The organism is Flavobacterium psychroterrae (assembly GCF_018380615.1).
Lineage (GTDB): Bacteria > Bacteroidota > Bacteroidia > Flavobacteriales > Flavobacteriaceae > Flavobacterium > Flavobacterium psychroterrae.
In genome coordinates this window covers 1-57,671 of record NZ_JAGYVZ010000003.1, presented here as the reverse complement: position 1 = coordinate 57,671, position 57,671 = coordinate 1, and the positions used below count along the sequence as shown (strand labels likewise).

The window sequence follows — 57,671 nt, the reverse complement described above, 5'->3', positions numbered from 1 at the left end:
CGGTTGAGTTTTCACTAGACATTAATAACAAAAAAGATAGTTTTCAACAAATAGACACTTATTTACAACTTCAGGATTTTTTTGATGTAAATGAACATCCTATTATTAGTTTTAAATCAACTTCTTTTCAAAGAGTAAACAACAATATCAATTTCTTTAAAGGAGATTTGACTATAAAAGACGTAACCAGAGTAGTAGAACTTGATGCTGAGTTTATTGGTATTAATAATTACAATGGCGAGAAAAAAGTAGCTTTTGAAATCAAAGGTGACATTAAACGTCAGGACTTTGGTTTAGATTATAATTCGTTCAATCATAATGGAGGTTTAGCTTTAGGAAAAGATATTAAGCTTATCGCAAACTTAGAGTTCAGTATATAAATCTGACACAATGAATAAATTAATGTAAAATTATTACAAAAATTACGGAAACTATTTTTCTGATTTTAGTTTCCTGATTATATTTGTAATGCAATTTGAAAATTAAGATGAAAGAGAAAATTATATCAAAAGCAAGCGAGTTGTTTTTAAAGCTTGGTTTTAAAAGTGTTACGATGGATGATATTGCCGGAGAAATGTGTATTTCTAAAAAAACGATATATAAATATTTCTGTAATAAGGAGGTTTTGATCGAAGAGAGCACATCTACAGTTCATCAACAAGTACATGAGGTTATTGATACTATTGTAGCGAAAGATTATAATGCGATTCATGAGAATTTTGAGATAAGAGAAATGTTTCGTGATATGTTTAAAAATGCAACTGATACTTCGCCTTTATATCAGTTAAAAAAGCATTATCCTGAAATTTATCAAAATATAATGACACATGAAATTGATCAGTGTAACCATTATTTTAGAGATAATATCTTAAAAGGAATCCGCGAAGGTTTATACAGACCGGATTTGAATATCGATTTATATGTAAAATTTTATTACACGCTTATTTTTCATATTAATGAAACTACGGTTTCTGAAAGAGAAGCACAGAAAATAGAATTAGAAGCACTGGAATACCATACCAGAGCTATGGCAACCGAAAAAGGAATACTGGAATTAGAAAAGCAACTTAAAAAAATTATCATTTAATCATCAATCTATGAAACGAATAATTCTTATATTTTTGTGTTCAATTGGCTTGTCTGCCAGCGCACAAGTTAAAACACTAACCCTGAAAGATGCTATTTTATATTCGCTTGAAAATAAAGCAGATGCAAAAAAAGCAAAACTAGAGGTTGAAAATAGTGAGTATAAAATTCAGGAAGTACGTTCAAGAGCGTTACCTCAAATTTCTGCAAACGGAAGTTTAACTTACAATCCTGTAATACAAACTACAGTTATTGACGGAGCCGGTTTTGGTGCTCCGGGAACTACAATTCAGGCAGCATTTGGTCAAAAATGGACTTCAACAGCAGGAATAGGATTAACTCAGACAATATTTGATCAATCTGTTTTTACAGGATTAAGAGCCGCTAGATCTACACGCGAATTCTATCAGATAAACAATCAATTAACAGAAGAACAAGTAATTGAAAGAGTTGCTAATAACTATTACTCTGTTTATGTGCAACGCGAAAGATTAGTTTTATTAGACAGTAATTATGTTAATACAAGTAAAGTTCGTGACATTGTAAAAGGACAATTTGATAATGGTCTTGCTAAAAAAATTGACTTAGACCGTATCGTAGTTAAAATGTCGAACATTGATACAGAACGTCAACAAATTAAAAATCAAATTATTTTACAGGAAAATGCTTTGAAATTTTATATGGGGATGCCTATAGAAACTGTGATTGAGATTCCAAAAGAAGAATTTGAAGTGATTCCTGCTGCATTGACAGAAACGCCTAATACAGAAATGAGAACAGAATACTTGCTTTTGAAAAAACAAGAAGAGCTTTTAGTATTCAACAAAAAAGCTGTTGAAGCTGGATATTATCCTACGCTTTCGTTAACTGCCGGTTACAATTATATTGGTCAGGGTCCTGAAATGCCTTGGTTTGCAAAACCTAAAGATGGTGTGTACTGGTCAGATTACTCTGCAATTGGATTAAACTTACACGTACCAATTTTTACAGGATTTGGAACCCGTGCCAAAGTAAGACAAGCCGATGTACAAATCAGATCGCTTCAGGAAGATATCAAAGACACGAAACTTTCACTTGATTTAGATTACAGAAATGCAATCGCTGATATGGAAAATAACCTTATCACTATTCAGAATCAAAAAGAAAATATGCGTTTAGCGACCGAAATCCTAAGCGATACAAAAAACAATTACCTTCAGGGATTAGCATCATTAACAGATTTATTAGATTCTGAAAATGCATCACTTGAAGCTCAAAATAACTATACCAGAGCAGTATTGAATTACAAAATTGCCGAAGTAGCACTAATCAAATCAAAAGGCGAACTTAAAACTCTTATTAAATAACTAAACAAAATGAAGAAAACTATTATAACAATCGTAATCATAATTGCAGCCCTTGGTGTGATTGGATATGTCTTAAATAATAATAAGAAAGAGAATAAAGCTAAAACAGATATCGTAGCAGAGAAAAATGCTGCAATTTCAGTAAAAGTAGCTCCGGTAAAAACAGAAGAAGTTTCATTAGATTTCGTTACAAACGGAAACTTTCAACCTATTCAGCAATTGACTTTCTCTGCTGAAAAATCAGGAAAAGTAATCAGTGTTTTGGCTAAAGAAGGAGATTACGTAAAAGTAGGTCAGACTTTATTAACAGTAAGAGGTGATGTTATTAATGTAAGTGCTCAACAAGCACAAGCAGTTTACCAAAATGCAAAATCTGATTACAGCCGTTACGAAAATGCTTTTAAAACAGGCGGTGTTACAAAACAACAATTAGATCAGGCAAAATTAGCTTTAACAAACGCTCAGTCTAGTTTAACACAAGCTAATATTAATGTTGGAGATACAAGAGTAAAAGCTCCAATTAGCGGATTCATCAATAAAAAATACATTGAGCCGGGATCTATCCTTGCAGCAACGCCGGCAACTGCTTTGTATGATATTGTAAATGTTTCTAAATTAAAATTAGTAGTTACAGTAAATGAAACTCAGGTTGCAAGTTTAAAAAAAGGGGATAATGTAAACGTAACAGCTAGTGTGTATCCTGATAAAACTTTTACAGGAAAAATTACATTTATTGCAGCAAAAGCAGATGAATCTTTAAATTTTCCTGTTGAAATTGAAATTGCAAATAATTCAAACAATGACCTGAAAGCAGGTATGTACGGAACTGCAAATTTTGCATCAAAACAACAAAAACAACACTTAATGGTTGTACCTAGAAATGCATTTGTAGGAAGTGTGAGCAGTAACGAAATCTTTGTAGTTGAAAATGGTATTGCAAAATTGAAAAAAGTAACTGCCGGAAGAATTTTAGGAGATCAGGTAGAAATTGTAAGTGGATTGTCTGACGGACAAACTGTAATTGTTACAGGTCAAATTAACTTACAAGACGGTAATACAGTAGAAATTATTAAATAATTTAAAGCAGTAAGTTATACGCCATAAGCATTAAGCTTATTGCCTAAAGCCTACAGCCTAAAGCAAAATATATGAAATTAGCCGAAATATCCATAAAACGTCCGTCGTTAGTAATCGTATTGTTTACGATTCTGATACTTGGTGGATTGTTTAGCTACAGCCAGTTAGGCTATGAGCTGATCCCGAAATTTGAACAAAATGTTATTACAATTTCTACTGTTTATCCCGGAGCTTCTCCAAGTGAGGTAGAAAATACAATTACCAAAAAAATGGAAGATGCGATTGCATCACTGGAAAACATTAAGAAAATTGATTCCAAATCCTATGAAAGTTTGTCTGTTGTATCTATTTCTTTGACTTCAACAGCTGATGTTGATGTTTCTATGAATGATGCTCAGCGAAAAATTAATGCCATTATTAGTGATTTACCGGACGATGCCAAAACGCCATCGCTAAGTAAATTTTCTTTGAGTGATTTGCCAATTATGACTATTGGAGCCAATGGAAAAATGGATGAGGCTGCTTTTTATGACTTAATTGATAAAAAGATTGCTCCCGTTTTATCTCGTGTTCCGGGTGTGGCACAAGTAGATATTATTGGTGGTCAGGAACGTGAAATACAAGTAAACCTGGATGCTTTAAAAATGCAGGGTTACGGGCTTTCTATTCCTGAGGTACAACAAAATATTTTGACTTCGAACTTAGATTTTCCAACAGGAAACATTCAGACTCGTGATCAGAAAATATTAATTCGTTTAGCGGGTAAATATAAAAATGTTGCTGAATTAAGAAACTTAGTAGTTTCATCTAAAGGCGGAATTCAAATCCGTTTAGGAGATATTGCTGATGTACAAGATGATCAAAAAATTGCTGAAAAAATTTCGAGAGTAAATCAAAAAAGCGCCATTATTTTACAAGTAATTAAACAATCTGATGCTAATGCGGTTGCTGTAAGTGAGCAGTTGATTGAAAGTATTAAAAATCTGGAAAAAGATTATAAAACTAATTCTTTAAAGTTAGAAATAGCCAAGGATAGTACGGTTTATACCTTAGAAGCTGCAGATTCTGTAATTCACGATTTATTGATTGCGGTAGTTTTGGTTGCTTTTGTAATGTTGTTTTTCCTTCATAGTATTCGTAACTCATTGATTGTAATGGTTTCGATTCCTGCTTCGTTAATTGCTACATTTATTGGGATTTATCTTTTAGGATATACCTTAAACTTAATGAGTTTATTAGGATTATCTCTTGTGGTTGGTATTCTGGTGGATGATGCCATTGTAGTATTGGAAAATATTTACAGACACATGGAAATGGGTAAAAGCCGAATTCGTGCCTCTTATGACGGTACAGCTGAAATTGGTGGAACAGTAACTTCGATTACTTTGGTAATTGTCGTAGTGTTCTTGCCTATTGCAATGAGTTCTGGTTTGGTTTCGAACATTATCACACAGTTTTGTGTAACGGTAATTATTTCTACTTTATTCTCACTTTTAGCATCATTTACAATTATTCCCTGGTTGTCTTCTCGTTTTGGAAAATTAGAACACATTGAAGGAAAGAATGTATTTGGGAGAGTAATTCTTGGTTTCGAAAAATTATTAACTCGTTTTACTGATTGGGTTACTACATTGTTAAACTGGTGTTTAGATCATTACTTCAAAACAATTATAATTGTTTTACTATTGTTTTTCGGTACTATAATTCCATTGTTTGGAGGAGGATTTATTGGAGGAGAATTTTTTGCCAAATCAGATAGTGGGGAGTTTTTAGTTCAAATAGAAATGCCGAAAGACGCCTCGTTGGAACAAACCAACTTTATGACACAAAAAGCAGAAGCGTATTTAAAAGGTGAAAAATATGTGTTTAGCCAAATTACAACTGTGGGACAAACTTCAGAAGGAATGGGTGCGGCACAAGCGACAGCTTATAAGGCAGAGATTAACGTAAAAATGATTGATCAATCAGAGCGAACAGATGATGCTTCGGTTTATGCTGCAAAAATAAAACGTAAATTAGAAAAAGTATTGGTTGGCGCCAAAGTAAAAACGGTTCCGGTTGGTATTTTAGGAACAGCAGAAAATGCTACTTTGGGATTAGTTGTAACTGGTCCATCTGTAGAAAGCGCTATGAAATTTGCCAAATTAGCTGAAGCTGAATTGCGCAGTATTCCTGGAACAACAGAGATTAAATTGACTGTTGAAGATGGAAATCCTGAAGTTAACGTACAAGTAGACCGCGATAAAATGGCTGCATTAGGATTAACACTTCAAACAGTGGGTATGACCATGCAAACTGCTTTTAGTGGAAATACTGATGGAAAGTTTAGAGCTGGTGAATACGAATACGACATCAATATCAAGTATAATGCTTTTGATAGAAAAAACATTACCGATGTTAGTAATTTAATATTTATTAATAATGCGGGACAACAAATTAAATTGTCTCAATTTGCTTCAATTACCGAAGGTTCTGGTCCTAGCCAATTAGAGCGTAGAGATAAATCTGCTTCTGTAACCGTTCAAGGACAAAATGTGGGAGTTGCTTCTGGAACTATTGTAACCAAATGGCAGGAGAAAATTGACAAATTAAAGAAACCAATTGGTGTAAATTATATATGGGGAGGGGATCAGGAAAACCAAAGTGAAGGTTTTGGTACTTTAGGAATCGCTTTATTGGCCGCTATTATATTAGTTTACCTGGTAATGGTAGGTCTTTATGACAGTTTTGTTCATCCATTTGTGGTGTTGTTTGCCATCCCGCTTTCATTTATTGGAGCTTTATTAGCCCTGGCTTTAACTAATAACACACTTAACATCTTTACTATTTTGGGTATTATTATGTTGATTGGTCTGGTGTGTAAGAATGCGATCATGCTAGTCGATTACACCAATCAGAGAAGAGCAGCGGGTGAGAGCATCAGAAATGCATTAATTCAAGCGAATCACGCTCGTTTACGTCCGATTTTGATGACTACAATTGCGATGGTATTTGGTATGTTCCCAATTGCTTTGGCATCCGGAGCAGGAGCTGAATGGAAAAACGGATTGGCTTGGGTAATTATAGGTGGATTGATTTCGTCTTTATTCCTAACCTTAGTTGTTGTTCCGGTTATTTATCTTATTATGGAAAAAATAATTGCCAGATTATCTAAAGGAGAAAAAATCGATTATGAAGCTGAAATGGTTGCCGATTATGAGCATACAGAATTAAGTGAAGACGGTTTTAATCCTAAACATACACACTAAAAAAATTAAATTTCAATTTTTTTAAATTCCAAATTCCAATCCCGAAACTTCGGGAGGAAATGGTGAAAAATAAAAATCCCAGATTCCTTACGGAGTTTGGGATTTTTTTTGGTTGAATGTTATTCAGGATTATTTATAAAAGTCTGGATCAGCTGATTTGATGAAGTTATAAAGAGATCTTCAGATGCTTTTATCAGAATTCAATAATGAAGACAAGGAAGTTTTAAAAATGAAAAAATCCCAAATTCTTAACTGGAATTTGGGATTTTTTTTTGATTTCTCTTAACTCAGATTTGGAATTTGGGATTTAAATTATTGGAATTTAATTCCTTTATTTTTTCACAATTTTTATTGTCTTAGTTTGTCCTTCAGATTTTACTTTTAATAAATAAACTCCGGAAGAGACATTTGATAAATCAATTTCAGAATGCGTATTATTTATTTTCTTAGCTAAAACAGATTTTCCGGAAACGGATATTATTTCTATTTCATCAATTGTAGAAGTATTATCGATATTCAATGTATGTTGTACAGGATTAGGATAATATTTGAAATTTCCTAAAACAAAATCCGGAGCAGAAAGCGATCCGTTTAATTTGGTTGTAACAGCAAGACGTTCAATGCTTTCAATTCCGTTTATCGTTTGAGACGCATAATAAGTAGTGCCGTCAACCAAAAGTGTCGTTAATGGTAAAGTAACTTCACTTGACTTAGTTGTTTTTCCTCCTAAAGGATTCTGATTACTATACCATTTTATATTTTGACCGTTAATGACTAAATCTGCTAAAGTTTGTCCAGGTTTAAATTCTATTGTTATAATGTTTTTACCATCTATTAAAGGAGCTGGCGGATCTATAGCAATACTCGTTATTACAAAGCATCCATTTTGGTCCCTAACATATATTTCATGAATTCCGAAAGGCACATTTGTAAAAACAGGGCTTGTTTGATAACCAGTCGACCCCATACTATAACTGTATAGTCCACTTCCACCTGTGGTATTTGCCGTAATAGTTTGATTATCTACCACTAGCGTGGCATGTAAAATTGTAGGCTCTGATATAAATATAATATTTGATAAAGAGTAGCCAGTTGCATCCATAACTATTATTTTATAAACTCCTGCCGTTAAATTAGGAAAGTAATTAGAGTTTGAATTTAAAATAACTAAATTATCATTATGATACAGAGAATAAGTATAAGGCATTATACCTCCTGTGGCATTTACATTTATTGTTCCATCATTACTTCCGTAACAGTTTACATTTGTGTTTACTGTTGTTGCAGTTAACGTATTTTGGTTTTTTACAACTATAAATAATGAACTTATATTATTTGAACTATCTCTGACTTCTATCATATACGTACCTTGTGCGAGATTAGTAAACACATTGTTTGATGTATATGCTCCACTATTTATTGAATATTGATAAGGAGCCAAACCACCGGTAGCAAGGATTTCTATTTTACCATAACTTTCAGAATTTACAGGGCTGGTAATCACTGCTGATACAATTAAAGGGGAATATAACTCAGCATTGCAAAAAACCTCACAGCCATTTGCATCTGTAACTTCTACAATATAACTTCCTAACGCTACATTATTAAAAACATTCTCATTTTGTGCGCCTATAATAATTTCTGAATTTTTTTTGAGTGTATATTTATAAGGAGCTTTTCCGCCAGTAACATTAACTTTTATTGTTTTGTTATAAATATCGGTTATGGCTGTGGCTGATAATAAAGATTGTTCAACAGGAATATGAACCGATGCCTGACAACCATTACTGTCTTTTACAAAAAAGGTTTGTACTCCCGAAGCTAAACTTGTATTTGATACTGAATAGGATACTCCAATGTCAAATGAATACGTATACGGAGCTTGTCCTCCGGTAGCTGTAATTGTAACAGAGTCTTTAACACCACATTCGGTAGACTTATTAACAGTCGCTATTGCTATTAATGAAGAAGGTGATTCTATTATTAAAGGAAGAGTGAAAACACATCCTTTCGCATCCTTAATATCGAATGAATACGTTCCCGGATATAGTGGAGGATATGAATTATCGCTTGAGTAAGGTAATTTATTTATTGAATATTGGTAAGGAGGGGTACCTCCGGCAGCCTTAAGATTCACATAAGAATTAGCATTCGCCAGACAATCTGTAATTTTTGTTTGAGTGACAGTCGCAGTTAAAGGAATTGGTTGTTCAATTACTATATTATTTGTTAGTAAAATACAAACATTAGAATCTTTTACACTAAAATGATAAACCCCAGCGCTTAGATTATTAAAAATATTAGAAGTCTGAAAGGGACCATCATTCATAGAATATTGATAAATTCCAGTTCCTCCTGATGCAATAACGCTTACAGTAGCATTACTAAAGCAATCTATTAGCTTAGTAATTGCAGCAATTGCAGTTATTTGAATAGGCGGGTTTATCGTAATCATATTTGTGGCAAAAGTTGTATTTGAAGCATCTTTTACAGTTACAAAATAAGTACCGGCGGTTAGATTATTAAAACTATTAATGGGTTGATAAGCTCCTCCATTTAATGAATACGTATATGGAGATTGTCCGCCTGTAGCATTTATAGGTATAGACGCATTACTTATACAGTCAATGGCTTTAGTAATTGCAACAGCAGCAACTAAGGGTTTATCTTCAATTATAACTTTAAAAGTATAAGATTCACATCCTTTTGAATCTTTAATTTTTATAATATGAATTCCGGACGATAAATTTGTAAACACATTACCAACCTGAAAAGCCCCATCATCTACAGAATATTGATAAGGAGCTGTTCCTGCCTGACCATTTAAAGTTATAGTTCGGTCTTCTACAAGAATGTCAGGATATATAGGCGTTGGCTGTGCAACAACATGTTCAATAGTAGTGACACAGCCAACAGCATCTTTTACTTTAATTTGATAAGTTCCGGGACTAAGATCTGAATAAGTGTTTTTAATGGAATACAAACGGGTATTAACAGCATATTGATATGGAGCTTCTCCTCCTATAGCATTAATAGTTAGGGTTGTTTTATCCTGGGCACATAATAACTCTGTATGTAAAGCCGTTGCGGACAATGGCAAATCCTGCAATATTGTGGTAGTTATTACTGGAGAAATACACTCATTACTATCTTTTACCAATACACTATAGTTGCCGGCAGGTAAGTCAAAAAAAGCATTGTCTGAACTATAGGTTTTTCCGCCATCAATTGAATAACAATGCGCGATTTGACCTCCTTTTGCAACAATGTTTAATCCTCCACTGTTTATGCAGCTTGATGTACTTATAGGAGTTACAGTAGCTGTTACAGGAATATATGGAAGCAATTCAAACGAAATATTATTAATGATCGTATTTTTGCTGTCTTTTATGGCGATCGGATAAAGTCCGGCACTTAAATTGTCAAAAGTATCACTTTCCTGAAAAGATTGTCCTCCATTTATCGAATACAAGTAAGGAGGTTCCCCGCCATAACCAATTGCCCGAAGAGCTGCGCTTCCCCAACAGGATACATTTTTAAGAATCATTCCTCCGGCACTTAAAGGAAAATCAGCATCTCCAATAGCAATTGTGGTAAAAACACTGCAGCCTCTAGAGTCTCTTACAGATATAGGTTGTAAACCAACAGGTAGATCTGAAAAAATATTACTGGATTGATAAATAGCACCATCTATAGAATATTGATACGGTTCTGTACCACCTGCTGCAATAATAGTTGTGTTCTGATTTTCTGTTACAGCAGTTACAGTTAAAGGCGGTGGCACAGTTATAGTATGTTCTATTGAAACTCTGCAAAGTCTCGCGCCATCCGTTACTTCTATATTATAAGTTCCGGCAATTAAAAATTTAAAAGAATTATTGCTGGTATAGGGACCTCCGTTTAATGAATATTCATATGAGCCAGTTCCTCCTGAAGCATTTATAGTAATTGAAGAAGTTTCTTCATTGCATTTTATTGGAGTATGTGAAACTGTTGCATCCAAAGGAGGAAAGGCGGTGATAATAAAATAATTAGTTGTAGTAATCCCATTATTATTAATCCTGCCATAAATATTTGTTACACCAGTAGCAGCATAATACTGCGTAGGATTTGCAATTACATTTGTGTTGTTTGTTGCATCATCCAGACTTAAAAAATAACTTATAGTTGTTTCAGCAGGATTTAAATTACCAATAAAATCTTTATCTAAATGAGTCAGATTAAAAGGCTGGTCAGCGCAAATGGAAACAAAGCTCACCTGAGCATAAAAAGAAGTAGTAAACAGTAAAAGAAAAAAAAGTAGAGTTTTTTTCATACGTATAGGTTTGTTAAATTTGTTTAACAAATATATACAAAAATGCGTACTAAAGTCCCAAGTCTGGAATTTGGATTTTAAAAATTGGAATTTTATTATTTAAGGTACAAACAATGATTATAATAATCGATAATCCCCTTACCTTCAAGTAAAACATCGGCTCCAATAATGCCGTGGACAGGTTTTGCCTTATATGCTTTTAAGGCTTCATTTACATGCGAAAGATCAAAAATTACCAGACTAAAATCCTGATTTTTCCAACTCCCGAGTTGTAAATTATTGTTTGCCGAAATTTGCGTTTTCATTCCCGTTCCTCCGGCTCCCGAAGCTTTGGTTTTAGATTTTTTTGCGTTTAATTCAAAACGTTCAATACTTTCAAATCCCACGCAGGAATTAGAAGCTCCCGTATCTAAAATAAAGTTTCCCGAAACGCCATTGATTTTAGCCTTTACAAGAAGATGTTGCGTTTTAGTGACTTTGAATTTTATTTTTTTGTATTTCTCTTTTTTGAGAACCTCGTGAAGATTTTCCATTTTTGATAATGATTGAAAATCAAAAATAAACCAATTACCGACAATAAACTAATCATGTAAAAGATATAATTTGGCAATTTTTCTTCAGTAGAAATAGAACCATAATATACAAAAGAACTCCAATAATAAGGCGATTTTTTAGCGTTTGGAATTGATTTATCCTTTAAAAAAGCAAGTTTTGCATTTGTATTAGCTTCAAAATACGGAACATCTTTTTTGATGTTTTTATAAAAATCAGTCATAAAAACCGATGTTGTATAATCGTTTACTTTCCATAATGAAAAAAGTAAATTCTGAGCTCCGGCAAACTGAAAACCTCTTGCAACACTCATAGCGCCTTCGCCTTTGTAGAGCTTTCCAAGTCCGGTTTCGCACGCACTTAAAACTACTAAATCCGGATTTATGTTGAGGTTATACAATTCTGAATATAAGATTTCCTGATCATAAAATTTAATACTTGCCGGAGTTTCAACATCTCCCGAAGAAGCATGTGTGCTTAAATGCAAAATCGAATATTGATTTGCATTATTTTTAAAATTCGAAAACGTCGCATCCGAATTTTCTAAATATTTTCCTTTAAAATTACTTCGAATAGATTCCAGTTCTTTCTTAGAATAACTCAATTCAAAAGCAGTTTTTTCGAAAACCGGAAAAACCCCTAAAACAGTTTTTTCAGATTTTAAAATTGGTTTTGAATTCAGATAAATATTTGCCGAAGTAGTATAAGCAATCCTGAAATCATTTAGTAAATAATGCATTTTGGCAAAATTTGTCGTTGATGATTTTTGCGTGATCAAAGCTTCGAAAGGCAGGAAATTTAAAATTCCGTCTGGAACAATGATGAGGTTCTTGTAAACCGTATTTTGAGGGAGTTTTAGTATATCATAAACTTTTTTCCCGTGGCGATTATATCCCGAAATATCATTGGTAATAGCATCAGAAGTATTGAAATATTCTATAAACTTAAAAATATAAATCATTGCCGTATGCGCCGTATAAATATGATTTAGATTAATTCTGTTATTTTGTAAAGTGAAATAATATAGGTTTTCAGCACCCATAAAATAATACACCATAACCGCTTTGTCTTTTTCTAGTTTTGATAATAAAGTTTTTAAATCGGAATTTTCGGGAATATTATCTAAGTTTCCAGATTGGATTTTTTTCAGGGAAAGCATCAATTCATTTTGCTTTTTAATATTCTGATTTATGAATGAAATATTAGCCAAGTTCCCTTTTTGCTGTTCCTTAATTATCAAATTATTTAAGTTTTGAAGTTCCTGTAAAAGTGATTTTTCTTCAACAGTTGCACTTTTGATATTCGAACGATAACTTTTTAAAATACCTGATTTTGTTTTTTCTGCTAATTGAAAAGCTTGTTCGAGATATTCAATTTTATTTTCCTGATGATATAACCGGTCATAAATCGAAAGACATTTTTCAGTACGATTTCTGACCCTGATTTGCGATATGATTTTTGAGTTTTCATAAACAAAAACATTCATCAACAAATCTTCAATATGAAGAGAAAGCTGATAAGATTCAAGCGCTCTTTTAAGTTGGTTTTCTCTAAGAAAAATTTCTGCTTGTAAATCCAGAACATCAATTAAAACCGTTTCCGCATATAATTCGTTTTGTTTAGGAAGAATATTTTTTGAATTATAATTGGGAATTAAAATTTTAAAAATAGCTTTTATTTCTTCTGAACTTTCGGCAAATTTTCTTTGATCAAAAAGTAACAAAGCTTTTTCATAATAAAGTTTTGCAACCTTTCGAGGTTGTGGATTGGGAGTTTCAAAAAACAATTTTTCTGCTTTTTTCAGATATGAATTTGCAATGTCATAATGTTGCCATTGTCTGTTTAATGAAGATAAATTTCTATATGAATTTGATAAAGTTTCAGATTGATCTTTTTCATTTTTTAAATAGTTTACTGCCAATTCAAATGACTTTTTAGTGTTAGAATAGGAATTCATTTTAACAATAAAACCATTTGTACTTAGCAAATAACTATTTCCTAAATTATTGTATAAAATTCCTTTTTGCGCATTTGATAGTTTTTCTATTTTCAGCGTATTTTCTAATAATTCTATTGCCTGATTAATTTTACCCGAACTCTGATATACATTTGATAAATTCAAAATCGCAGCAAACTTTTGCTTTTGTGCATCAGGATAATTTTTAGAAGTATTGACGATAAAAAAGTATTGTTTAATCGTGTTTTCGGCACTGTCATAATCGCCCAAAACCGTGTATAAATTACCCAAAGGTTTCAAACAAAACTCAATAATGTCATAATTGCTAAGTTTGTTTTTCTGATACAATTGCCAGGCTTTTTCGTAACTTGAAATGGCTTTTTCGGTTTGCCCGAATTGGTTTTCATAATACGCCTTATTGCAATTTAAAACCACAATTGCTAATAGTTCATCTTTAGTTTTAGGTCTTGGATTCCTCCAAAAATCAGCTTCAATCTGGTTTAAATTTTCTATGGCTTTCGCCGAAGGATTCTCAACAAAAGCATCAATTGCATTATATATTTTATCTTCCTGATGCTGTCCGAATAGCATCAGTGTTGAAAAGAATAACATATAGCAATATAGTTTTGTCATAAATGTTTTTGTTTCACAGAGATTCGCAAAGATTCATAGAATGTATTTAAAGTTTTTTTGCCACGAATTTCACGAATGATCACGAATTATTTTAATTTGATTTCGCGATATGAATTAGTGAAAATTAGTGAAAATTAGTGAAATTCGTGGCAAAATTTCTTCGTGCATCTCTGTGAAAAAACTTCGTGCATCTCCGTGTAATAACTATTAAAATTTCCAAATTCCATAAAACTGAAAATAGTTGAAATTCTGTTCGAAGTTCATGACATAACGCGCCCCTAAACTTGGACCAATTCTGGCGAAACCTAAAGTTAAATCGAATAAAACACCCGTTTTTAAATTGGCAAACGAGTTTTTGACCGAACTCGATTCAATTCTCGTATCTATTAAAAACTGATCAGTTCCGCCTTCAAAAATTTCAATTTTGGTGGTTTGGTTTTGTTCAGATGAAACATCAAAATTCGCCTGAATTCCTGCGCCAATGCCAATATAATTATTAATATTATACCGAATCAAAATTGGAATTTCCCAGTTTACATCTTTGTTTTCAGTTGTCGTTGTGAGGCGCTGAAATTGTTTTGTGCCATTTGCGCCTACAACAATTTCTTCAATTATTGTTGCGCCGCTTTCGTATTTATTAATGGCGTTCAACCATTCAGCCTGCCAATAAAAACGATACGATTTAAAAGGCGAAATTGTTGCGCCCACAAAATAACTTGTTGATTTTTCAAGATCAGGATACACATTATAACCCGCTTTTGCACCAATCGAAATTCCGGGCAAGAATCTGGTAGTTGCATAATTGGTAATGATAGGTTCATTTTTGTCAAATATAATTGCCGTTCTGCTTTTGGTTTTTACTTTATGAAAATCCTCTGCAAACTTCAGGGAATATTTTACAAAACCTTTTGTACTGTCTTTTTCATGTACATTTTTTTGCTCGCTTCCGGGTAAATAAATGTTTTTGAACGTAAAAAAGATCTGATTCTTTTTTATTATTGTATCGAGACAACTTGTGGTTGGAACTTCGCCTTTGGGACAAATTGGACATTTAGGATACATATCTTCAACCTGAAATGTTTTCTTATCAAACATATCCGGAATATCAGTTTCTAACCGAATCATTCTTGCCGGACCTTCGCCATTATTTTGAAAACGGGTTTTAAAATTCACTCGTTTAAAACGCACCAACCTGTAATTCATAAAACTTCCGTTTGATCCCATTTTGTTTGGATCGTGAGACGTTACGATTTCCATTTCGAGGTTTTTTATTTTGTGGTTTTTATAACTTCTGTTCGGGACAAAAATACCTCGCATGGTAACCGTTGCGCTGGTATCTTTGATCATTTCCGGAGTTGTTTTAAAAGTATAAAACACGTTGTGGGTTTCACTTGGGTTTACATCATCAAATTCTAAAATAGAAACATTATGATAGGTTTTATTAGCATCTAATAATGATGCATCAAGATCTTCCTCGGTAGTTGTGTTTCTGTATTTTCTGGTTTTAAAATTGCTTTCGGCGGAAGCCAAATAAGTATTCGAATCATCGAGATCATTAATTGATGCAATAGTTTTTTCCTTTACTTCACGTTCGTTTGCATAGGATCTAAAATCGACCAATTCGAAATTATTGCTTTTAAATTGTTTCTCATTATAGAATAAATAGAGCTTTCCGCTGGCAACATAATTTTCTAAGTTTTGATAACCTACAACGACTACCATTTCCTGATCCGGAATAGGATCGCAATTTTTTATAATGGCAAATCCGTTCTGGTCTGCGATTGAGGCAATGTCTTTATAATTAGTATCGGTAATATCATTTACGGCTACTCTTTTAGGTCGGGTTGCGGGAGGTTTTCCGTTGTCGTAATTGTTGGTTACGGCAAGTCTTGTGGTATACGTGCCTTTGTTTTTATAGACGTGTTTGGGTTCGGCTTCTTTGCTGTAGTGTCCGTCACCGAGTTCCCATAGATAAGAATAACTAGGTTTTGGCGCTCCGGCAATTGGTATTAATGGCGGAGTTTCCGGTTTGTAAGTTACAGTGTTTCCGTTCTGGATAAAAACAATATTGGCTCGTCGGGTTATGGTATCATTTACTTTGGTTTGTCCGGTTAAGAAAATAGAGAATAGAATAAAGAGAATAGATGATAGTGGTTTCATAACTAGATATTTTGGGTTCTAAAATAATTAGAATTAACCTGTTAAGTACAATTCGTAAAAATTTAATTTAACACATAGAAACATAGATTTTTCTTCTTTTAAATAAAGATTAAAATGAATGATACATCATTTACACATAGCTATGTACACTTAAATAAGTGAAACGCCTTTTTTGAGCATGCTAATCTATGTTTCTATGTGTTGAAAATAATTACAATTAGTTCAGAAATCAATTTGAAAACTGGATTAAATGTAAAAAAAAGTGATGAGCAAATCATCACTTTTTTTTAAAAGTATTTTGTAAGTTACTGAATAGCATTGATTGCCGCTACAAGTTGTGCTTCGGTGCCTACAATTGTTTCGGCTAAAGTAAAGGTGTAAACATCATTTGCAGCAATGGTTACGGCTTTGATTGCATAACGCCATTGACCATTATCTTCGGTCACAAAAATCACGTGACATTTTAAACCTATTGGTATTTGACCGTAATGTTCACTAAATAATCCTGCCGCTGTATAAGTATCTAGTTTGGCAAGTGCGTTTGTTCCTTCGCCATCATATGACAAATAAACCGCGCTATTATTGTTGTCGTAACCATCTGGCGCATCAGCAAGAAGCGTAGTTTTAGGTCTTGGATCGCTGTAAAAACGATCAACATTTGTCCAGCCAAAGTTGCCAAAAGTCACATAATAATTAGTTCCTTCGCCTTGAACACCGCCAGTTCCGTCAGCATTTGGTTTAGGTTGTTCCCAGGCTAATTCGCCTTTATCATCGATTATGCCATTCCATAACGTCATTGTATTGTCGACACCATCTGTTAAAGCTGCCGGAATGATTAAATTCATATAACAGGAAGTTTTAAGTTCAACTCCGCCTTGCGTGGCTTTGATAAAGAATTCTCCGCCGGAAATCAGCAAGTTTTTCTTTCCGTCAGGCATAACGCCCATTGTTGGTTTGTTGGTAATCAGCATATTTCCTTTGTCAAAAAGTTCAATGTATTCAATATCAACAACTCCGGTTACGGCAACTCCGTTTTTAGTCAGACAATCACCGTTGATGTTTAATTTTACACCTTTGGCAGATGTTAATGTTATTACACCAGTTCCGGCAGTGATGGTAAAGTTTTGTGTGTTTTTCTTGATTCCTTTTTCGGTTATTCCTTTAAAAGCGGCTGCTGATGGAGGCAAAACAAGATTGTTGTTATCGCCGTCACTATTGTCGCAGCTTACAAAATTGATAACTAATAAAAATAAAAGTCCGATTGTTTTAAAGTTTGTGTTCATGATTTCTAGTTTTTATAAATCTGCCTTGATTATTTCAAGTGGTTTTCAGATTCTGGTTGTTAATCTTATATTCTTATATCAATTAGGGTTTGATATTGTTACCCGTGTTTTTAAAATTATTTCAACTTTTTTTATACTGTTATATTAAGTTGCTTTATAAATTGTTACCCTTGTTTTTGATTTTATTTTGAAAGGCATTTGTCTTCAAATAAATTTCCATCTTCGTCTAAAGCGACCAGAATGTCTTTTTTCCGCGAAAGCGTAATCCCTAAATAAATCCAGACAATTGACCAAAGCCCAAATGTGATACAGGTAATAAATAGATGTAACGGATGGTTGATTTTTTTTTTGGCTTTGGATAAAACGGCATAAGGTAATTTTGTGTTATGCTCTATAATCACAAATCCATTTCGTGTTTTGGCAGAAAGCATTTTATGAAATCGATCCAGGTTTTTCTCTTCTATAAATTGATAAGTTTCCATTTCTCTTAGTTTTATGATTGTTTTTAGGGAAAGTTTTTTAGCACGAATTTCAAATCCACGAATTAAAAAATCTGCGATAATCTATTTCATCCGTTTAACCTGTGGGCAAATTTTCGTTAAATCCATTTTTAGGAATCCTAAAAGCTATTTGTTACGTTATATCAATATTATTTGTTAATTGTTACCCCATAATGTGAAATTTATTTACAATTGTTTTCTAAATTAGCTTCAAAAAGTTTTTTTATGGGCAAAATGAAGATTCATGCTGATCAAATGTATATTGATGGACTTGCTGCAAACGATTCGGCAATTATTCAGACCATTTACAAAAAGTACGTCCCAAAAGTGGTGATGTTCGTTATGAACAACTCCGGAGATAAAGAACATGCGCAGGATATCGTTCAGGAAATCATGATTTTACTTTTTAATCAGGCTAAAGCCAATGCACTACAATTGACTTGCCCGTTTGATGCCTACTTTTTTTTATTGTGCAAAAGAAAATGGCTCAACGAACTCAAAAAAACATCAAATAAAGGGGTAACAATTAATGAAGATGCAGTATCTATGAATGAATCTGCATTAGAATTAATTACTCACACAGAGGAATTTGATGAAAAACAACAGCTTTTTGATACCATGTTTCTAAAATTAGGAGATAAATGTCAGGAGTTGCTAAAGCTGAGTTTCACCACAAAAACAATGGAAGAAGTAGCCGAGAAACTTAATGTTACTTACGGTTATGTCCGTAAAAAGAAATCGTTATGCGTGGGGCAATTAACACAGTGGATTCAGGAAGCCAAAAATTTTAAATCGCTAAAAAATAATTAGTCATGAACGAAGAACGCTATATATTATTCGATCAATATCTTCAGGGAGAAATGACTGTGGAGGAAAAAGATAGTTTTGAGAAACAATTGTCTGAAGATCATGAATTGTCTTCGGAGTTTGAAACTTTCAAGGAAGTGCAGTTACGCCTTACAACCAAATTTGAATTTGAAGAAGAAAGAGAAGCGTTTTCAGCCAATTTAACTGCGATTTCAGAGAAGCATTTTAATACTCATATTAATAAACCAAAAGTCTTGTTGATGCGACCTTGGTATTATGCAGCCGCTGCATCGATTATTGTTTTATTCGGGTTATTCTTTTTTGATTATAATAATCCAACTTTTGCCGATTATGACAATCCGGAACCAGCAACTTTTGTAGAAAGAGGAGACGTAAATGAAACTTTAAATAAAGCACAAACAGCATTTAACGATGGAAAATATGCAGCGGCGATTCCTGTTTTTGAGGAAATTCTAAAAGAAAATAATACGCCTGAAATTAAATATTTTTATGGGGTTTCGTTATTAGAAGAAAGTAAATATACTAAAGCTGAAGCTGTTTTTAAAGAATTGATATCTGGAACATCTGTATATAAAGAAAAAGCAAAATGGAACCTGGCCTTATCTAAACTAAAACAAAAAAAATATAAAGAGTGCGAAGCAATCTTGCAGACTATTTCGCAGGATTATGAAAACTATGATGATGTTGAAAAGCTTCTGGATGAGTTGAATTAGATTAGGGTTTCACAAAAGCCACAAAGAATACACAGAGATTCGCAAAGAGATAATATACTTTGCGGATTTTTTTTTGCATAGATTTGAAATATATAGTCTCCACAAGATATTTCTACCAATAATAATTTTATAAATAACAAAGCAATACTCCGTTAGGAGTTAGATGTTGGTAGAAAAAAAACAACAATTAAAAATGTCCTGTAGGGACTAAACCATTATATAAAACCCGCGTAGCTAAAAGCAAACCCAAAACCCAAACCCAAAACAAACCCAAACAAGAAAAAAAATCCGTTTTTAATCCGCGTTTTCACGAAGTGAATCCATATCATCTGCGTGCCATTTCGCCACAATAACATTCAATTGGGAAAGTTTTTAATAATATCGTAATTTTGAACCTTTAAAAATTATAAAATTGAATCCAACAACCATAATTACCGATACACATACGCATTTATATTCTGATGAATTTGATCAGGATCGCGACGAAATGATACAACGCGCCATAAACGCCGGCGTAACCCGTTTTTTTATTCCTGCAATTGATGCTGCTGCAACGCAATCAATGTACGACTTAGAACAAAATTATCCGGATCATGTATTCCTGATGATGGGTTTGCATCCCACTTATGTAAAAGATAATTATGAAGAAGAACTAAAACATGTTGAAACTGAACTGGCAAAAAGAAAGTTTTATGCCGTGGGCGAAATTGGGATTGATTTGTATTGGGATAAAACCCATCTTAAAGAGCAGCAAATCGCTTTTAAGAGACAAATTCAGTTAGCAAAACAATATAAATTACCCATCGTAATTCATTGTCGTGAAGCTTTTGATGAAATTTTTGAAATTTTAGAAGAAGAAAAATCTCCTGAATTATTCGGAATCTTTCATTGCTTTTCCGGAACGCATGAACAAGCGCTTCAGGCGATTTCTTACAATATGAAGTTAGGAATTGGCGGAGTTGTAACTTTTAAAAACGGAAAAATTGATCAGTTTTTAAATCAGATAGATCTTAAACACATTGTTTTAGAAACAGATTCGCCTTATTTAGCGCCAATTCCGTATCGCGGAAAACGTAATGAAAGCAGTTATTTATTAAATGTTATTAGCAAATTAGCCGATATTTATGATGTTTCTGAAGAAGAAATAGCAGCAAAAACGACTCAGAATTCTAAAGACGTTTTTGGGATTTAACCCGTACCTTACAATACTTTAATTTTTTTTTTGTTCTTTTGCCCACTAAAATAGATATTTAATGCAGAAATTTGATGCCATTCGACCGTTTTATGATTCCGAAATAAATGAAGCACTTCATGGTGTTGTCAATCATCCTATGATGAAAGCCATGATGAATTTTACTTTTCCAGAATTAGAAGATGATGCTTGGAAAGATCAATTGAAAAAGACACATTCTATTCGTGATTTTCAATGTAATTTCATCTATAATACTATTCAAAAAGTACTCGATAAAAGTTCTGAAGGACTTACAACTTCAGGTTTTGAGAAACTGGAAAAAAACACTTCTTATTTATTTGTTTCTAATCACAGAGACATTCTTTTAGATACTACCTTATTAAATGTTTGTCTTTTTGAACATGGTTTAGTCATGACAGCATCGGCCATTGGAGATAATCTGGTTCAGAAAGCATTCTTGAGCACTTTGGCAAAACTAAACAGAAACTTTTTGGTTTTGAGAGGTTTAACGCCAAGAGAAATGTTGCAGAGTTCTAAATTATTATCAGAATATATAGGACAATTATTGCTTCGCGAAAATCGTTCGGTTTGGATCGCACAAAGAGAAGGACGTACCAAAGACGGAAACGACGAAACCAATCCCGGAGTTTTAAAAATGATAGGAATGGGTTCTGATGAAACCAATTTAATGGATTATTTTAAGAAATTAAAAGTTGTTCCGGTTTCTATTTCATACGAATACGATCCTACAGATGTTTTGAAAATGCCACAATTAATGGCAGAAGCAAACAACGAAGTTTATATTAAGGAAAAAAACGAAGATTTCATGACCATTTTAAGTGGTATTATGGGAACTAAAAAAAGAATACACATTTCTGTAGGAGATGTTCTGGATACTGAAATTGATCAGATTGTGGCTGAAAATGACAACGCAAACAAACAAATTCAGGCTTTGGCACAAGTTATTGATGATTCTATTTTGAAGAATTATCATTTATGGCCAACTAATTTTATTGCTTACGATATTATAAACGGAACGGATAAATTTGCTCATTTATATAAGGAAAATGAAAAATCGCTGTTTGAACGTCGTTTAGAAATGCGTATTGGCAGTACCGAAAATCCGGTTGCAAGACAAGGGTTTTTAGCCATGTACGCAAATCCTGTAGTCAATAAATTAAAATACCAGGATGTCATCTAAAGCTAAAATATTGCTAATTTATACCGGTGGAACTATTGGTATGAGTAAGGATTTTGCAACGGGTGCGCTTAAAGCATTCAACTTTGGAAAATTATTGCAGAATATTCCTGAAATTAAACAATTAGATTGTGAGATTGAAACGGTTTCATTTGAAGATCCCATCGATTCCTCAAACATGAATCCTGCGGAATGGACAAAAATTGCAGAAATCATCCAGGAAAATTACACTTCTTTTGACGGATTTGTAGTACTTCACGGTTCAGATACAATGTCATATTCGGCTTCAGCATTGAGTTTTATGCTCGAAAATTTAGCAAAACCGGTTGTTTTTACGGGATCGCAATTGCCAATAGGTGATTTGCGTACCGATGCTAAAGAAAACCTGATTACAGCAATTCAGATTGCTTCGTTACAAGAAAACGGAAAACCCGTAATCACCGAAGTTTGTCTGTACTTTGAATATAAATTATACCGAGGAAACAGAACTTCAAAAGTAAATGCAGAACATTTTAAAGCATTTACAGCGCCAAATTATCCTGAATTGGTAGAATCCGGCGTTCATCTTAAATTAAATTCACATTTATTTCTTCCTGTAAATACAGATGCAAAACTAATTGTCCACAAGAATTTAGACAATCATGTAGCGATTATAAAAATGTTTCCGGGAATGAGCGAAATTGTTTTATCCTCGATTCTTGCCATTAAAGATTTAAAAGGAATTGTACTTGAAACCTACGGATCCGGAAATGCACCAACCGAAGAATGGTTTTTGAATTTGATTCAGAAAGCCATTCAATCAGGATTACACATTGTCAACGTAACGCAATGTTCTGCCGGAAGTGTCAATATGGGACAATATGAAACAAGTACAGCTTTAAAATCTCTTGGCGTTATCTCAGGAAAAGACATTACTACCGAAGCTGCCATAACAAAACTAATGTATTTATTAGGTCACAATATCCCAAAAGAAGACTTCAAAACTATTTTTGAAACTGCTTTACGTGGAGAGATTTCGTTGTAAATATAAAAATTCCAATATTTTAAAATTCCAAATTCCAAATGTGAGAATTAAATCTCAAGGTTGGAATTTGGAATTTTTTTAGTAATTAGAATTTCCCTTTCCAAGATTGGAATTTGGAATTTTAAAATATTGGAATTTCCTTTTAATTTTTATATTGAATCTCACAAGTCTCTAAATCTTCTTCAGAAGCACTACGGTTTTTATAATACACATAAACAATTACCGAAATTATAGAAATAACTCCCTGAATGGCAACCGTATTTCGGGTTCCAATAATATGAGAAACGTAGCCAATAATCAAACTTCCCACAGGAATCATTCCCTGATATGCCATTAAATAATAGCTAATACTTCTGGATCTCATGCTCACAATACTTTGCGTTTGAATGTAAATATTGATTGATGAGGTTTGCGCCATCATTCCTACACCGCTCAAAGCCATACAAATAAGCGCAACGCTTAAACTATTTGAATAAGCAAGGATAATAATGCTAAAACCTAATAATAAACTTGCAGCGATCATTATTTTACCCATATTATCTGATCGTTTAAGATTTGCCAGATAAATAGCCGACACAATAGAACCAATTCCCGCAGCGCTTTCAAACCAGCTGAAAGTCTGAGCATTTCCGCTAAAAATATCTTTGGCAAAAACCGGCATTAAAGTATTAAAGGAAATGACGAATAAACTACTGCACATTAACATTAAAAGCATTTTTGCCATTTCGGTTTCTTTTTTCACATAATCCAAACCTTCGATAAAATCTTCCAACATTTTAAATTTGTCAGTTGCTTTGATATGCGGCGTAATTTTCATCATCAATAAAGAAATCAACACAGGAATATAACTTAAAAAATTCCCGATAAAACAAATGTCTTCACCATAATTGTGCAGAATAATTCCGGCAAGAGCAGGTCCGGCAATTCGGGCAAAATTGTTTAGAGTGGAGTTTAAAGCCACAGCGTTTGGTAAATCTTCTTTATTATCCACAATATCAATCATCATGGTTTGGCGACACGTCATATCAAAAGCATTGATGACTCCCTGAATAAGGCTCAAAGCCAAAATAAAATTGATATTGTATATTTTTAAGTAAATCAGCAAAGCCAAAGCTCCAGCCTGAAGCATTGCCAAAGATTGTAATAAAATCATGGCGCGGTGTTTATCATAACGCCCAATAATGCTTCCTGCCAAAGGTGCAAGGAAAAGCGACGGAATCATACTTAAAAAAGTGGTTAATCCCAATAAAAAAACAGAACCCGTTACGCTATAAACCATCCAACTCACAGCTGTTTTTTGAAGCCAGGTTCCAACTACAGAAACAGATTGTCCGTAAAAGAATAATTTGAAGTTTTTTGACCTTAACGCTTTAAACATGATTCCTAATATTTTTTACAAAGTTCGGGATTATGATTTCATTAGAAAAATTAATAATTTTACTGATAATAAGTAATTAAACTTATCAATATGGAAATTTATCAATTACAATATTTTATTAAAACTGCTGAAGTACTTCATTTTACTAAAGCTGCAGAATTGTGTTTTGTAACACAATCCGGCTTATCCCAACAAATGAAAAAACTGGAAGAAGAACTGGGTATGCCTTTGTTTATTAAGATTGGAAAGAAAGTTCAACTTACCGAAGCCGGATCTGTTTTCCTGATTCATGCCAAACAAATCATCGAAAATGTACAAAGTGGCAAACAGGCAATCGACGATTTGAACGAAATGATTGGCGGTGAATTGCGAATAGGAGTAACCTATATTTTTGGACTTTTGGTTTTACCAATTGTCAACATGTTTGCTAAAACGTATCCAAATTTGAGAATTGTTGTAGAATACGGCTCAACGGAACCTTTAGAAACTAAATTACTGAATAACGAATTAGATTTGGTTTTGGTCATTTCATCCAAAGAGATAAAAGAAACCATTCAGAAGATTCCGTTATTCACTTCAAATCTGGTTATGGCAGTTTCAAAAACACATCCTTTAGCTGTTTTGGATAAAATATCCTTTAAAAAGATAGGAGATTATCCACTTGTATTACCTGTAAGAGGATTTAGTTCAAGAGAATTTCTGGATGAATTGTTTTTAAAAAATAACATGAAACCTAAAGTTTCAATTGAATTAAATGCGGTTCATGCTCTTTTACAATTGGTGGAAGAAAGTAATTGGGTTACAATTGTAACCGAGAAAGCCCTAAAAGGCTGGGATAATTTAAAAGCCATCGCAATTACCGGAGTTCCCACGCAAAGAGAATCATTTATGTTAACAATCGAAGGAGCTTATCAAAAAAAAGCTGTAAAGTTATTTATGGAAGAATTTAGAAAAAGCATGTAAATAAAAGTTTGCCACGAATTTCCCGAATTTCCACGAATAAATATTAATCTATTGCTGTTCATAAAAAATTAGTGAAAATTAGTGAAATTCGTGGCGAAAAATAAAAATATTCAGCAGAATAAAAAGTCTTTCAAACTAATGCCTGATTTGTTTTTCTAAGTCAGTTTTTTTTATGTTATTTGCAAACCCAATTTAGAGAGGTGTCCGAGTGGTTGAAGGAGCTAGCCTGGAAAGCTAGTATATGGGTAACTGTATCGTGGGTTCGAATCCCATCCTCTCTGCTAAAAAGCTGTTATCCCTTATAAAAAGAGGGCTAACAGCTTTTTTGAAAAAAGACTGTGTCAAAATTGTGTCAAATATTTATAGTTTAAAAAATGTAAGTTTTTTAAATCATAAAAAAAAATGCAAAATTCTGAAAAATCTACTTCCTCACGTAATAAGAGCATAGCTTTTATAGATTACAAACCCGCAGAACTTAAAAAGAATAAAGAATGGATGATTGTTTATTACTCAAAGCATCCAGTAACAGGACTACTTGAGCGTCAAAGATTGCGTGTGCCTTGTTTGAATAGTATTACAGACAGGACTATTCATGCTAAAAGAATTGTCTTAGAAATTAATAATAAGTTGGCAGATGGGTGGTCTCCTTATATGGAGCAGACAGGGAAAAACTATAAAACTTTTAAAGAAGTAGTTAGTGGTTTTTTGAATAACTTAAATAAGCAACTTAAAGATAATGTACTTCGTCAGGATACTCTTAGAACCTATAATTCTAATTTAAATTTGTTTCAACAGTTTTTAATTGAGAAAAATATAAAAATAACTTTTGCAGTCGAGATTAATAAAAACCTTTGTACAAAGTATTTAGACTGGGTATATATTGATAGATGTAATTCTCCCAGAACGAGAAACAATCATTTAATTTTTATTAAATTGTTTTGTTCTTTTTTAGTGAATAGGGGAGTTTTAAAAGAAAATCCCGCATTAGGTATTAAACCAATGAAAGCTCCGCCTAAAACTAGGCAGGTTTTTCCGCAAGTAATTAAAAATAGAATCAATGAGAAACTGCTTTCTTATGATAATGGTTTTTTCTGTATTTGTATGACAACTTATTTTTGTTTCATAAGAAATACAGAATTAGGAAAACTAAAAGTTGGTATGGTTAATCTTAAAGAGAACTCAATTTTTCTGCCAAAAGAAATTTCTAAAAACAAAAAAGATGAGTTTATTACAATCCCATCTCAATTTTTGGAAATATTAAAAAATCATATCGGAAATGGTTTTTCACAAGATTACTTATTTTCTAGCGATAATTTTAAAGTTGGAGCAATTCAAATGCCAATTCGTAAAATTGCAACAGCGTGGGAAAAAGTTAGAGAAGAACTTAATTTGGAGAATAAATATCAGTTCTATTCCTTTAAAGATACCGGCATTACAGATTTACTAAATAGTGGAGTGCCGGCAATAAAAGTTAGAGATCAGGCTCGCCATTACGATATTAAAATTACAGAATTATACACCCCTAGAAACAAGGGCTGTGATGCAACAATACAAGAAGCAAACGTTACTTTTTAACCCTTTAATTATTGAGCCTGAAAAACAGCGTTTTTTTTGGAAACTTTGGAAACTTTGAAATATTTAATTTTAGTTTATTGGTTTTTAGTCATTTATGTGGTTTTTATTTTGGAAACGAGATACTAAATAAGTTTCCAGACTTGTTGAAATTGGAAACTTTGTATAAAATAAAATGTAGATTTTTTTCAATCAGATCCGCAGCTGCAGTTTGTCCAGGAATAGAAATAAATCTACATCTTTAAATAACAAAAAAATACCGTTACAAAACTTGCAACGGTATTTTCTAACTAAAAATAAAAAAAACTAACTAAAAAAACTTATTTCTGATCTCCACTTTTAAACCGAATGCATAGCAATAAATTTCAAAACCACCATCTTTAGCCGTTATGGAACTAAAATCAAACGGAACATAAGTACCGGTAGCATCACTGCTATTTACCATCAGATAAACCTCATTTGTCCTTACGTCCTGATAGATTCTAAGCAAATGATATTTCCCACCATAATAATTAAATTTCGTAAAAATTTTAATATACATTCCATTTAGCTGGAAAGTATCAGCCATTTGAAACAGCCTATTTTCGCCTAAATCCTGAGTCATTGTATTTTCTCCTGTCTGATTGTCAAAATGGTTAATACTCCATGCCGAAAATGAAGAGGTGCTACTAATATTTAAAACACTCTGAACAATAAAAGGAATTCGAACAGCAGAAGTAAAACCATAAACATTTCCTCTATACTGTGGACTATCATAAACCTTAAAGAACTTCAAGTTCTCTTTAGGAAAATTATTTACAGATACTTGTTGCACCGCTGATAAATCCTTATCAAAGAAATAATCCTGCGAAAGTGCATTTATCAAATTATCCATAGAACTATTATCAATTGCAGGCTGGCAAAGTTCACCCCAAACCTCCTGATAATTAAACACCAAAGGATTAATATTATACGCCGTTTCTGACTGTATCATAACCATATCAGGACGATTCAAATCCTTTACAACACTCTGAGAGGATGAAAGGGAAGCAATCAAAGTATTATCCATCTTCATGAGCAATACATTTCCGTTTTTAGCCTTTAAAAATTTTATAATCCTTTTCTCGGCTGGTGGTGGAAATGAAATTGAAAAAAACTTCTTGGATAATTGAGCAAAAAACTCATTGGCACTCTCAGCAATTATTGGAGGATTGCAGGAGTTAAGATTAAAATTATTGTAATTTAAAAACTGTGTACTCCAGTCTCTTGATTGATCTGATTTTAATTCAAAATCATCACCCGATCTCTTTACACTTTGTTTTGAAGCAAAAGAACAAATCTCATAACCTAATTCTCCATCTTCACCCTGAGTCATTAAAGCAACAGTATTACCTTCTCGCTTTTCAAAGTATCTATTTTGATTTGCTATCATTATTTTTTCTTAGCTGCTTTTTTTACTGGTTTCTTCTTGGCTACTTTCTTTTTAACTATCGCTTTTTTAGCTGTAATTTTGACAATCTTACCGCCTTTAACATACTTGAAACCCTTTTTCAATGTTCCGTCTGTTTTAAGCCCCGTTGCTTTTACAACACTGCTACATAATTTCTTTAATCCTTTTACTGTTTTTTTCTTTACTGCCATGATTGATTGTTTTTGTGATTGATTGATTTTTAAATTGTAGATTTTTAAGGCAAAATTCCCTGGAGAAATGAAGTGCCGGCTTTCAAAAAAATCTACTTTATTAATTTACCGTGAACGATAATTTTTTGATTTGGATTGTCTGTGGTTCTGCCGATGCTTCGGGTGTTGCCCGCACAATTTTTTTACTAAAAATATTGAATTTCAATTCGTCGAGCGGTTTATCCTGATAACGGTTTTTATCTGCCCAAATGTAATTGTCCTTATAATTGGGCATCTTTTCGGTAAATAAAACTACATCTGCATCAAACTGGCTTTTACTTCCGCCACGCATTTTGCCGTCTGTGGTTTGTTGGAAAATAACAATGAATAATTTCCCGTCATATTTCTTTCTCAAATCTTTGTCGACTTCAAAGCCTTTATGCATTTCCTGCATTTTAGAGAAACTGTCAATTATGATAACATCATTATTAACGATCAGCTTATCTAAGTCAGAAACACTTTTGATTTCAGGAGCTTCAATGTTTTGCAAAGCTTTTGCATTTAAATATTCATCTGCTTTACTGTAATACAAACTACTCTCTGGGTGCTCTTCTATACTGGCATGACCCGTTTTGTAGTTTTGTGCCAATGCATTCATAAATTGGAAACACATTCTTGTTTTCATTGAACCCTGACCGCCAGTAAGGGAAATCACGACACTCTCTTTTTCCTTGTGTTCAATATTCCCTAAAAATGCTGAAATATCCGTGTTTTCAACTTTAAAGAAATCTACCTTCAAAGGCTTGTTTGCCATTTTATAGGCAAGTGAATTTTTATTTACATTATTCTGTGCAACGGGCTTTATTTCCTTTACAACAGGTTTTGCAATAATCTGTGTTTTGATGGCTCGCTTTGCAATTGTTTTTTTAATTGAAATACGTTTTTTGTTTTTTATCACTCCGTTTAAACCATCAAACAAATCCAGTTGTTTCGCTTTTGGCTTTACTTCTCTTTTTACAGTGGGTTTTGGCAATTCTTTTTTAACAGGTTTCTTCTTTGCAATTTCTTTAGTAGGCTTTTCTGCAACCTTTTCATTAGTATCTGTGTTTACTGCTTCACGCCCTAAAATATGATTACTTGCTTTTTGTGCCTGCGCTGATGCTTTTAAGAAAAAACGATTATCATCACTAAGCTCGTCTATTAGATGATTGTTCCAACTTTGTAAATACTTTGCTGAATTTTCTTTTGTATGGAATAAAATTCCTGATTCACTGCAAAGGAACACCGCGCCCAGCTCTGCAATTAATTCCTCAAAGGCATAATTCCCGCTACCGCCACCTTTTCGGGTTCCTGTCATATCCCTGCCCAGTCGCTTTTCTGCTCCCGTGCTGTGTACCGCTTCGTGAAAGAAAGTCGAATAATAAAAGGCTTCACTCGTGAAAGCTTCAATCTTTGGCATATTGAGTTCATCGCTACTGGGGCGATAATAGGCTCTATCTCCTATGTTGGTGTATTTTGGCGGGTTTTTATATCCATCAATTAACGCCTGCGCTTCGGCAATCGGATTTACTATTTTCTTGTCTTTTTCCGCTGGAAAGTGCAATCCCTCGCAATCATCAGCACGAAATACATTGTAGTATTTTAAAACGGGGAATTTGGTAAGGTTCTTTTTTAAATCTTCCTTTGAAAGAGCGTGCGTTTTTACAAAATCGCCAAACTTTTTATTGTCGTTTGTTTTAAATTTGAGGTTCTCACTGTGGTAATCATGAATTAGGGTGTAATAAATCACACGTCTTGCCTTGCTTCCTTTTTTAAGTTTTGCTTTAGCTTCCTCGATTTGATTGAAGGTTAAATAATAAGGCTGTACGAAATTTGCAGGAACTAAATAAGGCTGTTTGTCATCGTCGAATTTGACATCAAAATTCAAAATAAAATTTGCTCCTGAATACTCCTTTTTAGAAACATAATTCATAACTGAATTACTAGCCCCTGAACCTTTCCATTCTTTTTGCCAAGGTAAATGACCCACCTTTTTAATGGTATTAATAATCAAATCGGTAATGTAATTGTAAATTTCATCCGGAGAAACTGCATTCAATCCAGCGTTATGATCCTCAGAAATATATTCTAAAGTGGGCAATAGCATTTCTGCATCAAAGTATCAGGTAGCTTTGCAAAGGTTTTACAATGAAATTGCAATGCCTTTGCAATGTAATTGCAAAAAAAATACCCGCTTCTTTGCAGAAGCGGGTATTCAGTCATGTGTTTTTTTATGTAAACGTAAATCTATTTTGGCATAACTGCGCCACAACCTTCTAATGAAACACCTGTTTGCTCAGCCATCAAAAACATTCTACCCATTTTTGCCTGTAATAGTATTAGGTCCCATTTTTGTTTAATATCAGCCTCAATTTGCCAACCTTTAAAAAACAGTAATGTTCTTGTTTCTTTTACACGAAAAACTATCTCATCAGATTCTAATTCTTGTGTTAATAACTGCATTCTGTCCTTTTTTACCGCATAAAAATGAAAATTAACAGTAAGTTCGGTTTCAGAATTTACACCTTTCTGTTCCCATATTTCCCACATTTTCTCATTTCTATCGAAATGTTGTAGTAACTCGTGATTCATGTTTTTAATTGATTACTTTTTATAATTATTATTTAATTTCTTTCTCCGGATAATGTACATTATATTCAGGACGTTGACTACCCCAAAATATTGGAATATCTTTTGCAGGAGTTGTGTCGTGATCTTGAATAACTGTAGTTCCTAGAGCAATAAGCCTTTTTAACTTTGGCATTTGCTCTACAAATTTTATAGACTTAAGACTTTTACAATCTTGCAGTTGTAGGTGTTCGATGTTCTTTAAATTTCCTATTGGACTAAAATCCTCTAGTTTCCAACAAATGTCAATATCTAATCGCTTTAACTTATGCAAAGTTGTAAAGTCGGAAATATCAGTTAAACTTCTAACTGCTCCCAGTGACAAATACTCCAAATTTGTTAAAGTCTCAATCCCTTTTAATGATTTTATTTTAGACCTTGTAATACTTAAACTTTTCAAATTGGGTAAACAACTTAATTTTGTCAAGTCTTTTTCATCGAAATCAGAGACATACAAACGTTCTAAATTTGTATTATTTAAAGATTGAATGTTAACAATATGTTTTTTAGACCAGACTGATAAATTTAAAGAAAATAAAGACTTCGGCAGTTTTGAACAATCTAGTATGAAATCAGAATCTTTATATAAAGAAATAACTAGTCCTCTTAAATTTGGTAAATCATAAATAAAAGAATTATCCCCATCTCCATATTGATTACCAATATCTAAATCTAATACATCGCTAAATCTTTCAACAAACTTTTTTAAAAAAGAGTTGTCGTATTTTCCACTTAATCTAATAGAATATTTATTTTGTAAAAAATCAGAATCAATATTTTCTAAATCTGAGTCTGGTTTGATCATTAAATATGGATCATGTTTTGCTCCTGATAAATACATAGTTTAAAATGTTATTGGTAAGTTATACTTTTTTGCTATTTTTATTGCCTCTTCCTCAAACAATTCACGTCCTGCCTTTGTGTCTAATTTAAATCTTCCACCTACAGGATTGACCTTATTTAAAAGGTAATTTACTTCATCACCTTTAGATAATTTCCCTTTATACTTCTCTAAAATAAGAAATTGTTCATACATTTCTCGCTCTAATTTAGTAGAACCTTTCATTTTATGAATTATTTCAGCACCCTCTTGTACGGTGTGAGAAAGTTTTCCTGTTTTACTAAAGTGATTTGTTATCCTTTTAAATACATCTTGAGATTGTCCCACATAACCGTTAATATCATCACCATGTTTCACTACTAAATCGTAGACACCTTTATTGTCTTCGATTTTATCGAGGATTTTCATCGTCTTTTTGATGATTTTAGCTCCACCAATCACACTTCCTGCTAACGGTATTGCAGATGCAAAGCTTAACGCCGCATCTCCATAATTTCCTCTCGCTAATGATATTGTTCCGCTAATAATATCCGCAGCTTCTCCAACTACTGGAATTAATCCTATTAAGTCTAATGCTGTTTGAGTTGCATCGAGATAAGCATCCCAATTGGTTGGTTTACCCCCATGATCCGCTGCATCAAATTCATTTAATGTTTTCCACTTTATTGGAGAGTATCTTGGGATACTTATACTTGTATTAAACTCAGGTACAAATCTATCTTTTGAGAATGGCTTTTTTAATCCGGAAAAATCTACGTCAGGAAATGCTTCTTTTGCTTGCTCTAAGGTTCCTTCAAAAGTGGCGTGTTCATTTTTGTAAGCCCAAACTTCTTCACCACGAGATGCAACTTGCGATTTAAATTGACTTACGAAAACTGTTCCTGATGCAGTAAATCCTGCCGAAGTAGTACGCTTTATTTGTGCAATACTTTCACCTACACTTACAAATTCATGTTTAATTTGATTGAGTTTAGTACCCTTCTCATTTACTATAACTATGTTGGTGTCTTTTTGATTTTCTTTTATTTCACCATCCCCGCCTAAAGTTACCTGCACACCCTGATTTTCACTTTTATTATTAAAGTAGGCTAAAACTGTTGCTTTACTGCAATTGGCAAGTCTAATGTTTAAAGGCATCGTTCCGTCTGATGCTACTTGATTTAGATTGCTAATTCCAGACAATTTTACTGCCTCTTTATCATCATTTTTTATAGCCCATTTTAATAGTGTCAATTCAAAATCTGTCGGCTTTCTTGATGGTGTTGCTTTGTAGATATATGATTCACCCGCTACAACTTCTTTAACTATGTTTTTTTCTTCATCAAAAGGACCTTCAACTTTCATCACTTTAATATCAACTATTTTAACTTCAGGAGCTTCTAAGGGTTCATTATAAGATATTCCATCTTTTGCTGTTTCGGTTATCGCTCCTTGAGCATTAAAAACTATATTTCCTTTGGAGTACATATTATAATTCCCTCCAGTTGTTTTTATTATTTTACCTCCAACGATTCTTATTCTGCTCATAATTCGATTATAAATTTAAGATTAACAAAATCATAAACACGTTTTTGTCCTTCTTCGTAGAAAGTTTTTTCTGCAAGTTCCTGAATGTCTTTATAGCTTAAGTAAGCAATCATGCTTCCATCACTCATATTTATTGTTTGCCCTTCATAGGTCAAATAAAAGACTTCAAAATTAATTGAAATCCTAGCGCTATAATTTTGAATAATATTGTCGTTTGAATCCCGAAAAATTAATTGTTTATCTTTCAAATTATAACGAAAATACGATTTGTTTTTACGATTTGTGAGTATTAACAAATCGTTGTTCATCACAATAGTTATTTCTTCTACTGTTTTTATCATAAGTTAGTGGGATTTAGATTTCTCGCCACTATTGTTCTGTATTTCTTTTTCGGAATGTTTATTTATTTCACCGTTACTTGAAGATTCAATTCCTTTTACACTGTTTTCCTGTCTTTCCTTTTCAGTATGTGAATTTAGATCCCCTTCAATATGCTCCATAAAATTACCTGTTACATTTAGCATATGATTTCCACCTACATTTGTATTAAGCATCATGCCAACTGTACTGGTTTTATCTGCTCCGGCACTTTCCATAATATTCATTCCTGCACTTGTGCTAATACTCTGTGAAGCATTTAGATTAATATTTTCAGCATTGACTGTAAAATTTTTAATTGCATCAGTGGTAATATTACCTTGTCCATCTTGAAAAACCTTGCTTCCTGCTTTATCTTCTGTTAAAATAGAACCATCAGCATCGTTAATTACAATTTTACAACCACTTCGGGTCTGTATCATTTTTATATCGTTTTGTGGAGAGCCATAGCCAGAAGATTCATTTCCGTTATATTGCGCTCCCATAACATAAGGATTCTGCACATTATTACCTTCAAAACCTATTAATACTTCTTCTCCTATCTCGGGAATAAAATAAAATCCTTTTCCTGAACCTGCATAAGGCAATACCATTCGAATCCATTCAGTTACCGCACTGTCACTTGAACCGTAAAACTCCACTTTTAAACGTCCTAATCCTTCAGGATCATTATTATCACGTACTTTGGCTGGCTGGCTAGTCGCATTTGCGAAGACATGAATGTTTGTATAATGCGGTGCTGAAACATCGGCAGGAATAGCTTTAAACTCACAAGAATAATTTCCATGTACCTCGGAATGATGTATAACTTCTACAGCTATCAACTCATGTTCAACGGTTTGATTTACTATTGTAAAAACCTGTCCTAGCCCTATTGGGAAATAAGATATCCCACTATAAAAAACACTGTTTGCATCACTACCCGATGTTTGTAGGGTAATCATTTCGGCTACATCTTCTTTATCATAGGCATTTGCGGTATAAACACCACTGCTTAAATCTGAATTTGCTATTGTTCCTTGATTAAAAGTCACAATTGATGAAAAACTGTCTTTACTTCCTGTTGATGTTTTAGTAGATGAATTGCGAAAATCAGTAACATTCTTATAATCGTAACCTGTCAAAGAGATTTTATGACTAGTCATATTTGTCTGTATCTTAAAACTATGAAGTGAAGCTCCGTTTATCAATTTGACTTTACTTGTTTTTGTTTGTCCAAATTGCATACGCATTCCATCAAAATAAAACCATTGTCCGTAACGTGCAGATATTCTTTTCAGAAATTCAAAGCTACTTTCATTATATTGTATAAGGTTTTTAAATTCTTTACTGTAAGTAGATTTTATAGAGTCTCTTTGATAAAATTCCCCGGGTCCCTCAGCAAAAACACTAAGTACAATATCATCCATAGTTCGTTCCTGATAAGTTCTGGTTTTTCTCATGTCATCAAGAAAAACAGTATGACTTATACCAGTAACGTGCAAACCAACTGGGCTACCGTGAAGATCAACAGAGGATAATTCAGTTATAATACCTTTACTCATAAGCCTGATTCCCGTTATACTTTTAAAAGTAAATATAACTTCATCGCCTAAATAACTTCTTAGGGCTTTTGCCTGATCTGCGGGTTTTATAATTGCTTTACCTGTATACTGCCAAACAAATGAAAAATGATGATGATCGGCTACTTTTTGCGACAGCTTTAAATCATAATAAACAACGTTTTGGGTAAAACTCCCGATAGTAATATGAACTTGTTCTGAAAATTTTGACATTCTATGTTCTCGTTTTAGTAAGGTTATTAAATTTATTTTAAACTTTATAATCAAGGCGTAATTATCAAAAAACTAAATAAAAACTCTAAATTATCAACTAATTTGAGGTTTAAAAAGACAACTAATTTTGAAAGATTTTCTGAAATTGTGCGAAAAATACATAATTTTTAATTGTAAACATAATCTTTCAAAATTAAAATTTTACTTATGGAGCAATAAAAAAGGCATTTTTAGAATACTCTAAAAATGCCTTTTTTATATAGTTGTTTGACTTAAAAAGTTATTTTGACTGAAAATCAATTTTAAGCCTACTTCTTATAAGAAAAGTATATTTGTCTTTACCTTCGTCTAATATCTTATTAAACAGCTTTATTTTGATTTCTTCATCATTTATGTAATTCGAAAGCTTGTTAGCAGAGGTTAATTTGGTGTTTTTAACGTTGTTTTCTTTTGGATTCTCTAAAACACGAATAATAAAATTTCTATTTATTAATGCATTGGTGGGATTGTCTGATTTCTTTACCATTGGTCTAAAATTGGTTTTGCAATTGTTTAGTTTTTAATTGTTCTTCTCGGTGCTCTTGAAGAAGAATTTTTAATTCATCTGAAAGAAGATAACCGTCAGGTTTTCCATTTCTATCCATAAAAATAATTAGCTCTTGTGTTGAAATCATTTTTGCAAAAAGCCTTGCTCCCTCAGTTACATTTTTACGAGTCTCCTTTATAATCTCCTGAATCTCTTTTCGTATATAATCTTCTGAAAATTGACTTCTAAATAAGTCTTGTAGCTGGGCTTTGTTTCTTATATAATTCAAAGTTTTTAAATTCATAAATTTGGGTTTGCTAATTATTCAATTTGGTTTACTACTCGTTTTTTGATTGATGATTGATGTTTTTATTTTTTTTCCTTTTTCAGAAAATCACTTAATTCATGTATTCTTTTTGAAGCGGATTTAAAAAAGTCAATTTTTAAATTCAGGTTGAGAATTTCTTCTTTTTTAACACTTATGATTCCGTTTAATTTTTCTATTTCTTTTTTTTGCTCAAAATATTTATCAAGTGCAAAAAATAATATTTCAGGAGTAGTTTTAAAATTTTCCTCCTTTCCAACCCTTTCAAGTTGCTTTTGTTGCGATGCTGTAAAACTTCTGATGTAGGTACTTTTCTTTATCATGTGGTTGAATTGTAGATTTTTTTTGAATAGATCCGCAGCTGCAGTTTGTCTTGGTTCACAAAAAAATCTACTTTTTAAAGGTTAGTTATGGTTTGTTCTTTTTCTTCTATTACTTCAATCTTATCAAAAATCCCCATCGGCACAAAAATTTGATTAGCAGTGTATAATTCTTTAAATGCTTCAATATTTGTATCTTCATTAAAATAGAATGGTTGGGTACAAATAGCGCCAGTAACTGACTGTTGAAAATACATTGCCCCAATTCTTTTGCTTCCCCATTGATCTGCAAAATCTTCTTTTTTTGCTTCTCTTAATTTCATAAATACATATCGTGTCATAATGATAGATTTTAAAATGGTAAATCGTCTGGTCTTACTGTTGCTTTTTCTACTTTGTCATTAGGCGTACTGAGATTAATTTCCGTTTCTTCGGGTTTGATCTCATTTATAGTACTTATGTAAAAGTGAGGTACAGAATTTCCGTTTGCATTTTTCTTTTTCTTAAGTTCAATTCTCCATTGTTTCGCTTTGCAGTACAAAATTAGATTCTCACTAAATCTCTGTGAACTATTGGCTTTATTGCCTAATTCGTCCTTTTGATAGGTAAAAACAGGGGCTTTTTCTATCCATTCATTTAAATTGGATGCATCTGAGAAAAATTCGTTTAAGAATTTAACTGTATTATCTCCTATTTGCATCATGGCATTTTTATTAATTAGCGTATCCATAGGAGCCTCGATTTTTTCCTTTTGTTGCAAATAAAATTGAATACATTGAAGCATGAAGTTGTAATCTGTATTCCATTCTTTAGAAGAATATTCTTTTGTTAAAATGTTCTTATCATTAAAATCATCTGATATTTTTCGTGAAAAGGGATATTTATTGTCTCCTGTTTTTTCGTGATAATAATCACTATTGTAATAAACTAATAATCTACGTTTTGTTGATGACAACATTTCGGGAGCAAAGTTTGTTGTTGCTCCAACTTTTGCTGAATCATCGAAAGGAATATTATATTTTACACCTCCTTTTTGATTGGCAATAAAGTTGTCTGTAATCATGTTGTAGAAATATTCCATAGGTTGATATGGTCCTAAATCATCAAATAGTACAAACTTCTTTTTCGGTGTCACACCGTCCATTGGAAAATTATCGTCTTTTAATGTTTTTCCGCCAATCGCAATGGATTCTAACATCGTAAAAAGAGATTTTTGCAAAAATGATTTTCCCGTTCCGCCATAACTTCCTTTTACCGAAGAACCACCTGCATAATCAACACCCAGAACCATATAAGCTTTACTGGCACTTTTATACTGGTGCAATAAATATCCAACAGCATACATTTTATTAAGCAAATGAAGTTCTTGTAAATAGTTTTCATTATCATCCAGCTTGTCGCTGTTTATTTTAAAAATATTAGTATCAATTCCGGTTAAATCAGCATCTTTTTCCCAAATATGCGTGAAGTATTAATCAGTACTTTCAAGTAGTTACTGGAATTATCCAAGATTTTTATTCTTTTACGCTCCATTTCATCCAAATAAGTTTCAAAAAACGGATTTGATACTTCTAAGAAATGATTGATTTTTTCTTCTTCCCAAATATTAACTTCTAAGTTTTTAGAGTAATTAATCAAATCAATTTTATCTTTATTGACTTTCACAGCTTTATTGTTGAAAAAATAGTACTGAAAATCTATCCCGCAATTGTTTTTTTGATATTCAAAATAAGGTAATGATTTAAGGGAATTTTGATTAAAAAAAGGACTTCTTAGGATCATATTATAAATATTAATATTATGGTAATTGTCATCAAGCCATTGTGTTACACAGCGCTTTACATCACTTGGAAAAGTTTTTGATATTAAGTTATTTTGAATTTGAATAAAATAACCGTCCTCTTCTTTTCCTGTATCTGCACTTGAAAAAGGTTGTTTGTAAAGTCTAAAGTTTTTGTGCTTTAAAAAATGAAGTAATTTTTTTGGATTTAATTTTACACTTTTGTCTCCATAGTCCCAAAATTGAAAATTCAAAGCTTGTGACAATAGTTGTTTAAATTTGCTTTGCACTTTTTCTAACGAATCATTTTTATGTTTGCAAACCCAGTCCCTTAAATCTTTTTTGTTTTCTTTTTTTAAATATTCAGGGAGCCAAAGAACTTTAATGTTTATAAATTGCATTCCCATTGCAACAGCCTGTTTTATTCCCGTTTCGTCTAAATCAGGAACATAATAGATTGTTTTTACAATTTTAGAAAGTTTAAAATATTCATCTGAATTTATTATTTCAGCTTCGCTATTAAACCAAATTACATTGTAGCCTAATGATGCTAAATTTAATCCGTCACTCCCGCCAGTAGCAATAACTGCACATTCAAGTTTTAAATCCTCAATTTGTTCTTTAATCTTATTTTTGTCATATTCATTTTTTGCATATTTTTTTGATTCTGCAAGTCTTTCTATTTCATCAAAATCAACCATGTTAAAAAGTCTTTCCCATCCATAAATTATACGAGTAGGTTTGTTGCCTAAAAAATGATGTTTGTATAAAAATTCATCACCTTTTGGTGCTTTTGGCTCATACATTTTGCAAAAATCCTTTTGTTTGTATGCAAAGATTGGGTAATTGTCATTTGCAATAATGGTTTTTAGCTTGCCTGTTTTAGTAACCTTGCAATAGCTGTTAACACTATAAAAATCATATTCTTTGCAGATTTCAGGCGTTAAAAAAGGTGCTAAAAAATGGTAATTATCTATTTTCTTTGCATAATCGATTTTGTAATATTCCAAAGGTTTTTCTGTTGGTTCAAACTTGGTTTCAGGTTTGAAAAATTGACCTTTGATTTTTGATAAACCAAATTTTTGAAACAAATATTCGCACGCTTCAAGAAACTGGAAGTGATGTTCTTTTTTTACGTGGTCAATTGCGTTTAGACTTTCTTTAGTTGAGTGGTTATACACAACATATACACCTGTGTTTTCTTCACCTTTTTTATTGGAGAGTGTAGAACTTGCAGATTCTTCGTTATGGGTTTTAAAATGTTTACTTTTATTTTCTTTACCAACACTCTCAGGGTAAACCTCGTGAAAGTATGTAAGTCCGTAATCGGAAGCATCCCAAAGTAATTGTAGGTTGTACGGTTGGTTAGTCATTTATAAAGAATATTATAAGTAGATTGGTTTTGTAACTTCTTTTTCCTTAATTAAAGTTTCGTAACAAATGGCGAGTAGTTGGTCGTAAATAATGGTCAAATCTTCCTTTTGTTTGTGACTGAATAATGGCGAAAGTGGTAGAATGTCTTTTTGCAATTCTAATCTTTGTATATATGCAATTAGTTGGACATGGGTAAATAGCGCCATTATTTATATAGGTTATTTTTAGTTTGTTCTTTTTTTTTGACTTTTACGAGTAATTTTCCGATCTCTAATTCAACAATATTATTTTTTTGTGTTCCAGAAACTATTTTTTGAATGGAGGGATTAGAATATGGTACGCCGTTGGAATTAAAAATTTTCTTTTTGTTCAAATGCTCGATAATTTTTGGAGAATATTGTTTTCCGAGAACTCCTACGATAATTTCTTTTTGTTTACAGTTTATCATTTAACATGGTATTTCAAATTGAATAGTTGTGATTTTCATATAATTCACGTAAATATTTGTTAGTTAAATCGTCATTGGCAGGTACGTAAATGATTTTTTTACTTGACATATACCGATAAATTCCTTTTATTTTTTGATGTAATCTATATCTTCTGTATTTTTTATTATTTGACATGATCCATTGTTTAAGACATTTTTATTTACTTTAGTGATTGCCAACAGGAGAAAACTCTAACCTATTTATTTGTGCAATTATTCGTCTCTATTTTGCATATTGTAAGCCTAAAACAACCGTTAGGAATTTTACACATTAGCCATATAATCAGTAGTAGTAAGGAAATAATCAAACTGAATTGAAGTAAATCAAAAGTTATTGAATTGGGGCTTGAAATATATCTTTTATAGTTATTCATATTTGGCACTTGTTTTGAATTATATTTTAATAGCGTATAATACTCTATTAATTTTGTAACTTGCAGGTTGCTTTTAATCTGTTTTTAAGTGGTTTTGTATCTGCTTTCGACAGCGAATATATAAACTTTGTTTCGATTTTATTTAGCTAAATATAAACTTTTTTTATATTATCCGTAATAATATTTTTAAATGACTAAAATTCAAAGGGTTAGGAAAATTTGTAAATGGTTGATCTTTATTGATTATGCTGATAACGATGCTGATTTAGCCAAAAAATTGGGATATACTAAATCTTCATTTTCTCAGATAATGAATGAAAAAGTTCCCTTATCTGATAAGTTTGTAAATACTATAGTTAATTCTAATGAAAATATAAACATTGTTTGGATCAATGATGGAAAAGGTGATATGTTAATTGATAAAAGCAATGGAATCATGCCTTTCTATGAAAATTCTATTGTTAAGATAAAAGAGGTGGAAGATCGGATAAAGTTTTATAAAGAAATGATAGAATTTATCGAACAAAAATTGCAAGATTCTGAGGATGAAAAAAAACGATTAAAACTATTAGCTAAATAGCTATATAGCCCTCTAAAAACTGAATAAAATAGGATATTTTTTTTGATTAATCAAAATTTAGTTTTTATCTTAAGTTTCCAAATATTAGGAAACCAATAAATAAAAGGAAACTAAAAGGAAACAACAAAAAATAGAATCAAACCAATAAAAACGGGTTTCTTCGGTTAAGTTTCCTAAGTTTCCAAATTTATTTTGGATAATAGGGGGAGTAAGGGGGAAAAGGTAAATCAGATTTTTTTTAAGAAAAGAATTGAATAAGGTGTTTTAAATAACGAGCCAGTCTTCTGTTCCTTATTTGCTGTCGCAAATACATCATAAAAGACTGGCTCGTTATTTAAAACGATTTTTTATACAACCGCTTCGCTATTGTAATTTTATTGCTTAAATGGTCTTATTTGGGTTCTCTTAGAAATGATCGGGGTGTAAGGGGTAAATTACTGTATCGATGTGTCTTAAGGCGATGCAATATTACCGTCCGAGATGTTGAATAAGGTATTTTTTAATAAACTAGACAGTCGTCTATTCCTTATTTGCTGTCGCAAATACATCATAGACGACTGTCTAGTTTATTAAAAAAGAGTTTTTATACAACCTCTTTGCTATTGTATTGAAGTGTAAAAAATAGCAGTTTGTAAGTTTTTATAAATTTAAGAGAGTAAAAAAACGTGCGAAACCTTGTTTTTATTGGGTTGCCTCTCTGCATCCTGTGTCAAATTTGTGTCAAAAACAATCAAAAAAAGGCATTTTTTAAATATTAAGCATTTGATAATTAAGCGATTAGTTTTTGGATTTCGGAAAATTAAAATCCCATCCTCTCTGCAAGTATTGAATCCCGCAATTTTCTAATATTGAAATTGCGGGATTTTTGTTTAAGTCTAGTGTTATTTTTTTATAGCAGGAACTTTTACACTTTTAACAGCTATATATAGACCATGAATTTGGTTATTTTAGAAAAAAAAAAGAGATTTCAAATTTGAAATCTCTTTTTGCATAAACTTATATTTTATAAAAGGTTTTTATTTCCCTTTTAATAATTTCTCTAAATATTCATTTTTATCTTTTTCAACCTGAACTAAACGTTCATAAAGTTCTACAACTTTGTCTAAAGGATTGAATGTGCATTCATAATTAGTAGCGTTAACGACTCCGTTTCCACTACTACTGTCATAAAAACTATTAAAATAATTAATCATATTTTCTTCTGAAAAGTTTTTAATTGCTTCAACAGAAACTCCAAGAGCTTTTGCCACTTCTGTAAGTTTTTCTTCGTCTATGTTTTCGCTGTTTTCGATAGCTGAGATTGCTTGCTGATTTGTTCCTAAAGCCTGTGCAAGTGCTTCTTGTTTCATGTCTTTAAGTTCACGAATACGGCTTATTTTTCGCCCTATATGATATGGTTTTGTTGTTGTGCTCATACATCAAAGATATTTAAAATTTTTAGAGAAAAATAAATTTTAGTAAAAAACAGACTGTTTTTGTAAGATACGGTTTTCAATTTTACACAACCGGAATATAAATATCAAATTTTGCTCCCTTACCAAGTTTACCGGTTGCTTTAATAATTCCGTTGTGGTTTTCTACAATCTTTTTTACAATTGCCAGACCAATTCCTGTTCCTTTATAATCATTTTTATTATTAAGTTGCTGAAACATTTCAAAAACCCGACTTTCAAATTGAGGATCAAATCCAATACCATTATCGCTAATTGTAATATGACAATAATCTGCAGATGACGGAAGGTTTTTTGTTTTAGGTTTAGTATAAATGCTTTTTATAATAATTCGGGGAGTTTCGCCTTTTTTCGAAAACTTTAAAGAATTGCTTAACAAATTATGAATAAGTTGCGCAAACTGTGACGAAATCACATAAGCTTTGCAATCTCCGGAAATTTCGATAATTGCATTTTTTAATTTTATTTCTTGTTTTAAATTATCTAATACATTATTAACAATCTCATTAAGACTTACAATTTCAAATTTTTTCTCCGTTACGCTTGTTCGGGAATAATTTAATAAATCATTTATAAGTGCTTGCATATGAAAAGCCGAAACTTCAATACGCTCAAAATAGTATTTACCTTTTTCGGTTAAATTATGATGTTCATCTGTTAATATTCGATCCGAAAAAACCTGTATTTTCCTTAAAGGTTCCTGAAGATGATGACTTGAAATATAAGTAAAAGCCTCAAGTTCGTTGTTTGCAAGAATTAATTCGGCAGCACGTTTTTCTTTTTCATTATTTTGAAAAGTAAGTTCAGCGTTTGCAATAATAAGTTCAGCAGCACGATCTTCTTTTTCATTATTTTGATATTCCAGCTCCATATTCGCGATAAGCAGTTCTACAGCGCGTTTTTCTTTTTCCTTATTCTGAAAAGTAAGTTCTTTATTGGCAATAACAAGTTCTGATGCGCGATCTTCCTTTTCCTGATTTTGATATGCCAGTTCTGTATTTGCGATTACAAGTTCAGCGGCACGTTTTTCTTTTTCATTATTTTGAAAAGTAAGTTCATTATTTGCGATCAGAAGTTCAGCAGCCCGATCTTCTTTTTCCTGATTTTGATATGCCAGCTCCATATTAGCGATAACCAGTTCTGCAGCGCGTATTTCTTTTTCTTTATTCTGAAAAGTTAGTTCTTTATTGGCAATAACAAGTTCTGATGCCCTGTCTTCCTTTTCCTGATTTTGATAAGCAAGTTCTGTATTTGCAACAATTAATTCAGCGGCACGTTTTTCTTTTTCATTATTTTGAAAAGTAAGTTCATTATTTGCTATCAGAAGTTCAGCAGCCCGATCTTCTTTTTCCTGATTTTGATATGCCAGCTCCATATTAGCTATAACGAGTTCGGCAGCGCGTATTTCTTTTTCTTTATTTTGAAAGATAAGTTCAGAATTTGCGATACTTAATTCATCGGCACGTTTTTCTTTTTCATTATTTTGATACGCCAGTTCAGTATTTGCAATGACAAGTTCTGCGGCACGATCTTCCTTTTCCTGATTTTGATATGCAAGTTCTGTATTGGCAACAACTAATTCGGCAGCACGTTTTTCCTTTTCTTTATTTTGATACGCCAGTTCCTTGTTAGCAATAATTAGTTCTGCGGCACGTTTTTTTCGGACTTCAATTTGCTCTGCGAGTCTTTTATTAACAAGTAGCAATTCATCGTTATGATTTGCTTTATTCCGTTCAGGAAAAGTATTTGAATCAAGCGGAATAATCTTTTTTTCACTCATGTTTTCGAACGCATTTATCCAAATATAAACTAACAGAATTAAATGTCTGAATTTAAAATATAATAACTGAATTTATAATTGAAAAATGGCGGAAATGCTCAAATGTAATTATTTTTTAGTTTAAGTTTTTTCTTATTTTTTTTTGCAGTTTTAAATAAAGAAAACCCCTTGTGAATTATTTTTCGCAAGGGGTTTATTATTTTTAGATTAAATTAATAACTAAAGCCTAATCTCAAACAAACTAAAAGAACCTTCTTTATAATGTTCCGGTAATTCGCTTGTCCATTCGATCGTGCTAATTCCTTTATAATCGAAACCACAACTTGTGTAGTATTTGTTTATTCTTTCGTTTCCGCTATGTGTATCAAGTCTGATGTATTCTTTACCATTTTCTTTGGCGTAAGTTTTAGTCCATCCAATGATTTTTTTGACATAAGATTGTCCTCTAAATTTTGGATTCGTAGCAATTCTATGAAGATATATCGCCGGGTCTTTACTTGCTTCTTTCCAAATGATTAAATCATCAAAAGTAAGTACAAATGTGCACGCAACTTCATCACCTTCTTTGATTATAAAATGACGGTTTTCAGCAATTTCCTTTTCGATAAGTGCTCTTTCAAAACCTCTCCAGCTTTTGTTATTGACAGTTTTTTGATAAGATGTAGCTTCGTTATAAATATCGAAAACAGCGTCGATATCTTCCTTTGTAGTTTTAAAAAATTCCATTATTGGGTTGTATTCTGTAAATTAATGAATGCTGTAAAGATAAATTTTCATTGGCTTAAAGCCATTAAAATTCTTTGTTTTAACTTTTTTTATCAGAGTTCAGCCAAACTACATTTTGCTCAGATTCATGATTTTGACCAATTATATCGCGATACAATTCTGGTCTTCTTGCTTTTATGTAGCGATTTCCTCCAGCCTGAATATTTTTTTCAGGAGTAATTATTGCTGTTGCAAAAGAGTCTTCAAAAGATCGGCATTCGGCTATGATATCTCCAAAAGGATCAACAATCATCGAACAGCCATTTTTTAGTTGGTCATCATCCATACCAATTGGGTTTGAAAAAACGGCATAAATGGCATTATCATAAGCTCGTGCCGGCAACCATTTCATTAACCAGTCGCGACCTTTCATTCCGTCGAATTCCAGTCGTAAAGAAGTAGGATCAGCTTCCCGGTTTTTCCAAAGTTGAGGTGCAACAAAACCAGCTCCAGGTCTGGTCGAAGGCGTACACATTGTAACGTGTGGCATGAAAATAATATCAGCTCCCAAAAGTTTTGTGGCTCTGACATTTTCGATAATATTATTGTCATAGCAAATTAAAATGCCGCATTTCCAACCTTCGATTTCAAAAATACAATAACGATCTCCAGGGGTTAAATATGGATTTATAAACGGATGAAGTTTCCTGTATTTTGCAACTAATCCATTTTTGTCAACGCAAACATAAGCTTTGAATAAATTATCATTTTCATCTTTCTCAAAAAGACCGGCTAATATGATAATATCATGGTTTTTAGCAATTTCAATAAGTTTTAAAATGCTTTCTCCTGTGGGAATTATTTCTGCTAAATCCAGCATTTGTTCTTTTGATAAATGTCTTGCAAAAGTATATCCGGTTATGGAGCATTCATGGAACGAAATCACATCACAACCTTCGTTTGATGCTTTTTTTGAAAGTTTTTCTATTACAGATAAATTATAGTTTTTGTCGCCACTTTTATTTTCGAACTGAGCTGTGGCTATTTTTAGATTTTTCATATTTTACGCTATTAATGATTAGTCAAAATTAGCGTTCAGGAAAATCTATAAATTGTATAAAACCGACATTTTAAAGTAAAACTGAAGAAGGAGTTTTGATTAGATTATTGGCTAGTTTTCCGGTATTAAATAAATATTCTCTTGGAGAGATTCCGGTATGTTTTCTGAATTCTTTTATCAAATGAGATTGGTCTGAAAATCCTGCATCATAAGAAATTGTGGTCAAATTAGTTGCTTCAGATTTATCTTTTAATAATTTAAGAAAATAATGCAGCCTTATAACGTTGCCAAATTTCTTTGGATTTAATCCAATGCATTCTTTGAATTTTCTTTCCAGATGTCTTTCTGTATAACCTGTATATTCAACCAATTGTTTTACAGAGAAAAGTCCTTTGTTTGCAAGAATAAAATCCAGCGAACTATTTATTAGTAACTGATTTGGAATCGATTTTTTATTTGCCAGTTTTCTAAAAAACTGATTTAAAAGTGCTATTTTCTTTTCATTATTTTGTTCCGATAATTGTTCCTGAAGAATTAAAGTATCTAAGCCTAAAATAGCATCAATAGAAATAATGGAATCCTGAAATTCATTGGCAGGAATGCCCAAAAGTTGGTATATTCCATTCGGCTGAAAAACAACGATTACTAGAGAAATCTCCTTATCAGAATAAATCTCTTTAAAACCATTAAGTTGTCCGTACAAAAAGGAACTTGGTAAATAATTTTTTACTTTATAATTGTTAATGTCCGAGATCAGTTTGTTTTTTAAAGAAAACACAATCCCGGTATTGCCATCAGAAAATAGACGAAGTTTCTGGATATCAGTTTCCTTGCTATCTAAAAAAAGATAATGTTTGATGTAAGGTGATAACTCTTTTGGCGGTGAAACTTGCATGTATTAGTACTTATCTTAAAAATTATTAATCCTGTATAGCAATCTTTACTTTTGGTAAAATACGATCTGTAAACAAAGTATAAGCTTCTTTTGAAGGATGCAAACCATCACCTGCAACTAAATTTGGATTTTCAATTCCCTTTTGTGTAATATCAGTTATTGAAACGAAAACTACGCCATTTGCTTTGCAATAATCTTCGGCAAAAGTATTGTATTGTGCAATTTCGGTTGAGATTTTTGTTCCCTGACCCTGCATTTGAATTGTTCCAAACGGCGTATAAGCATAATCTGGAATTGAAATTACGATTACATTTTTTTTGTCCCCTTTTGCCAGAGTAATTGCTTTTTTTACCAATTCAGGAAATTCGTTTTCATAAATAGAGAAATCTTTTCCTTGATATTGATTGTTCACGCCAATTAAAAGAGTAACTAAATCATAATTAGCATCTAAATTCTGATTATTTATTGCCGAAATTAGATTTGTCGTGGTCCATCCAGTTGTCGCAATTACTTTTAATGAAAAGTTAGTTTGAGGATAAATGGCTTTTAGACTTGCTTTTAATTGTTCAGGATAACGACAGGTTTCGCAAACACTTTGACCTATTGTATAACTATCTCCTAAAGCTAAATAATGGACAGTTTTTGAAACCGTGTTAACAGGAGGAACTTGTGTAACTGGTGGAATAATGGGATCTGGAGTAACAGCGATTTCTGACTTTGTTTCATCAGAGCTGCAGCTTAAAAGGAATATGGAGAGAATAACAATAACTATTTGTTTGAAATGTGGGTTCATAATTTAGGTAAATTAAGTTTCGGTTCATTCTAAACAAATAGTTACGTTAAATAACTTATTTCGGTTTTTATACCATTTCTGTTTTCATCAGAATTTGTTCTTCGATGGCATTCCAAAGTCCGATTCGTTTTTCTAATGCAAGAATTGAAACTTCTTCCACTTCTTTCCATTTTTGGGCATCATCTTCACATAAATCAGATATCATTTGCATCGCCATTGGTCCGTGTTCATCAGCATCTAATTCAATATGTCTTTCAAAATAATAGAGCAATTTGCTTAAATCTGTGTCAGGAAGATTTTTTTGAAAGTTTTTCAAAATCGCAGTAAACATACTCGGTATCAAATCTTCTCTTCCAAAAGTAAATGCTGCAGCAATTTCATGAGGTTTTCCTTGTTCGATTACTCTAAAAGTAAAATCTAAAAAACCTTTAATATCCGGGTGCAATGAACTTTGTTTTATGGCAACAAAAATATTATGAAGCGAATTTACTTCAGATAAAAAATTGTTGATTCCGTTTGTATCGGCACCACAATCTTCCATTGCTTCAAGATACATTTCATAATGACTTTGTCTTCTTCCGTCAATAGTTAAATCTGTTTCTTCGGCAAGAACAATTTCGTTGATTAAATATCTTGTTTCAGGATTTTTTGTAGCAAACCAGGGTGTTGTTGTACAAGTAAGTTTAGCTTGTAAAGCTTTTAATAATGACATAAAATCCCAAACCGCAAAAACATGACTTTCTAAAAAACGATGCAAATCATCAATGCTTTGGATTTTATTGTATAAGGAATGTTGTAAAAGTTGATCTTTTTGAGGTTGAATGCTATTGTGTATAGTTTCAATATTCATTTGCGTATTTTTTTGCAAAGATAAAAAGCTTCTTGGATAACAAGAAGCTTTTCATATTGATTTTGTATATATTTTAATAGTTGTTTGTTATTTAAATGCTGGAATTCCAGTTACATCCATTCCGGTAATTAGTAAATGTATGTCGTGAGTTCCTTCATAGGTAATAACACTTTCAAGATTCATCATATGGCGCATGATTGAATATTCTCCGGTAATTCCCATTCCGCCTAACATTTGTCTGGCTTCGCGTGCGATATGAATTGCCATATCAACATTATTACGTTTTGCCATTGAGATCTGAGCTGTTGTTGCTTTTCCTTCGTTACGCAAAACGCCTAAGCGCCATGTTAATAATTGGGCTTTTGTTATTTCGGTAATCATTTCTGCCAGTTTTTTCTGTTGTAACTGAGTTCCTCCAATTGGTTTCCCAAACTGGATTCTTTCTTTGGCATATCTTAAAGCCGTGTCGTAACAATCCATCGCCGCACCAATTGCTCCCCAGGCAATTCCGTAACGAGCAGAATCTAAGCAACCAAGAGGCGCTCCCAATCCTGATTTATTAGGTAAAAGATTTTCTTTAGGCACCTTTACATTGTCAAAAATTAATTCTCCGGTTGATGATGCACGAAGCGACCATTTATTATGAGTTTCAGGAGTTGTAAAACCCTCCATGCCGCGTTCCACAATTAAACCGTGAATTCGTCCTGTTTCATCTTTTGCCCAAACAACAGCAATATCTGCAAAAGGGGCATTTGAAATCCACATTTTGGCTCCATTTAAAAGATAATGATCTCCTTTATCTTTAAAATTGGTAATCATACTTCCCGGATCAGAACCGTGATCTGGTTCGGTTAAACCGAAACATCCCATAAATTCTCCCGTTGCCAGTTTTGGCAAATATTTCATTCGTTGTTCTTCGTTTCCGTATTTCCATATAGGATACATTACTAAAGAAGACTGAACAGATGAGGTTGATCTTACGCCAGAATCTCCGCGTTCGATTTCCTGCATAATTAAGCCGTATGAAATTTGGTCTAAACCTGCACCTCCATATTCAACAGGAATATAGGGTCCAAAACCACCAATTTCTCCAAGTCCTTTAATAATTTGCTTAGGAAATTCTGCTTTTTGAGCATATTCTTCTATAATAGGAGAGACTTCTCTTTTTACCCATGCACGTGCTGATTCGCGAACTAATTTATGTTCATCTGTCAGTAAATCGTCTAGGTTATAGTAATCTGGAGCTTGAAATAGGTCTGGTTTCATTTTTGATAGTTTTACAAAACAAATTTACGGAATAAAAATATAACAAAACAATGTTAAAATGTTATATTTTAATATCTATGAAAGAAGAAAAATAGTATAAATGCAAATTTATTTTAGTTTATTGAAAATTTATAAGCTATTTTTGAGATTCCAAAAACAAAATGAATGAGGCTGATCATCTCTTTTTTACTCTTTTTTGTTCTGAATAATGCATTTGCTCAACAAAAAAGTGCCTTAACAGAACAAGAGTACTTAATTTTACAAGATAAGATTCGATTAAATGGAAATGCAAATGTTGATAGTGCTCTGGTTTATGCCAATAAAATGGCTAAATCGAATAACTATAAACATTTAGCCTTTGCAAATGGGGCAATGTCCTATTTGCTACAAATGAAAGGTAATATAAAACAATCTAAGGAAAAATATAAATTATCTCTTGCTTTCCTGAAAAAAATGCCTGATTCGCGAGACAGGACACAATTGGAATCTTACATTTATAATTATAACGGATTAACAGAATGGAAAAGAGGAAACTTTAGTAAAGCCCTGGATGTTTATCAGGAGGGAATGAAGCTTTCTATAAATATAGGAGACATAACTCAAATCCTTAAATTTAAGGCTAATATTGCTTTAATAAACGAATCCGTTGGAAATTACCAATTAGCAATTAAAAATTTAAGACAACTCAATGATTTTCTTGATAAAAATGAAGGCTTATTTACTAAAGAGCAATTTTTAAACAGAAAAAGTAATATCAATCTTAGTTTAGGTAGTTCTTATGAGAACTATTTCATGAAAAATCTGAAAAAAAGATATTTACTTGACTCTTCAGAATATTTTTATAAGAAAACTGTAGATTATTCTCAAAATTTTGCTGAGAATAAAACGACTGCAAAGTTAAGTTTAGGAAATGTTTACAGCTGGAAGGGCGATTATAAAAATGCTGAAAAAACATATTATGATATTGTGTTTTTTTCACAACAAAATAATCAACAAGATTTATTATGTGTTGCTAATTATAATTTAGGCGACATATATTATACAACAAAAAAATATGATAAAGCATTGGTTTTCTTTAAAAAGACAGATTCAATTTCAGCTTTAACTAACAGTAATCATGTTGACTATCTAAAATCAAATTATTACCAGGCTAAAATTTACAATATTCTTAAAAAACCTGAACTTGCTTACAAACACTCAAAAATTTATTTAGATAATTATGAAAAATCTGAAGCTAAATTAAGAGAAGAGGCATTAGAGGTCAATTATAAATTAGGAGTAGGCGGCTTAGCAAATGAAATGATATCTATTCAGGAAAAATACAAATATGAAGTTTTTTTGAATAAAGCTTTAAAAGTTTTTTATGTCGTTTTATTTGTTGGTATTGTGTTTTTATTAATTAAAAATATTAGAGATAAAAATAAGGCTCACAAAAAAATGAATGCTTTAATTGAAGAGTTCAAAGCCAATTTAGAAAAGAAAAGTCTAGAACCTGAAGAAGTTTTGGTTGAGGCAGAAGAACAGGAAGAAATTCAATTTAAAAAAGAAAACGTCAACTTAAGTATTGATGAGGCCAAAGAGAATAAAATAGTCGAGAAATTACTTGCTCTTGAAAGTAAGCACGAATACTTACATGCTGATTTCACGTTGTCGTATGTGGCTAAAAAGATAAAAACAAATACTACTTATTTATCTTACGTTGTTAATAAACGATTTGGGAAATCATTTGGAGAATATTCAAATGAGCTTAAAATTAATTATGTGATTAACGAGATGATTACCAATCATATGTATCGTAAATATTCTACTCAGGCAATTGCAGAAAGTGTTGGGTTTAAAAATGCAGTATCGTTTGCTAAATCATTTCGCAAACGAACTGGAGTATCTCCAGCTCAATTTGCGAATAATATATAATATGTAATAAAATGGGTTAGATCGTTGCTTTCTCTCATTTCTTGCTGAAATCTGGAATCTAATTTCTCCCATAGCATGAATAGTTTTTTGTTGGTTTCAAACTATTTTTCGATTTAAAATATGCAATTCAAGATTTTATTTAACCATTTCCCCCTTTTCCGGTTCCTTTTCCTGGATCAATAGGTTCTTCGCCTCCACCACCTCCATCACCTCCAAAAACTTCTTTTTGATGATTTTTTGTTAATTTTTCTAAGTTAAAATCTTCTAGTTTTAATTTTGTAATTTTCATAATAATTATTTTTTTAGTTTTTGAGTTTATAATTTTATTGATTTCCGCTTCCAATACCTTTACCTGGATCTACTTCATCCGGAGTTAAAGGAGGATCACCACCACCACCTCCAAGTACTATTTTTTGTTTGCTAATATCCAATTTTTCTATTCTGAAATCGTCAAGTTTTAATTTAGTATTTTTCATTGATTTTATATTTTATAAATATTGATTTATTTAATGAGTTCAACTTCCAATTCCTTTAGATGGATCTACATAAGTATCACCTCCACGAACTGTTTTTTGTTCCTTTTTAGATAGTTTTTCCATCTCAAAATCTTCGAAATTTAATACCTGTTTTGTCATGTTTTTATAAATTAGGTTTATTGATTTATCAAAACTAGACAAAAAGCAAAACCCTTAGTCGAGATTAGGGGTTTGAGAGTTTTTGACAATGAAAAAACACTTTAATATGCTGTAAAACAATTGTTTGTGTTTTTATTCAGACTGATATAATTTATAAATTGTATGTAGTATAATTAATAAATTGTATGCTTTGAGCACTTTTTTATCAATAAAAACACCAATATTTGCATTGTAATTATGATTTTAAAGATTCGAAAAGATGTTAAAACTTGTTCAAAAATTTCTACAAATAAATAGGTACTCGGAAATTAAAAATGAGTTTAAAGATTTGTTTCTTTCTCATCCTAATTATCCAAGCTTATTTGCGATAACAGATTCTTTGGATTTGCTTTCAATAGAGAATGCTGCCGTACGAGTTTCAAAAGAACAAATAGTGGATTTGCCATCTAATTTTTTAGCATATTTTAAAGAGGAACTTATACTAGTAGAAAAGGCAAAAAATTTTGTTCGTATTAATACAATTAAAAGAGGAAGCATAAAAATGCCATATGAAAAATTCCTTTTAGACTGGAATGGAGTTATTGTGGCAATTGAACCTAATAATGTAATTGCGAGAGATAATTTAAAGGTTGAATTCAGTTGGTTAAAATATACGTTACCTCTTTTATTATTAGTTGGGATGTCTTTTTTCTATAATACCTATAACTTGTTTAGTGTTGTTTTTTTAACAACATCAATTTTGGGTTTTTTTATAAGTTTATTTATTGTTCAGGAAAAGTTGGGATTTAAAAATAGTATTATTTCAAAATTCTGTAATCTAAGTTCAAATTCTTCTTGTAGTTCTGTTATAAACGGTAAAGAAGTAATAGGAGATAAATGGATTAATTTTTCAGATTTGCCGCTTATTTTTTTTGGATCAAGTTTGATAGCAATTTTAGTTCAGCCTTTAGAGTCGGCTATTTTAGTTGGATTTTTAAGTTTATTGGCGATACCTGTTTTGGTCTCTTCAATTTGGATTCAAAAATTTGAAATTCAAAAATGGTGCATAATGTGTCTGGTAGTATCAGTTTTGATTTTTGCACAAAGTGTTATTTGGTTTGCATCTGATCTGTTTACGTTAAGTTTTAGTTTTGAGATTTTATTTCCGTTCTTATTAGCTGTAGTTTTTCTTGTGCCAATCTGGTCTATTTTAAAATCGATGATAAAAAATATTTTAGGAAATGAGAATTCTTTAAAAGAGATGAAAAAGTTTAAAAGAAACTACTCTTTATTGGATTTCTTATCAAAAAAAGTTCCTTACACAAGTGGGTTTGAAGATTTAAGAGGTTTGAATTTTGGAAATAGAAATGCAGCAGTAAAGCTTTCTATTATTATTAGTCCGAGTTGCGATCATTGCCATAAAACATTTCAGGAAGCATTTGATTTGGTATTAAGATTTCCGGATAAGATTTATTTAAACGTTTTATTCAATATTAATCCAGAAAATGCAGAGAATCCATATAAAGCAGTTGTCGAAAGACTTTTAACCATAAATAGAGCAACGCCAGGAAAAACGGTTGAAGCAATATCTGACTGGCATATTAAAAAAATAGGTCTCAAAAAATGGTTGAAAAAGTGGCATGTTGATTCAGTAAATATGATGATCAATCAGGAAATACAAAAGCAATATGAATGGTGTTCTAAAAATAATTTTAATTATACACCGGTTAAAATTGTAAATGAAAGAATATTTCCTTTAGAATATGAATTAAGCGAATTGAAATATTTTCTAAACGATTATATAGAAGAAAAAGAAACCGAAGTTCTTGAAAAAACAGCATAGTTTCAGGATGATAAATAAGTTAAGCAGTATTGTTGTTTTGGAAAAAGATTAAATGAAAGAGTAAATAAAAATATCAAAAACGAATTATCATGATAAAAAACATCTTAAACCTTGAAGGAGCTCATTTATTAAGTTCACATGAGCAAAAAGTTATACAAGGCGGGCAGCCAATTCAGCCATCTACTTGTCATTGCTTTTGTGTTAGAGGAAATGTGTCCAGTAGTGCATCTTGTTTTGCATATTGCCCTGACGGATCAATTCCTGGTTTGAGCGAAGGAAGTACAGGAAATTGTAAGTTTCCATTTGAATAAAATTTAATTGTAGCAAAATATATAGATGTTAAAAAGTATTTTGAGTTTAGAAGATGCACAGCATATTAGCAAAAATGAGCAGAAAACAATAAAAGGAGGAATTCCGGAATGTTGGATATATGCAATAGAAGCTGGTTGTGTTTTAATACCCGTAGGCGGAACCTGTCCTGTAAATACATTAGCAGGTATTTGTGATACAAGTCGCCTTTGTTGTTAATTTTTAACCGTTTTAATAGAAGTACGAAATAGCCTTTTTTAGAATTTAGTCATGTTTTTTTTAATTTGTAGGCGCTCGATCGTGGAACATTGAGCAAATTTCCCAACATTGATGATTGGTGTAGGGATTCTTAAGAAATTGGTCACTGAGTTGATTTTAATTGGTTAGGGTTAACCAGTGCCATGTCCTACAGAAATTGTATTTCTAATAAATATGGTCTTTAAATACCTGACAGAGAAGATTTTAATCTTCTCTGTTTTTTTATGTTTTAAATTTTTATTCCGTTTAATCTATTTCTTATAACTCTTTTCTTAATTGTTTTTTAAGGAGAATATTTTCATCTTCTAATTTTTGATTAAATTTCAGAATTGTTCCTATAATCTTTAAATACAATCCATGGTTAATAATGTCAGTATTTGTTGAAGTTTTATTTTTTCTTTTGAGTTGATGAATATCCTTATCTAAAATTTTGGCAAAAAGCACCCATTCATTTTCTCTTATTCGAGATATTCCTCTTTCTTTTTTAGAATAAGTAGTTTGCTCCATAGCGAGCATATCTGCCATTTCCTTTTGAGTAAATCCTTTTTCTTTTCTAGCGTTTATTAAATTTTCATGTTTCATCTTAAATGAATTAAAAACTAATATACTTCTATTTCTTAATAGATTATGAATATTTTTTCATTTTTCCTAAAAAAAGCCTAAAAATATCCTACAAAAATAAAAACTATAAACATGTTTTTTCCTACTTTTGAAAAATGAAATTTTCAAAATATTTGGATTTTAACTTGTGCGCAGAGTTCCTATATTATGAAATTTTTCAAAATATTAATAAATTAAAAAAAAGTAAAATGAAAAATGAAAAAAAGTTTTTTTTTAGTAAAGAAGAAAATGTTCTCGACTTATTAAACAAATTGGACAGGAATCAAATGAAACAAATTATAGGTTCATATTCTGAAAGAACGTATGCCGAGAGTACAGGTACAAAAAAGCCAAGACCTGTTACAAAGTAATTTTTAACTTAATTAAAATTAATGTTTAAAGGTTGCATTTTCATGTTACAAGCACGAATTAATTTTCGTGCTTTAATAAATTAAAGTAAATGAGAACAACACACTTAGTAGTTAAGGTTGCTAGCAGATGCAATCTTAATTGTACATATTGTTATATGTATAATATGGGGGATGACAGTTATAAATCGCAGCCAAAATTTATGTCAAAACATATTGTCAAATCTATGTTAGTGAGAATAAAAAAGCACTGTATTGAAAATAACCTAACAGAATTTTTAATAATTTTTCATGGTGGAGAACCGTTACTTGCCGGAATAATTTTTTTTAAAGATTTTATTAATCTAGTAGATCAAATTATTCCTAAAACTATTGAAATGTCCTATACCATGCAATCAAATGGAGTATTAATAGATAAAAAAATCTGTGAAGAATTAAGTGATTTAGGAATTGGAATAGGGATTAGTTTAGATGGGACTTCAAGTTCGAATAATAAAAATAGAATTTATCATAATGGTAAAGGTTCTTATAATGAAATAATCAAGGGATCTAACTTTATCAAAGAAGTTTATGGTAAAGAATATAGCGATTTTTTATGTGTAATTGATACAGATGAAAAACCGAAGGATGTTTATGAACACTTTAAAAAATTAGAAGCACATTCAGTTCATTTTCTCTTTCAAGATTTTAATTATATTTTATCAAATCAAAACTCAGTTCCAAAAATTGGATCTTGGTTAGTTGAAATGTTTAATCTGTGGTATGAAGACCAAGATTTAAAAAAGCCAGAAATAAGACCCCTAAACGATTTAATTGGTTTAATATTAGGATTGGATAAAAATTCGGAAAATTTTGGAAAAGGGATTAACGATACATTAGTTATAGAAACAAATGGGAGTATTGAAACAGTTGATACATTAAGAATATGTGGAAATGGTTTTACAAAAACAAAGTTTAATGTTATAAAAGATGAGCTTAGTGCAATTTATCAAGGTTCTGAACTAGCACGCAAATATTATAATGGACATGACAATCTTTGTCGAGTATGCAACAATTGCTCACTTGAATCTATTTGTGGAGGAGGATATTTAGGTCACAGATTTTCGCCGATAAATCAATTTGATAATCCTTCAATTTATTGTAAAGAGATTGTTGAAATAATTTGTCATATTCAAAATCAATTATTAAAAGAACTACCATCTGAAACTATTAAAGAATTAAAAGTGGAAGCTTTAAATTATTATAAAATTATAAATGAATTCATTGTTGTCCGATAAAAAAAGAAGCCAAAAAGATGGCTTCTTTAAATGAATCGTAAATTTGTGTTTCGACATACAAAATACGATGAGTAAAAGTAATTATTTTTCTAGTAAATCTGTTTTCGGAC

54 protein-coding genes, 1 tRNA gene and 2 pseudogenes (1 of these 57 running past the window's edge) are annotated in these 57,671 nt (G+C 31.8%); 21 read left to right on the top strand and 36 right to left on the bottom strand.

The annotated features are described in order from the left end of the window. From KHA90_RS04235 to KHA90_RS04215, 5 genes are all read left to right on the top strand, one after another. A protein-coding gene (locus tag KHA90_RS04235) for a YceI family protein (protein ID WP_213295787.1) crosses the window boundary here: on the top strand, nucleotides 1-380 show its 3' portion. 142 nt of this gene lie to the left of the window's left edge; the window shows 380 of its 522 coding nt (coding positions 143-522); the start codon falls outside the window, past its left edge; the stop codon is at nucleotides 378-380. Between the two features lie 107 nt (nucleotides 381-487). After that, nucleotides 488-1,087, top strand: coding sequence for a TetR/AcrR family transcriptional regulator (locus KHA90_RS04230; RefSeq protein WP_213295786.1), 600 nt, complete (start codon nucleotides 488-490; stop codon nucleotides 1,085-1,087). A gap of 10 nt (nucleotides 1,088-1,097) precedes the next feature. Next, the gene (locus KHA90_RS04225; protein ID WP_213295784.1) at nucleotides 1,098-2,432 is read left to right on the top strand and encodes a TolC family protein; all 1,335 of its coding nucleotides are present in this window, start codon (nucleotides 1,098-1,100) and stop codon (nucleotides 2,430-2,432) included. 9 nt (nucleotides 2,433-2,441) lie between these two features. Then, complete coding sequence (locus tag KHA90_RS04220; protein WP_213295782.1) at nucleotides 2,442-3,509, top strand: efflux RND transporter periplasmic adaptor subunit; 1,068 nt, start codon at nucleotides 2,442-2,444, stop codon at nucleotides 3,507-3,509. A gap of 71 nt (nucleotides 3,510-3,580) precedes the next feature. Beyond that, on the top strand, nucleotides 3,581-6,757 hold the full coding sequence (locus KHA90_RS04215) for an efflux RND transporter permease subunit (RefSeq protein WP_213295779.1): 3,177 nt from the start codon (nucleotides 3,581-3,583) through the stop codon (nucleotides 6,755-6,757). Nucleotides 6,758-7,088: 331 nt separating this feature from the next. On the opposite strand, the gene KHA90_RS04210 is transcribed toward KHA90_RS04215, so the two are convergent. From KHA90_RS04210 to KHA90_RS04185, 6 genes are all read right to left on the bottom strand, one after another. After that, on the bottom strand, nucleotides 7,089-11,072 hold the full coding sequence (locus KHA90_RS04210) for a T9SS type A sorting domain-containing protein (RefSeq protein WP_213295775.1): 3,984 nt from the start codon (nucleotides 11,070-11,072) through the stop codon (nucleotides 7,089-7,091). Nucleotides 11,073-11,167: 95 nt separating this feature from the next. Continuing rightward, entirely contained in the window at nucleotides 11,168-11,605 is a 438-nt protein-coding gene (locus KHA90_RS04205; protein WP_213295772.1) for a retropepsin-like aspartic protease, read from the bottom strand. Continuing rightward, nucleotides 11,557-14,214, bottom strand: coding sequence for a CHAT domain-containing protein (locus KHA90_RS04200; RefSeq protein ID WP_213295768.1), 2,658 nt, complete (start codon nucleotides 14,212-14,214; stop codon nucleotides 11,557-11,559). The genes KHA90_RS04205 and KHA90_RS04200 overlap by 49 nt, the downstream gene beginning before the upstream one ends. Before the next feature lie 207 nt (nucleotides 14,215-14,421). Beyond that, nucleotides 14,422-16,374 (bottom strand): DUF7849 domain-containing protein, encoded by a 1,953-nt coding sequence (locus KHA90_RS04195; protein WP_213295765.1) that lies wholly within the window; start codon nucleotides 16,372-16,374, stop codon nucleotides 14,422-14,424. A 305-nt stretch (nucleotides 16,375-16,679) separates the two neighbouring features. Beyond that, on the bottom strand, nucleotides 16,680-17,657 hold the full coding sequence (locus KHA90_RS04190) for a hypothetical protein (RefSeq protein ID WP_213295761.1): 978 nt from the start codon (nucleotides 17,655-17,657) through the stop codon (nucleotides 16,680-16,682). A gap of 182 nt (nucleotides 17,658-17,839) precedes the next feature. Beyond that, nucleotides 17,840-18,139 (bottom strand): hypothetical protein, encoded by a 300-nt coding sequence (locus tag KHA90_RS04185; protein ID WP_213295758.1) that lies wholly within the window; start codon nucleotides 18,137-18,139, stop codon nucleotides 17,840-17,842. A 243-nt stretch (nucleotides 18,140-18,382) separates the two neighbouring features. Between KHA90_RS04185 and KHA90_RS04180 the strand changes: the two genes are divergently transcribed. From KHA90_RS04180 to KHA90_RS04160, 5 genes are all read left to right on the top strand, one after another. Further along, the gene (locus tag KHA90_RS04180; protein WP_213295756.1) at nucleotides 18,383-18,967 is read left to right on the top strand and encodes an RNA polymerase sigma factor; all 585 of its coding nucleotides are present in this window, start codon (nucleotides 18,383-18,385) and stop codon (nucleotides 18,965-18,967) included. A gap of 2 nt (nucleotides 18,968-18,969) precedes the next feature. After that, nucleotides 18,970-19,698, top strand: coding sequence for a tetratricopeptide repeat protein (locus tag KHA90_RS04175; RefSeq protein ID WP_213295751.1), 729 nt, complete (start codon nucleotides 18,970-18,972; stop codon nucleotides 19,696-19,698). 412 nt (nucleotides 19,699-20,110) lie between these two features. Next, nucleotides 20,111-20,890, top strand: coding sequence for a TatD family hydrolase (locus tag KHA90_RS04170; protein ID WP_213295749.1), 780 nt, complete (start codon nucleotides 20,111-20,113; stop codon nucleotides 20,888-20,890). A 61-nt stretch (nucleotides 20,891-20,951) separates the two neighbouring features. Continuing rightward, entirely contained in the window at nucleotides 20,952-22,091 is a 1,140-nt protein-coding gene (locus KHA90_RS04165; RefSeq protein ID WP_213295745.1) for a 1-acyl-sn-glycerol-3-phosphate acyltransferase, read from the top strand. Then, the gene (locus KHA90_RS04160) at nucleotides 22,081-23,112 is read left to right on the top strand and encodes an asparaginase (protein WP_213295741.1); all 1,032 of its coding nucleotides are present in this window, start codon (nucleotides 22,081-22,083) and stop codon (nucleotides 23,110-23,112) included. Before KHA90_RS04165 ends, KHA90_RS04160 begins: the two co-directional genes overlap by 11 nt. 142 nt (nucleotides 23,113-23,254) lie before the next feature. On the opposite strand, the gene KHA90_RS04155 is transcribed toward KHA90_RS04160, so the two are convergent. Next, the gene (locus KHA90_RS04155) at nucleotides 23,255-24,490 is read right to left on the bottom strand and encodes an MFS transporter (protein WP_213295736.1); all 1,236 of its coding nucleotides are present in this window, start codon (nucleotides 24,488-24,490) and stop codon (nucleotides 23,255-23,257) included. 90 nt (nucleotides 24,491-24,580) lie between these two features. Here KHA90_RS04155 and KHA90_RS04150 point away from each other — a divergent pair, with 90 nt between their 5' ends. From KHA90_RS04150 to KHA90_RS04140, 3 genes are all read left to right on the top strand, one after another. Beyond that, entirely contained in the window at nucleotides 24,581-25,453 is an 873-nt protein-coding gene (locus tag KHA90_RS04150; protein WP_213295733.1) for a LysR substrate-binding domain-containing protein, read from the top strand. 194 nt (nucleotides 25,454-25,647) lie between these two features. After that, nucleotides 25,648-25,734 (top strand) — tRNA-Ser (locus tag KHA90_RS04145). A 121-nt stretch (nucleotides 25,735-25,855) separates the two neighbouring features. Further along, on the top strand, nucleotides 25,856-27,028 hold the full coding sequence (locus KHA90_RS04140) for a tyrosine-type recombinase/integrase (protein WP_213295729.1): 1,173 nt from the start codon (nucleotides 25,856-25,858) through the stop codon (nucleotides 27,026-27,028). A gap of 307 nt (nucleotides 27,029-27,335) precedes the next feature. Here KHA90_RS04140 and KHA90_RS04135 read toward each other — a convergent pair whose 3' ends face one another. The 16 genes from KHA90_RS04135 to KHA90_RS04060 all read right to left on the bottom strand — a co-directional run bounded on the left by KHA90_RS04135 (nucleotide 27,336) and on the right by KHA90_RS04060 (nucleotide 40,585). Continuing rightward, nucleotides 27,336-28,436: a hypothetical protein gene (locus tag KHA90_RS04135; protein WP_213295728.1), complete on the bottom strand. Its 1,101-nt coding sequence runs from the start codon at nucleotides 28,434-28,436 to the stop codon at nucleotides 27,336-27,338. Continuing rightward, the gene (locus tag KHA90_RS04130) at nucleotides 28,436-28,645 is read right to left on the bottom strand and encodes a hypothetical protein (protein ID WP_213296241.1); all 210 of its coding nucleotides are present in this window, start codon (nucleotides 28,643-28,645) and stop codon (nucleotides 28,436-28,438) included. Before KHA90_RS04130 ends, KHA90_RS04135 begins: the two co-directional genes overlap by 1 nt. Before the next feature lie 100 nt (nucleotides 28,646-28,745). Beyond that, on the bottom strand, nucleotides 28,746-30,770 hold the full coding sequence (locus KHA90_RS04125; protein WP_213295727.1) for a zincin-like metallopeptidase domain-containing protein: 2,025 nt from the start codon (nucleotides 30,768-30,770) through the stop codon (nucleotides 28,746-28,748). Nucleotides 30,771-30,910: 140 nt separating this feature from the next. Further along, nucleotides 30,911-31,255, bottom strand: coding sequence for a ribonuclease E inhibitor RraB (locus tag KHA90_RS04120; RefSeq protein WP_213295726.1), 345 nt, complete (start codon nucleotides 31,253-31,255; stop codon nucleotides 30,911-30,913). A 28-nt stretch (nucleotides 31,256-31,283) separates the two neighbouring features. After that, nucleotides 31,284-32,132, bottom strand: coding sequence for a leucine-rich repeat domain-containing protein (locus KHA90_RS04115; RefSeq protein WP_213295725.1), 849 nt, complete (start codon nucleotides 32,130-32,132; stop codon nucleotides 31,284-31,286). Between the two features lie 3 nt (nucleotides 32,133-32,135). Beyond that, nucleotides 32,136-33,659, bottom strand: coding sequence for a hypothetical protein (locus tag KHA90_RS04110; RefSeq protein ID WP_213295722.1), 1,524 nt, complete (start codon nucleotides 33,657-33,659; stop codon nucleotides 32,136-32,138). Next, nucleotides 33,656-34,000, bottom strand: coding sequence for a hypothetical protein (locus tag KHA90_RS04105; protein ID WP_213295719.1), 345 nt, complete (start codon nucleotides 33,998-34,000; stop codon nucleotides 33,656-33,658). The genes KHA90_RS04110 and KHA90_RS04105 overlap by 4 nt, the downstream gene beginning before the upstream one ends. A 3-nt stretch (nucleotides 34,001-34,003) precedes the next feature. Next, nucleotides 34,004-35,812: a type VI secretion system Vgr family protein gene (locus KHA90_RS04100; protein ID WP_213295717.1), complete on the bottom strand. Its 1,809-nt coding sequence runs from the start codon at nucleotides 35,810-35,812 to the stop codon at nucleotides 34,004-34,006. Nucleotides 35,813-36,092: 280 nt separating this feature from the next. Continuing rightward, nucleotides 36,093-36,338 carry a hypothetical protein gene (locus tag KHA90_RS04095; RefSeq protein ID WP_213295716.1) on the bottom strand — a complete coding sequence of 82 codons (246 nt, stop codon included), beginning with the start codon at nucleotides 36,336-36,338 and terminating at the stop codon, nucleotides 36,093-36,095. 4 nt (nucleotides 36,339-36,342) lie between these two features. Further along, entirely contained in the window at nucleotides 36,343-36,642 is a 300-nt protein-coding gene (locus KHA90_RS04090) for a hypothetical protein (RefSeq protein WP_213295715.1), read from the bottom strand. A 65-nt stretch (nucleotides 36,643-36,707) separates the two neighbouring features. After that, nucleotides 36,708-36,986, bottom strand: a complete 279-nt coding sequence (locus KHA90_RS04085) for a hypothetical protein (protein ID WP_213295713.1) — start codon at nucleotides 36,984-36,986, stop codon at nucleotides 36,708-36,710. A gap of 74 nt (nucleotides 36,987-37,060) precedes the next feature. Then, on the bottom strand, nucleotides 37,061-37,324 hold the full coding sequence (locus KHA90_RS04080; RefSeq protein WP_213295711.1) for a hypothetical protein: 264 nt from the start codon (nucleotides 37,322-37,324) through the stop codon (nucleotides 37,061-37,063). Nucleotides 37,325-37,335: 11 nt separating this feature from the next. After that, nucleotides 37,336-38,340: a primase-helicase family protein gene (locus tag KHA90_RS04075; RefSeq protein WP_213295710.1), complete on the bottom strand. Its 1,005-nt coding sequence runs from the start codon at nucleotides 38,338-38,340 to the stop codon at nucleotides 37,336-37,338. Nucleotides 38,341-38,417: 77 nt separating this feature from the next. Further along, a complete protein-coding gene (locus KHA90_RS04070) occupies nucleotides 38,418-40,136 on the bottom strand; it encodes a hypothetical protein (protein WP_213295709.1) in 1,719 nt (572 codons plus the stop codon). Nucleotides 40,137-40,148: 12 nt separating this feature from the next. Beyond that, entirely contained in the window at nucleotides 40,149-40,343 is a 195-nt protein-coding gene (locus KHA90_RS04065; protein ID WP_213295708.1) for a hypothetical protein, read from the bottom strand. Then, nucleotides 40,343-40,585 (bottom strand): hypothetical protein, encoded by a 243-nt coding sequence (locus KHA90_RS04060; RefSeq protein WP_213295706.1) that lies wholly within the window; start codon nucleotides 40,583-40,585, stop codon nucleotides 40,343-40,345. Before KHA90_RS04060 ends, KHA90_RS04065 begins: the two co-directional genes overlap by 1 nt. 603 nt (nucleotides 40,586-41,188) lie before the next feature. Between KHA90_RS04060 and KHA90_RS04055 the strand changes: the two genes are divergently transcribed. Next, nucleotides 41,189-41,578: a hypothetical protein gene (locus KHA90_RS04055; protein WP_213295703.1), complete on the top strand. Its 390-nt coding sequence runs from the start codon at nucleotides 41,189-41,191 to the stop codon at nucleotides 41,576-41,578. 1,016 nt (nucleotides 41,579-42,594) lie between these two features. Here KHA90_RS04055 and KHA90_RS04050 read toward each other — a convergent pair. The 8 genes from KHA90_RS04050 to KHA90_RS04015 all read right to left on the bottom strand — a co-directional run bounded on the left by KHA90_RS04050 (nucleotide 42,595) and on the right by KHA90_RS04015 (nucleotide 50,378). Continuing rightward, nucleotides 42,595-42,993 (bottom strand): helix-turn-helix domain-containing protein, encoded by a 399-nt coding sequence (locus KHA90_RS04050; protein ID WP_213295700.1) that lies wholly within the window; start codon nucleotides 42,991-42,993, stop codon nucleotides 42,595-42,597. 82 nt (nucleotides 42,994-43,075) lie between these two features. Further along, nucleotides 43,076-44,809, bottom strand: a complete 1,734-nt coding sequence (locus KHA90_RS04045) for a sensor histidine kinase (RefSeq protein WP_244860246.1) — start codon at nucleotides 44,807-44,809, stop codon at nucleotides 43,076-43,078. Between the two features lie 219 nt (nucleotides 44,810-45,028). Next, nucleotides 45,029-45,535, bottom strand: coding sequence for a GNAT family N-acetyltransferase (locus tag KHA90_RS04040; protein ID WP_213295698.1), 507 nt, complete (start codon nucleotides 45,533-45,535; stop codon nucleotides 45,029-45,031). Between the two features lie 79 nt (nucleotides 45,536-45,614). Then, on the bottom strand, nucleotides 45,615-46,574 hold the full coding sequence (locus KHA90_RS04035; RefSeq protein WP_213295696.1) for a nitrilase family protein: 960 nt from the start codon (nucleotides 46,572-46,574) through the stop codon (nucleotides 45,615-45,617). A gap of 70 nt (nucleotides 46,575-46,644) precedes the next feature. Beyond that, nucleotides 46,645-47,469 (bottom strand): helix-turn-helix domain-containing protein, encoded by an 825-nt coding sequence (locus tag KHA90_RS04030; protein WP_213295693.1) that lies wholly within the window; start codon nucleotides 47,467-47,469, stop codon nucleotides 46,645-46,647. 25 nt (nucleotides 47,470-47,494) lie between these two features. Continuing rightward, a complete protein-coding gene (locus KHA90_RS04025) occupies nucleotides 47,495-48,262 on the bottom strand; it encodes an SGNH/GDSL hydrolase family protein (RefSeq protein WP_213295691.1) in 768 nt (255 codons plus the stop codon). Nucleotides 48,263-48,329: 67 nt separating this feature from the next. Continuing rightward, on the bottom strand, nucleotides 48,330-49,112 hold the full coding sequence (locus KHA90_RS04020) for a DUF3050 domain-containing protein (protein ID WP_213295689.1): 783 nt from the start codon (nucleotides 49,110-49,112) through the stop codon (nucleotides 48,330-48,332). Between the two features lie 87 nt (nucleotides 49,113-49,199). After that, nucleotides 49,200-50,378 (bottom strand): acyl-CoA dehydrogenase family protein, encoded by a 1,179-nt coding sequence (locus tag KHA90_RS04015; protein WP_213295687.1) that lies wholly within the window; start codon nucleotides 50,376-50,378, stop codon nucleotides 49,200-49,202. A 165-nt stretch (nucleotides 50,379-50,543) separates the two neighbouring features. On the opposite strand from KHA90_RS04015, the pseudogene KHA90_RS25805 reads away from it, so the two are divergent. Beyond that, nucleotides 50,544-51,452, top strand: a pseudogene (locus tag KHA90_RS25805) (helix-turn-helix domain-containing protein); the annotation flags it as partial. A gap of 353 nt (nucleotides 51,453-51,805) precedes the next feature. Here KHA90_RS25805 and KHA90_RS25800 read toward each other — a convergent pair. Then, a pseudogene (locus KHA90_RS25800) lies at nucleotides 51,806-51,847 on the bottom strand (hypothetical protein). 187 nt (nucleotides 51,848-52,034) lie between these two features. Between KHA90_RS25800 and KHA90_RS25795 the strand changes: the two are divergent. Further along, complete coding sequence (locus tag KHA90_RS25795) at nucleotides 52,035-52,292, top strand: helix-turn-helix domain-containing protein (RefSeq protein ID WP_369769999.1); 258 nt, start codon at nucleotides 52,035-52,037, stop codon at nucleotides 52,290-52,292. Nucleotides 52,293-52,431: 139 nt separating this feature from the next. Here KHA90_RS25795 and KHA90_RS04005 read toward each other — a convergent pair whose 3' ends face one another. From KHA90_RS04005 to KHA90_RS03995, 3 genes are read right to left on the bottom strand one after another with little or no spacing between them, the layout of a single operon-like run. Next, nucleotides 52,432-52,581 carry an rSAM-modified peptide gene (locus tag KHA90_RS04005; RefSeq protein WP_213295683.1) on the bottom strand — a complete coding sequence of 50 codons (150 nt, stop codon included), beginning with the start codon at nucleotides 52,579-52,581 and terminating at the stop codon, nucleotides 52,432-52,434. A 34-nt stretch (nucleotides 52,582-52,615) separates the two neighbouring features. After that, nucleotides 52,616-52,768, bottom strand: coding sequence for a hypothetical protein (locus KHA90_RS04000; protein ID WP_213295681.1), 153 nt, complete (start codon nucleotides 52,766-52,768; stop codon nucleotides 52,616-52,618). 39 nt (nucleotides 52,769-52,807) lie between these two features. After that, nucleotides 52,808-52,927, bottom strand: a complete 120-nt coding sequence (locus KHA90_RS03995; RefSeq protein ID WP_213295680.1) for an rSAM-modified peptide — start codon at nucleotides 52,925-52,927, stop codon at nucleotides 52,808-52,810. A gap of 259 nt (nucleotides 52,928-53,186) precedes the next feature. Here KHA90_RS03995 and KHA90_RS03990 point away from each other — a divergent pair, with 259 nt between their 5' ends. The 3 genes from KHA90_RS03990 to KHA90_RS03980 all read left to right on the top strand — a co-directional run bounded on the left by KHA90_RS03990 (nucleotide 53,187) and on the right by KHA90_RS03980 (nucleotide 55,277). Beyond that, nucleotides 53,187-54,749 carry a vitamin K epoxide reductase family protein gene (locus tag KHA90_RS03990; protein ID WP_213295676.1) on the top strand — a complete coding sequence of 521 codons (1,563 nt, stop codon included), beginning with the start codon at nucleotides 53,187-53,189 and terminating at the stop codon, nucleotides 54,747-54,749. An 89-nt stretch (nucleotides 54,750-54,838) separates the two neighbouring features. Continuing rightward, nucleotides 54,839-55,060 carry a hypothetical protein gene (locus tag KHA90_RS03985; RefSeq protein WP_213295673.1) on the top strand — a complete coding sequence of 74 codons (222 nt, stop codon included), beginning with the start codon at nucleotides 54,839-54,841 and terminating at the stop codon, nucleotides 55,058-55,060. Between the two features lie 25 nt (nucleotides 55,061-55,085). After that, nucleotides 55,086-55,277, top strand: a complete 192-nt coding sequence (locus KHA90_RS03980; RefSeq protein WP_213295671.1) for a hypothetical protein — start codon at nucleotides 55,086-55,088, stop codon at nucleotides 55,275-55,277. Nucleotides 55,278-55,574: 297 nt separating this feature from the next. Here KHA90_RS03980 and KHA90_RS03975 read toward each other — a convergent pair whose 3' ends face one another. Next, complete coding sequence (locus KHA90_RS03975) at nucleotides 55,575-55,898, bottom strand: helix-turn-helix domain-containing protein (protein WP_213295670.1); 324 nt, start codon at nucleotides 55,896-55,898, stop codon at nucleotides 55,575-55,577. A gap of 227 nt (nucleotides 55,899-56,125) precedes the next feature. On the opposite strand from KHA90_RS03975, the gene KHA90_RS03970 reads away from it, so the two are divergent. After that, complete coding sequence (locus tag KHA90_RS03970) at nucleotides 56,126-56,287, top strand: hypothetical protein (protein WP_213295669.1); 162 nt, start codon at nucleotides 56,126-56,128, stop codon at nucleotides 56,285-56,287. An 89-nt stretch (nucleotides 56,288-56,376) separates the two neighbouring features. Next, entirely contained in the window at nucleotides 56,377-57,561 is a 1,185-nt protein-coding gene (locus KHA90_RS03965; RefSeq protein WP_213295667.1) for a radical SAM protein, read from the top strand. Nucleotides 57,562-57,671 lie beyond the last annotated feature (110 nt).

Bases quoted from the DNA above. Each gene is read 5' to 3' on its own strand.
- KHA90_RS04230 (WP_213295786.1), top strand. From the start codon at position 488: ATGAAAGAGAAAATTATATCAAAAGCAAGCGAGTTGTTTTTAAAGCTT.
- KHA90_RS04225 (WP_213295784.1), top strand. From the start codon at position 1,098: ATGAAACGAATAATTCTTATATTTTTGTGTTCAATTGGCTTGTCTGCC.
- KHA90_RS04220 (WP_213295782.1), top strand. From the start codon at position 2,442: ATGAAGAAAACTATTATAACAATCGTAATCATAATTGCAGCCCTTGGT.
- KHA90_RS04215 (WP_213295779.1), top strand. From the start codon at position 3,581: ATGAAATTAGCCGAAATATCCATAAAACGTCCGTCGTTAGTAATCGTA.
- KHA90_RS04210 (WP_213295775.1), bottom strand. From the start codon at position 11,072: ATGAAAAAAACTCTACTTTTTTTTCTTTTACTGTTTACTACTTCTTTT.
- KHA90_RS04205 (WP_213295772.1), bottom strand. From the start codon at position 11,605: ATGGAAAATCTTCACGAGGTTCTCAAAAAAGAGAAATACAAAAAAATA.
- KHA90_RS04200 (WP_213295768.1), bottom strand. From the start codon at position 14,214: ATGACAAAACTATATTGCTATATGTTATTCTTTTCAACACTGATGCTA.
- KHA90_RS04195 (WP_213295765.1), bottom strand. From the start codon at position 16,374: ATGAAACCACTATCATCTATTCTCTTTATTCTATTCTCTATTTTCTTA.
- KHA90_RS04190 (WP_213295761.1), bottom strand. From the start codon at position 17,657: ATGAACACAAACTTTAAAACAATCGGACTTTTATTTTTATTAGTTATC.
- KHA90_RS04185 (WP_213295758.1), bottom strand. From the start codon at position 18,139: ATGGAAACTTATCAATTTATAGAAGAGAAAAACCTGGATCGATTTCAT.
- KHA90_RS04180 (WP_213295756.1), top strand. From the start codon at position 18,383: ATGGGCAAAATGAAGATTCATGCTGATCAAATGTATATTGATGGACTT.
- KHA90_RS04175 (WP_213295751.1), top strand. From the start codon at position 18,970: ATGAACGAAGAACGCTATATATTATTCGATCAATATCTTCAGGGAGAA.
- KHA90_RS04165 (WP_213295745.1), top strand. From the start codon at position 20,952: ATGCAGAAATTTGATGCCATTCGACCGTTTTATGATTCCGAAATAAAT.
- KHA90_RS04160 (WP_213295741.1), top strand. From the start codon at position 22,081: ATGTCATCTAAAGCTAAAATATTGCTAATTTATACCGGTGGAACTATT.
- KHA90_RS04155 (WP_213295736.1), bottom strand. From the start codon at position 24,490: ATGTTTAAAGCGTTAAGGTCAAAAAACTTCAAATTATTCTTTTACGGA.
- KHA90_RS04150 (WP_213295733.1), top strand. From the start codon at position 24,581: ATGGAAATTTATCAATTACAATATTTTATTAAAACTGCTGAAGTACTT.
- KHA90_RS04140 (WP_213295729.1), top strand. From the start codon at position 25,856: ATGCAAAATTCTGAAAAATCTACTTCCTCACGTAATAAGAGCATAGCT.
- KHA90_RS04135 (WP_213295728.1), bottom strand. From the start codon at position 28,436: ATGATAGCAAATCAAAATAGATACTTTGAAAAGCGAGAAGGTAATACT.
- KHA90_RS04130 (WP_213296241.1), bottom strand. From the start codon at position 28,645: ATGGCAGTAAAGAAAAAAACAGTAAAAGGATTAAAGAAATTATGTAGC.
- KHA90_RS04125 (WP_213295727.1), bottom strand. From the start codon at position 30,770: ATGCTATTGCCCACTTTAGAATATATTTCTGAGGATCATAACGCTGGA.
- KHA90_RS04120 (WP_213295726.1), bottom strand. From the start codon at position 31,255: ATGAATCACGAGTTACTACAACATTTCGATAGAAATGAGAAAATGTGG.
- KHA90_RS04115 (WP_213295725.1), bottom strand. From the start codon at position 32,132: ATGTATTTATCAGGAGCAAAACATGATCCATATTTAATGATCAAACCA.
- KHA90_RS04110 (WP_213295722.1), bottom strand. From the start codon at position 33,659: ATGAGCAGAATAAGAATCGTTGGAGGTAAAATAATAAAAACAACTGGA.
- KHA90_RS04105 (WP_213295719.1), bottom strand. From the start codon at position 34,000: ATGATAAAAACAGTAGAAGAAATAACTATTGTGATGAACAACGATTTG.
- KHA90_RS04100 (WP_213295717.1), bottom strand. From the start codon at position 35,812: ATGTCAAAATTTTCAGAACAAGTTCATATTACTATCGGGAGTTTTACC.
- KHA90_RS04095 (WP_213295716.1), bottom strand. From the start codon at position 36,338: ATGGTAAAGAAATCAGACAATCCCACCAATGCATTAATAAATAGAAAT.
- KHA90_RS04090 (WP_213295715.1), bottom strand. From the start codon at position 36,642: ATGAATTTAAAAACTTTGAATTATATAAGAAACAAAGCCCAGCTACAA.
- KHA90_RS04085 (WP_213295713.1), bottom strand. From the start codon at position 36,986: ATGATAAAGAAAAGTACCTACATCAGAAGTTTTACAGCATCGCAACAA.
- KHA90_RS04080 (WP_213295711.1), bottom strand. From the start codon at position 37,324: ATGACACGATATGTATTTATGAAATTAAGAGAAGCAAAAAAAGAAGAT.
- KHA90_RS04070 (WP_213295709.1), bottom strand. From the start codon at position 40,136: ATGACTAACCAACCGTACAACCTACAATTACTTTGGGATGCTTCCGAT.
- KHA90_RS04065 (WP_213295708.1), bottom strand. From the start codon at position 40,343: ATGGCGCTATTTACCCATGTCCAACTAATTGCATATATACAAAGATTA.
- KHA90_RS04060 (WP_213295706.1), bottom strand. From the start codon at position 40,585: ATGATAAACTGTAAACAAAAAGAAATTATCGTAGGAGTTCTCGGAAAA.
- KHA90_RS04055 (WP_213295703.1), top strand. From the start codon at position 41,189: ATGACTAAAATTCAAAGGGTTAGGAAAATTTGTAAATGGTTGATCTTT.
- KHA90_RS04050 (WP_213295700.1), bottom strand. From the start codon at position 42,993: ATGAGCACAACAACAAAACCATATCATATAGGGCGAAAAATAAGCCGT.
- KHA90_RS04045 (WP_244860246.1), bottom strand. From the start codon at position 44,809: ATGAGTGAAAAAAAGATTATTCCGCTTGATTCAAATACTTTTCCTGAA.
- KHA90_RS04040 (WP_213295698.1), bottom strand. From the start codon at position 45,535: ATGGAATTTTTTAAAACTACAAAGGAAGATATCGACGCTGTTTTCGAT.
- KHA90_RS04035 (WP_213295696.1), bottom strand. From the start codon at position 46,574: ATGAAAAATCTAAAAATAGCCACAGCTCAGTTCGAAAATAAAAGTGGC.
- KHA90_RS04030 (WP_213295693.1), bottom strand. From the start codon at position 47,469: ATGCAAGTTTCACCGCCAAAAGAGTTATCACCTTACATCAAACATTAT.
- KHA90_RS04025 (WP_213295691.1), bottom strand. From the start codon at position 48,262: ATGAACCCACATTTCAAACAAATAGTTATTGTTATTCTCTCCATATTC.
- KHA90_RS04020 (WP_213295689.1), bottom strand. From the start codon at position 49,112: ATGAATATTGAAACTATACACAATAGCATTCAACCTCAAAAAGATCAA.
- KHA90_RS04015 (WP_213295687.1), bottom strand. From the start codon at position 50,378: ATGAAACCAGACCTATTTCAAGCTCCAGATTACTATAACCTAGACGAT.
- KHA90_RS04005 (WP_213295683.1), bottom strand. From the start codon at position 52,581: ATGAAAATTACAAAATTAAAACTAGAAGATTTTAACTTAGAAAAATTA.
- KHA90_RS04000 (WP_213295681.1), bottom strand. From the start codon at position 52,768: ATGAAAAATACTAAATTAAAACTTGACGATTTCAGAATAGAAAAATTG.
- KHA90_RS03995 (WP_213295680.1), bottom strand. From the start codon at position 52,927: ATGACAAAACAGGTATTAAATTTCGAAGATTTTGAGATGGAAAAACTA.
- KHA90_RS03990 (WP_213295676.1), top strand. From the start codon at position 53,187: ATGTTAAAACTTGTTCAAAAATTTCTACAAATAAATAGGTACTCGGAA.
- KHA90_RS03985 (WP_213295673.1), top strand. From the start codon at position 54,839: ATGATAAAAAACATCTTAAACCTTGAAGGAGCTCATTTATTAAGTTCA.
- KHA90_RS03980 (WP_213295671.1), top strand. From the start codon at position 55,086: ATGTTAAAAAGTATTTTGAGTTTAGAAGATGCACAGCATATTAGCAAA.
- KHA90_RS03975 (WP_213295670.1), bottom strand. From the start codon at position 55,898: ATGAAACATGAAAATTTAATAAACGCTAGAAAAGAAAAAGGATTTACT.
- KHA90_RS03970 (WP_213295669.1), top strand. From the start codon at position 56,126: ATGAAAAATGAAAAAAAGTTTTTTTTTAGTAAAGAAGAAAATGTTCTC.
- KHA90_RS03965 (WP_213295667.1), top strand. From the start codon at position 56,377: ATGAGAACAACACACTTAGTAGTTAAGGTTGCTAGCAGATGCAATCTT.